This is a genomic window from Mesorhizobium sp. (assembly GCF_024509055.1).
Classification (GTDB): domain Bacteria; phylum Pseudomonadota; class Alphaproteobacteria; order Rhizobiales; family Rhizobiaceae; genus Mesorhizobium.
Genome location: NZ_JANINM010000178.1, coordinates 1 through 46,658, shown reverse-complemented (window position 1 = coordinate 46,658; position 46,658 = coordinate 1). Strand labels below are relative to the sequence as shown.

At 65.0% G+C, this 46,658-nt stretch carries 36 protein-coding genes and 1 riboswitch; of the genes, 15 read left to right on the top strand and 21 right to left on the bottom strand.

Going from position 1 to position 46,658, the window contains the following annotated elements; genetic code table 11:
• The 3 genes from Q0L57_RS08540 to Q0L57_RS08530 form a co-directional block, all read left to right on the top strand.
• The coding region (locus Q0L57_RS08540; RefSeq protein WP_296741119.1) for an ABC transporter permease subunit at positions 1–179 on the top strand (179 nt) is incomplete at its 5' end.
• Entirely contained in the window at positions 176–1,066 is an 891-nt protein-coding gene (locus Q0L57_RS08535; protein ID WP_296741110.1) for an ABC transporter permease, read from the top strand. The genes Q0L57_RS08540 and Q0L57_RS08535, both read left to right, overlap by 4 nt.
• Positions 1,059–3,080 carry an ABC transporter ATP-binding protein gene (locus Q0L57_RS08530; protein ID WP_296741108.1) on the top strand — a complete coding sequence of 674 codons (2,022 nt, stop codon included), beginning with the start codon at positions 1,059–1,061 and terminating at the stop codon, positions 3,078–3,080. The genes Q0L57_RS08535 and Q0L57_RS08530 overlap by 8 nt, the downstream gene beginning before the upstream one ends.
• 6 nt (positions 3,081–3,086) lie before the next feature.
• Here the strand turns inward: Q0L57_RS08530 and Q0L57_RS08525 are convergent, their stop codons facing one another.
• Positions 3,087–3,995, bottom strand: a complete 909-nt coding sequence (locus Q0L57_RS08525) for a LysR family transcriptional regulator (protein WP_296741116.1) — start codon at positions 3,993–3,995, stop codon at positions 3,087–3,089.
• A gap of 125 nt (positions 3,996–4,120) precedes the next feature.
• Between Q0L57_RS08525 and Q0L57_RS08520 the strand changes: the two genes are divergently transcribed.
• Together Q0L57_RS08520 and Q0L57_RS08515 are read left to right on the top strand one after the other, a co-directional pair.
• A complete protein-coding gene (locus tag Q0L57_RS08520; protein ID WP_296741105.1) occupies positions 4,121–5,779 on the top strand; it encodes an ABC transporter substrate-binding protein in 1,659 nt (552 codons plus the stop codon).
• A gap of 2 nt (positions 5,780–5,781) precedes the next feature.
• Positions 5,782–6,672, top strand: a complete 891-nt coding sequence (locus tag Q0L57_RS08515) for a DUF427 domain-containing protein (protein WP_296741103.1) — start codon at positions 5,782–5,784, stop codon at positions 6,670–6,672.
• A 217-nt stretch (positions 6,673–6,889) separates the two neighbouring features.
• Here the strand turns inward: Q0L57_RS08515 and Q0L57_RS08510 are convergent, their stop codons facing one another.
• From Q0L57_RS08510 to Q0L57_RS08495, 4 genes are all read right to left on the bottom strand, one after another.
• Complete coding sequence (locus tag Q0L57_RS08510) at positions 6,890–10,039, bottom strand: efflux RND transporter permease subunit (protein WP_296741100.1); 3,150 nt, start codon at positions 10,037–10,039, stop codon at positions 6,890–6,892.
• A gap of 310 nt (positions 10,040–10,349) precedes the next feature.
• On the bottom strand, positions 10,350–11,495 hold the full coding sequence (locus Q0L57_RS08505; protein ID WP_296741115.1) for an efflux RND transporter periplasmic adaptor subunit: 1,146 nt from the start codon (positions 11,493–11,495) through the stop codon (positions 10,350–10,352).
• Positions 11,496–11,570: 75 nt separating this feature from the next.
• The gene (locus Q0L57_RS08500) at positions 11,571–12,176 is read right to left on the bottom strand and encodes a TetR family transcriptional regulator (RefSeq protein ID WP_296741098.1); all 606 of its coding nucleotides are present in this window, start codon (positions 12,174–12,176) and stop codon (positions 11,571–11,573) included.
• A 445-nt stretch (positions 12,177–12,621) separates the two neighbouring features.
• The gene (locus Q0L57_RS08495; protein WP_296741095.1) at positions 12,622–14,262 is read right to left on the bottom strand and encodes an acyl-CoA synthetase; all 1,641 of its coding nucleotides are present in this window, start codon (positions 14,260–14,262) and stop codon (positions 12,622–12,624) included.
• Positions 14,263–14,464: 202 nt separating this feature from the next.
• Here Q0L57_RS08495 and Q0L57_RS08490 point away from each other — a divergent pair, with 202 nt between their 5' ends.
• The 4 genes from Q0L57_RS08490 (at position 14,465) to Q0L57_RS08475 (ending at position 19,475) form a co-directional block, all read left to right on the top strand.
• On the top strand, positions 14,465–15,430 hold the full coding sequence (locus tag Q0L57_RS08490) for a sugar-binding transcriptional regulator (protein WP_296741094.1): 966 nt from the start codon (positions 14,465–14,467) through the stop codon (positions 15,428–15,430).
• Between the two features lie 83 nt (positions 15,431–15,513).
• A complete protein-coding gene (locus Q0L57_RS08485) occupies positions 15,514–17,568 on the top strand; it encodes a bifunctional aldolase/short-chain dehydrogenase (RefSeq protein WP_296741091.1) in 2,055 nt (684 codons plus the stop codon).
• Positions 17,569–17,771: 203 nt separating this feature from the next.
• Positions 17,772–18,392: a C39 family peptidase gene (locus Q0L57_RS08480; protein ID WP_296741088.1), complete on the top strand. Its 621-nt coding sequence runs from the start codon at positions 17,772–17,774 to the stop codon at positions 18,390–18,392.
• 12 nt (positions 18,393–18,404) lie between these two features.
• Complete coding sequence (locus tag Q0L57_RS08475) at positions 18,405–19,475, top strand: D-alanine--D-alanine ligase family protein (protein ID WP_296741085.1); 1,071 nt, start codon at positions 18,405–18,407, stop codon at positions 19,473–19,475.
• Between the two features lie 18 nt (positions 19,476–19,493).
• On the opposite strand, the gene Q0L57_RS08470 is transcribed toward Q0L57_RS08475, so the two are convergent.
• Positions 19,494–21,002, bottom strand: a complete 1,509-nt coding sequence (locus Q0L57_RS08470) for a winged helix-turn-helix domain-containing tetratricopeptide repeat protein (protein WP_296741082.1) — start codon at positions 21,000–21,002, stop codon at positions 19,494–19,496.
• A 181-nt stretch (positions 21,003–21,183) separates the two neighbouring features.
• On the opposite strand from Q0L57_RS08470, the gene Q0L57_RS08465 reads away from it, so the two are divergent.
• Complete coding sequence (locus tag Q0L57_RS08465) at positions 21,184–21,375, top strand: DUF1127 domain-containing protein (RefSeq protein WP_296741112.1); 192 nt, start codon at positions 21,184–21,186, stop codon at positions 21,373–21,375.
• A gap of 75 nt (positions 21,376–21,450) precedes the next feature.
• Here Q0L57_RS08465 and Q0L57_RS08460 read toward each other — a convergent pair whose 3' ends face one another.
• The 3 genes from Q0L57_RS08460 to Q0L57_RS08450 form a co-directional block, all read right to left on the bottom strand.
• The gene (locus Q0L57_RS08460; RefSeq protein ID WP_296741079.1) at positions 21,451–22,503 is read right to left on the bottom strand and encodes a substrate-binding domain-containing protein; all 1,053 of its coding nucleotides are present in this window, start codon (positions 22,501–22,503) and stop codon (positions 21,451–21,453) included.
• Between the two features lie 43 nt (positions 22,504–22,546).
• Entirely contained in the window at positions 22,547–23,539 is a 993-nt protein-coding gene (locus tag Q0L57_RS08455) for an ABC transporter permease (protein WP_296741077.1), read from the bottom strand.
• A 126-nt stretch (positions 23,540–23,665) separates the two neighbouring features.
• On the bottom strand, positions 23,666–25,177 hold the full coding sequence (locus tag Q0L57_RS08450) for a sugar ABC transporter ATP-binding protein (protein ID WP_296741075.1): 1,512 nt from the start codon (positions 25,175–25,177) through the stop codon (positions 23,666–23,668).
• A 138-nt stretch (positions 25,178–25,315) separates the two neighbouring features.
• On the opposite strand from Q0L57_RS08450, the gene mtnK reads away from it, so the two are divergent.
• From mtnK to Q0L57_RS08435, 3 genes are all read left to right on the top strand, one after another.
• Positions 25,316–26,587 (top strand): S-methyl-5-thioribose kinase, encoded by a 1,272-nt coding sequence (mtnK, locus tag Q0L57_RS08445; protein ID WP_296741072.1) that lies wholly within the window; start codon positions 25,316–25,318, stop codon positions 26,585–26,587.
• Positions 26,584–27,678 carry an S-methyl-5-thioribose-1-phosphate isomerase gene (mtnA, locus tag Q0L57_RS08440; RefSeq protein WP_296741069.1) on the top strand — a complete coding sequence of 365 codons (1,095 nt, stop codon included), beginning with the start codon at positions 26,584–26,586 and terminating at the stop codon, positions 27,676–27,678. The genes mtnK and mtnA overlap by 4 nt, the downstream gene beginning before the upstream one ends.
• A 236-nt stretch (positions 27,679–27,914) precedes the next feature.
• Positions 27,915–28,059, top strand: a riboswitch (FMN riboswitch).
• A 76-nt stretch (positions 28,060–28,135) separates the two neighbouring features.
• On the top strand, positions 28,136–28,609 hold the full coding sequence (locus tag Q0L57_RS08435) for a 6,7-dimethyl-8-ribityllumazine synthase (RefSeq protein WP_296741066.1): 474 nt from the start codon (positions 28,136–28,138) through the stop codon (positions 28,607–28,609).
• 43 nt (positions 28,610–28,652) lie between these two features.
• Here Q0L57_RS08435 and Q0L57_RS08430 read toward each other — a convergent pair whose 3' ends face one another.
• Positions 28,653–30,482: an autotransporter domain-containing protein gene (locus tag Q0L57_RS08430; RefSeq protein ID WP_296741064.1), complete on the bottom strand. Its 1,830-nt coding sequence runs from the start codon at positions 30,480–30,482 to the stop codon at positions 28,653–28,655.
• A 338-nt stretch (positions 30,483–30,820) separates the two neighbouring features.
• On the opposite strand from Q0L57_RS08430, the gene Q0L57_RS08425 reads away from it, so the two are divergent.
• Together Q0L57_RS08425 and fba are read left to right on the top strand one after the other, a co-directional pair.
• Positions 30,821–31,555: a FadR/GntR family transcriptional regulator gene (locus tag Q0L57_RS08425; protein WP_296741061.1), complete on the top strand. Its 735-nt coding sequence runs from the start codon at positions 30,821–30,823 to the stop codon at positions 31,553–31,555.
• A gap of 155 nt (positions 31,556–31,710) precedes the next feature.
• Positions 31,711–32,775: a class II fructose-bisphosphate aldolase gene (fba, locus tag Q0L57_RS08420; RefSeq protein WP_296741059.1), complete on the top strand. Its 1,065-nt coding sequence runs from the start codon at positions 31,711–31,713 to the stop codon at positions 32,773–32,775.
• 58 nt (positions 32,776–32,833) lie between these two features.
• Here fba and Q0L57_RS08415 read toward each other — a convergent pair whose 3' ends face one another.
• From Q0L57_RS08415 to Q0L57_RS08365, 11 genes are all read right to left on the bottom strand, one after another.
• Positions 32,834–34,069, bottom strand: coding sequence for a VWA domain-containing protein (locus Q0L57_RS08415; protein WP_296741056.1), 1,236 nt, complete (start codon positions 34,067–34,069; stop codon positions 32,834–32,836).
• Positions 34,062–36,320, bottom strand: coding sequence for a DUF5682 family protein (locus Q0L57_RS08410; protein ID WP_296741053.1), 2,259 nt, complete (start codon positions 36,318–36,320; stop codon positions 34,062–34,064). Before Q0L57_RS08410 ends, Q0L57_RS08415 begins: the two co-directional genes overlap by 8 nt.
• Positions 36,321–36,323: 3 nt before the next feature.
• The gene (locus tag Q0L57_RS08405) at positions 36,324–37,403 is read right to left on the bottom strand and encodes an AAA family ATPase (RefSeq protein ID WP_296741050.1); all 1,080 of its coding nucleotides are present in this window, start codon (positions 37,401–37,403) and stop codon (positions 36,324–36,326) included.
• A gap of 20 nt (positions 37,404–37,423) precedes the next feature.
• A complete protein-coding gene (locus Q0L57_RS08400) occupies positions 37,424–38,836 on the bottom strand; it encodes a DUF5691 domain-containing protein (protein WP_296741048.1) in 1,413 nt (470 codons plus the stop codon).
• A gap of 29 nt (positions 38,837–38,865) precedes the next feature.
• Positions 38,866–40,266: an SWIM zinc finger family protein gene (locus Q0L57_RS08395; protein ID WP_296741046.1), complete on the bottom strand. Its 1,401-nt coding sequence runs from the start codon at positions 40,264–40,266 to the stop codon at positions 38,866–38,868.
• A 150-nt stretch (positions 40,267–40,416) separates the two neighbouring features.
• Positions 40,417–41,130 (bottom strand): ABC transporter ATP-binding protein, encoded by a 714-nt coding sequence (locus Q0L57_RS08390; protein WP_296741043.1) that lies wholly within the window; start codon positions 41,128–41,130, stop codon positions 40,417–40,419.
• Entirely contained in the window at positions 41,127–42,845 is a 1,719-nt protein-coding gene (locus Q0L57_RS08385; RefSeq protein ID WP_296741039.1) for an ATP-binding cassette domain-containing protein, read from the bottom strand. The genes Q0L57_RS08390 and Q0L57_RS08385 overlap by 4 nt, the downstream gene beginning before the upstream one ends.
• Entirely contained in the window at positions 42,832–43,701 is an 870-nt protein-coding gene (locus tag Q0L57_RS08380; protein WP_296741036.1) for a branched-chain amino acid ABC transporter permease, read from the bottom strand. Before Q0L57_RS08380 ends, Q0L57_RS08385 begins: the two co-directional genes overlap by 14 nt.
• A gap of 117 nt (positions 43,702–43,818) precedes the next feature.
• Positions 43,819–45,003, bottom strand: a complete 1,185-nt coding sequence (locus Q0L57_RS08375; RefSeq protein ID WP_296741033.1) for an ABC transporter substrate-binding protein — start codon at positions 45,001–45,003, stop codon at positions 43,819–43,821.
• Between the two features lie 35 nt (positions 45,004–45,038).
• Positions 45,039–46,127: a GTP-binding protein gene (locus Q0L57_RS08370; RefSeq protein WP_296741030.1), complete on the bottom strand. Its 1,089-nt coding sequence runs from the start codon at positions 46,125–46,127 to the stop codon at positions 45,039–45,041.
• On the bottom strand, positions 46,114–46,658 hold a 545-nt coding region (locus Q0L57_RS08365; RefSeq protein ID WP_296741027.1), incomplete at its 5' end, for an amidohydrolase family protein. The genes Q0L57_RS08370 and Q0L57_RS08365, both read right to left, overlap by 14 nt.

The window sequence follows — 46,658 nt, the reverse complement described above, 5'->3', positions numbered from 1 at the left end:
CGCTGTTCCGCTACCAGGGCATCGGCTCGCTGATCTTCACCGCCGCGCGCGGCAAAGACTTTCCGATGCTGGAGGCCGGCATCCTGACAATCGGCATCGTCTATGCGGTGGCGACGCTTGTCGCCGACTTCCTCTATTCGGTGCTCAATCCACGGATCCGGCTGGGGGGAGAACAATGAGCGCGACCGACACGCCCGCCAACCTGCCGGCGCCGGCAGCGCCCGACACCAAACGGCGCGGCCCCTGGGGCGAGGTTCTGCATTCACTGCTCAGGTCCGGCACATTCCTGACCGGGCTTTTCATCGTTGTGTTCTGGGTCGTGTGCGCGCTGTTCGGCCAGTATTTTGTTCCCTACGATCCGCTGGCAAGCGACATCATCAATGCGCTCACGCCGCCGGCGGCCGATCACTGGTTCGGCACCGACCAGCTCGGTCGCGACGTGTTCTCGCGCGTCATCGTCGGCTCGCGCGACATCCTTACGGTGGCGCCGCTGGCCACGATCCTGGCGACCGTCGCCGGCACCGCGCTCGGCCTGCTGATCGGTTATTTCCGAGGCATTGTCGACGACATCGTCAGCCGCGTGCTGGAAGCTTTCATGGCGATCCCTGTGGTGATCATCGCGCTGCTGGCCATCGTCGCGCTCGGCACCTCGAAGATAACCGTCATCGTCGTCATCGGCCTCTCCTTCGCGCCGATCATTGCCCGCACGGTGCGCTCGGCCGTGCTTGCCGAACGCGAGCTCGATTATGTCGCGGCGGCGAAGCTGCGCCACGAGGGCGCGCTGCACACGATGTTCGTAGAGATCCTGCCCAACGTCATCCCGCCGATCCTCGTCGAGACGACGGTGCGGCTTGGCTACGCCATCTTCGCGGTCGCCACGCTCTCCTTCATGGGCTTCGGTATCCAGCCGCCCTCGCCCGACTGGGGCCTCTCGATCTCCTCGAACTACGGCATGATCGGCGGCGGCTTCTGGTGGACGGTGCTGTTCGATGCCCTGGCCATCGCCTCGCTGGTGATCGGCGTCAACCTGGTGGCCGACGGTGTGCATGGAGCGTTCAATGACTGACAAGAACGCGCTCGAACTCAAGGACCTGTCGGTCGCCTACCGCGTCGGCCGCCAAAACCGCGCGGTGCTGCGCAACGTCAACCTGACCATCAAGGCCGGCGAGGCCTACGGCCTGGTCGGCGAATCCGGCTGCGGCAAATCCACCGTGGCGCTGTCGGTGGTGCGCTATCTGCCGCGCAACGGCTCGATCACCGGCGGCTCGATCGCCCTCGACGGGCAGGACGTGATGAAGCTGGACGCCGAGGCGCTCAGGCGGGCCCGCGCGGACAGCGTGTCGATGGTCTACCAGGATCCCGGCAAGGCGCTGAACCCGTCGATCCGCATCGGCCGCCAGCTGACCGAAATCTTCGAGCTTGCGGGCATCACCGGACAGGCGGCCGAGGACAAGGCGATCGCCATGCTGAACCGCGTGCGCATCTCCGATCCCGCAAGCGTCATGCAGCGCTACCCGCACCAGCTTTCGGGCGGCATGCAGCAGCGCGTGGCGATCGCCATGGCGCTGGCCAACGATCCCTCGATGCTGATCCTCGACGAGCCGACGACCGGCCTCGACGCCACCGTCGAAGCGGAAGTGCTCGACCTGATCGCGCAGCTCAGGCGCGAGCTCTCGGCCTCGATCCTGTTCATCAGCCACAACCTCGCCGTCGTCTCCCATATGTGCGACCGGGTCGGCGTGCTCTATGCCGGCATGCTGGTCGAGGAAGGTTCGACCAAGGACGTCTTCAACGATCCGCGCCATCCCTACACGGTGGCGCTGCTGCGCTGCCTGCCGCGCGGCGGCCAGCGCAAGGACCAGGGCCGCCTCGACACCATCCCCGGCTTCCTGCCCGGCATCGGCGCCAACATCGTTGGCTGCGCCTTCGCCGACCGCTGCGCTTTGGCCACCGAGCGCTGCCGCGCGGAGCCGCCGCCGCTCTATCAGCTCGAGGACGGCCGCCTGTCACGCTGCCACTACCACGACAAGGCGCAGTCGCTGCCGCGCGCGACGCCCTCCGAGGTCGCAGCGGTAGCGCCCAAGCAGGCGCCGCCGGTGCTGCGGGTCGAGGGGCTGAACAAGACCTATGCCAGCCATGGCCACCCGCTACGGGCCGTCAAGGACGTTTCCGTCAGCCTGCGGCCCGGCGAGACGCTGGGGCTGGTCGGCGAATCCGGCAGCGGCAAGACGACCTTTGCCAGACTGCTGCTCGGCCTGGTCTCGCCGGATGAGGGCGGCTCGATCGAGCTCGAAGGCAAGCAGCTGGCGCCACGACTCGCCAACCGAGCGGAAGACCAGGTCAAGGCCGTGCAAATCGTCTTCCAGAACCCGGACTCCGCGCTCAACCGCTCGCATTCCATCCGCCATATCCTCAGCCGCGCCCTGAAGCGGCTCGGCGGGCTCTCCGGCAAGGCGCTCGACACGCGACTGGAAGAGCTCGTGCGCTCCGTGCGGCTCACCGATCGGCATCTGGCGGTCAAGCCAAGGCAGCTGTCGGGCGGCTTGAAGCAGCGCGTGGCGATCGCGCGCGCTTTTGCCGGCGATCCGCGCATCGTGGTCTGCGACGAGCCGACCTCGGCGCTCGACGTCTCCGTGCAGGCAGCGATCCTCAATCTCCTGGCCGACCTGCAGTCCAAGCAGGACGTCTCCTACATCTTCATCTCGCACGACCTCGGCGTGGTGCGCTATCTCTCCGACAAGATCGCGGTGCTCTATCTCGGCCGCATCATGGAGTTCGGGCCTTCGGAGGCGGTGTTCTCCGGTCCGCACCACCCCTACACCGAAGCGCTCTTGTCGGCCGTGCCGAAGCTCGACCGAGCGGAAGCCTCGCGCATCCGCCTCGACGGTGAAATCCCCAGCGCCGCCAATCCGCCCTCCGGCTGCGTCTTCCACACACGCTGTCCGCGCAAGATCGGCGCCATCTGCGAGACAAAGGAACCGGAACTGATCGAGGCCGAGCCCGGACACACAATCCGATGCCATATCCCCTATGACGAACTGGCACGGCTGCAGAAACCAAAGACCGTAGAGCCGGCGTGATCGAAGTTAGAACGCGACCGCGCCTGCCATGCTGAGGGCGCGGTCGCCCTCGGCGAACCCTTCGGCGCCGGACAGGTCCCGGGCGAGCGTGCGTAGGCCGGTCAGGGCGACGGCGAGCGCATCCGACGAGGCCTGGTTCGCGGGATAGGCAAGATAGATCGGCCGCTGGAAAACGGGCGTGTCCTCGACACGCCTCAGCTCGCCACGCTCGATATACGCGCTTACCGCGCTCAGCGGCAGGTAGGCAGCCGCCTTCTGCGACAGCACGTGCTGCAGGCCGATGAACACCAGGCCAGCCGAGATCGCCGGCTTCACCATACCGGCAAAGGCGCGGTCATGCTCGATGCGGAACTCCAGCCCCCAATCCATCAGGATGTAGTTGCCAGTCCAAGGACCGACCTGCGCGGTGTGCTGGACAAGGACCACCTGGTCGACGGCGAGCGTCTCATAGACGATGCCTGGATGCGGCCTCGGCAGATAGAGGATGCAAATGTCCAGCAGTCCTTCGGCCAGCTGGTCGACGGCCAGGTCGGGAAAACTGCCCTCCAGCCTCAGCGCCACATTGGGCCGCCTCTCGCGCATCCAGGATATCCACGGAGAGGTGATGCGGTCCCAAAGGTAAGCGGGGGCGGTCAGCCTCAGCAGGGCGTCGTAGCCGTCAGGAACGGCGATGTCCTGGCGCGATTGCTCCCAGGTGCGGGTGATCGTGGAAGCGTGCGGCAGGAATTGCCGCCCCGCGGGCGTTAGCGTCACGCCATCGCTGTCGCGCAGGAAGAGCTTGCGGCCCAGTTGCTCCTCGAGGCCGCGAATGCGCGCGCTGACGGTCGACTGGGCAAGGTTCAACCGGCTTGCCGCGACCGTGAAGCTGCCATGCTCGGCCACCTCCAGGAAACTGCGCAGGTTCTCGGTGTCCATGCCTTCAGTCCCCAAGTAAATCGCCATCGGAAATTTCGATGGCCCTCATCAAAAAATATCGCTTTTCGGCGGTCGTCAACGATGAACTAGATGGCGGAGCCCAACGAGAAGCGAGGAATGCAGCCATGCCGAAGCATTTCAGGACGATCGACGCCGCTCGCAAGACACTCAGCGCAATCGAAAATTCCGCTATCGACGAATTGCTGGCCGGCAAGATCGACAGGCGCGAATTCCTGCGCCACGGCAGCGTGCTCGGCATGTCGCTGCCCTTCCTCGGCGGCATCGCTTCAGCGGTCGGTCTCGGCGGACCGCAGGCACGGGCCGAGGGCAAAGCCGGCGGCACCGTTCGCGCCGGCGTCGCCACGCCGGGCGGCGCCATCGATCCGGTGACCTTCTATGACAGCGGCAGCTACCAGCTCGTCTTCCAGACCGCCGAGTTCCTGTGCGTGACGCAGCCGGACCTGACGCTGAAGCCGGTGCTGGCGGAGAGCTGGTCGCCGAACGCCGATGGGAGCGTCTGGACTTTCAAGCTGCGCAAGGGCGTGAAGTTCCACAATGGCGAGGACTTCAAGGCCGACGACGTGGTGGCCACCTTCGACCGGCTCGCCGATCCCACCGGCACATCCAACGCGCTTTCGGTATTCAAGGGCCTACTGTCGAAGGGTGGTACGCGCAAGGTCGACGACCACACCGTCGAGTTCCACCTCGACGCGCCGAATGGCAGCTTCCCCTACTCTGTGTCGATCGACAATTACAACGCCGTCATCCTGCCGGCGAGCTACAAGGGCGACTACGAGAAGACCTTCGAGGGCACCGGCCCATTTCGGCTCGAAAGCTACACGCCCAAGGTCGGCGCAACTTTTGTGCGCAATCCCGACTACTGGGGTGAGAAGGCCCTGCCCGACCGGCTCGAATTCAAGTTCTACGCCGACGTGCAGCCGCGCATCCTGGCGCTGCAGGCAGGCGAAGTCGACGTTCTTGACGCGATCCCGCTTGATGTCAGCCAGGTGGTGCTCGGCAATCCCGACATCACCGTGCTGCGCGTCGCCTCGACCGCGCATCGCCAGCTCCACATGCGCTGCGACATGGCTCCCTTCACCGACAAGCGCGTTCGCCAGGCGCTGGCGCTGTGCATCGACCGCTCGAAGCTGGTCGACGGCCTCTGCCGGGGCATGGCGGCAACCGGCAACGACAGCCCCTTCGCGCCGGCCTTCCCAGTGACCGACAAATCGGTGCCGCAGCGCACGCAGGACATCGCCAAGGCCAGGCAGCTGATGGAGGCGGCCGGGCTGGCGGGCGGCTTCGACATCACGCTGACGACGCTTCGCTATTCCGACATTCCAGGCTATGCGCAGCTCTTCCAGAACTTCGCCAAGGAAATCGGCGCGCGCATCTCGCTCAACATCGAGGACCAGGACAAATATTACGGCAAGGCGGTGTTCGGCCAGTCCGACTGGCTGGACAGTCCGCTCGGCATCACCGACTACGCGCATCGCAGCGTGCCGAACGTGTTCCTGAAAAGTCCGCTGGTCAGCGACGGCCCGTGGAACGCGGCGCATTTCAAGAACCCCACCTATGACGGGCTGATCACCAGCTACCTCAAGGCGCTCGACTTCGACGCCCAGCGCAAGGCGGCTTCCGACATCCAGAAGCTGCTGCTCGACGAGACGCCGGTTATCTTCAGCTATTTCCCGGACCTTTTGGTGCCGGTGCGCAAGAATGTCAGCGGCCTGCCGCCAATCGCCGCCGGACTGCTGCTCGATCGTGTATCGGTGGCGTCTTGACAATGGTTGCGCGAAAGAACCCAGCCGCAGACGACCAGAAAAGGACGACGACTATTCGCAAGCCCCACCTGCGCGGCCGCGGGCCGCATTTCCCGCTGCTCGACAACATCGTCCAGTACGAGTTCGAGCCGGGCTACATCGCCTTCACCATGCCCTCGCCGAAGCGGATCAGGGTGCAGGTCGGCCCGATGATTGTGGCCGACACGACCCGGGCGCTGGTCTTCTACGAGAGCGACCACCTGCCGGTCTATTACTTCCCGATGAGCGACGTGCGCGAGGAATTCCTGCTACCGAGCAGGACGACCACGGAGGATCCGTTCAAGGGCGTCGCGACACATTACTCGCTGAACACCGGCATAACGCTGGTCGAGGATGGCGCCTGGCGCTATCTCGACCCGGTCAAAGGCTGCCCGCCGATCCAGGACTACATTTCCTTCTACTGGCCGAAGATGACGCATTGGTATGAGGAGGACGAAGAGATCTTCGTCCATGCCCGCGATCCGTTCCGGCGCGTCGACTGCCTGCCCTCGTCACGGCGCGTGCAGGTGATCCTCGACGGCGAGCAGGTGGCCGATTCCCGGCGCGGCGTGTTCCTGTTCGAGACCGGCCACCCCGTGCGGCACTACCTGCCGATCTCGGACACGCGGCTCGATATGTTTTCGCCCAGCCGCTACATCTCGCGCTGCCCCTACAAGGGCATCTCCAACTACTACCATGTGACGACGCCGAAGAAGCGGCACGAGAACCTTGTCTGGTACTACCCCGAGCCGGTGCACGAGGCCGAGCGCATCAAGGGGCTGGTGTGCTTCCACCATGAGCTGGTCGACAAGATCCTGGTCGACGGCGTCGATATCCCGAAAGAGGCGACCGCGGCCTCGGACGGCTATTTCTGAGCTTGCCACTTGACCTGCGGCGACAAGGCATCGCGCCGATCGCTCCATGGCCATCGCGCATTTGGAAAACCTTGGCCGACGAGCCCGCGCACCTAAATCTTTGTTTCTACGCAATTCCGGACGGAAAACCGTTACACACTTTTCCTGGAATTGCTCTAACAATACAGATCACCCGCCACCGACTTGCGTCGATAGCGGGCGATCCAAGGTTGCCACCTTACTCGGCGGCCAGCGCCAGCTGCGGCCGCTCGATGCCTTCGATCGTCTCCGGCTCCACTGCCTGCTCGTCGGTCTTTGCCTTCTTGGGCTCTCGGCCGAAGAACAGGGCGTAGCCAGCCGGCAGCACCAGGATGGTAAGCACGGTGGCGACGAGGATGCCGCCCATCATGGCGTAGGCCAGCGGCCCCCAGAAGACGGCGCGCGAGATCGGGATCAGCGCCAGCACGGCTGTCAGCGCCGTCAGCATGATCGGTCGGAAGCGTCGCACGGCAGCGCCCACGATTGCCTCCGATCGCTCCATGCCCGCCGCGATATCCTGGTCTATCTGGTCGACCAGGATGATCGAGTTGCGCATGATGATGCCGAGCAGAGCGATGACGCCCAGGATGGCGACGAAGCCGAATGGCGCGCCGCTGACCAGCAGTGCCGCGGCGGCGCCGATGATGCCCAGCGGACCGGTGGCCAGCACCAGCATCGATTTGCCGAAATGCTGCAACTGGACCATCAGGAGCACCACGATGATCGCCAGCATGATCGGCGCCTTGGCCGCGATCGAGGCCTGGCTTTCGGCCGAGTCCTCCGCGCCGCCCTGGATCTGGATCTGGTAGCCCGGCGCCAGGCCGGCCCGCAGATCCTTCATGTCGTTATACATCTTGGTGACGACGTCGTTCGACTGCACGCCGTCCGGCAAGGTCGCGCGCACGCTGATGGTCGGCAGGCGGTTGCGCCGCCATTCGATGCCCTGCTCCATCACCGGCACGACCTTGGCGACCTGCGACAGCGGCACCGAGCCGCCGAAGTCGGTCGGGATGTAGACGGAGTCCACCGAGGACAACAGGTGACGCGTCGCTTCCGGCTCGCGGGCGACGATGGAGACCGTCTCCTCGCCGTCGCGGAAATTGTCGAGCGGCGCGCCAGACATCGTCGCCTGCAGCATCTGGCGGATGCGCTGCGAGGTGACGCCGAGCGCGCGGGCGCGATCCTGGTCGATCACCAGCTTCATTGCCGGCACCGGCTCCAGCCAGTCGTCATGCACCGCGCCAAGCAGCGGATTCGCCTGGAACCTCGCCTTCACCTCGTCGGCGATACGGCGCACCTCCTTGCGGTCCGGCCCCATGACGCGCATCTGCACCGGCCAGCCGGTGGGCGGACCGAGGAACAGGCGGTCGACCTTGCCGCGGATCGAGGGGAAATCCTCGGCCAGGATCTTGCGCAGCTTGACGATCAGCCGCTCGCGCGCCGGTTCGTCCTTGGCCATCACCAGAAGCTGGGCGAAGTTCGGGTTCCTGAGCTGCTGGTCGAGCGGCAGGAAGAAGCGCGGCGCGCCTTCGCCGATGTAGGTGGCGATGAAGCGCTTGTCCTGATCGTCCGCCATCCTGGCTTCGAGCGCCTGGGCCTGCTTCTCGACCTCCTTGATCGAGGTGCCTTCCGGCAGCCAGAGATCGACCAGGATTTCAGGGCGCGAGGACTGCGGGAAGAAGTTCTGCGGGATGAACTGGAAGGCCCACAGGCTGGTGCCGAAGGTGACCAGCGTCATCACCAGCACGATGATGCGATGACGCACGGCCCAGGTCACGGTCGCCCGCAGGCGGCGGTAGAAGCCGGTGTCGAAGACATCGTGGTGGGTGCCGGCGTGCTTGCGCTGCTTCAGGATCATGTAGCCCAGCCACGGCGTGAAATAGACCGCGACGAACCACGATACGACCAGCGCGATGCCGACGACGTAGAACAGCGTGCGCACATATTCGCCCGCCGTGGAGGCGGCGAAGCCGACCGGAATGAACCCGGCCGTGGTGATCAGGGTGCCGGTCAGCATCGGGAAGGCGGTCGAGGTATAGGCGAAGCTTGCCGCCTCGATCTTGACCAGCCCCTCCTCGAGCTTCCGCTCCATCATCTCGACGACGATCATGGCGTCGTCGACGAGCAGGCCGAGTGCGATGATCAACGCGCCGAGCGAGATGCGCTGCAGGTCGATGCCGATCTCGTACATGATGGCGAAGGTGGCGGCGAGCACGAGCGGAATGGCGATGGCGATCACCAGGCCCGAGCGCCAGCCGATCGACAGGAAGGAGACGATGAGCACGATGAGCAGCGCTTCGCCGAGCGCGTGCATGAACTCGCTGACGGCGTCGCGCACCACTTCCGGCTGGTCGGAGATCTGGTCGACCGAAACGCCGTAGGGCAACCCTGCCTCGAAGCGCTTGTAGGTCTCCTCGACACCCTTGCCGACATCGGTGACGTTGAAGCCCTTGGCCATGACGACGCCGAGCTGGACGCTCTTATGGCCGTTGAAAAGGTATTTGTTGTCGTAGGGGTCCTGGAGACCGGAAGTGACCGTGGCGATGTCGCCGAGGCGCGTCACCTGACTGCCCGAGCGCAGGCGCAGTTCGCGGATATCGGCGGCCCTGGTGACGTCGCCCTCGACCGAGATGCGGACCGAACGGAGGCCGGTATCGACCGAGCCCGCCGGATCGACCGCGTTCTGGCCCTTGATGGCGTTCTGCAGGTCGAGGATGGTCAGGCCACGCTCGGCAAGCGCCTTGGACGACACGTCGATGTAGATTGTCTCAGGCTGGTCGCCGATGATGACCGCCTTCTCGACGCCGGGCGTGGTCAAAAGCATATCGCGCGCCTGGATGGCGAACTTCTTCAGCTCCGGATAGGTGAAGCCGTCGCCGCTGATCGAATGCAGCGTGATGAAGGTGTCGCCGAACTCGTCGTTGAAATAGGGACCGAGCAGGCCCTGTGGCAGGTCGCTGGCTATGTCGCCGACCTTCTTGCGGACCTGGTAGAAGGCGTCCGCGACCTCAGCCGCATTGGTGTCGCCCTTGACCTGCAAAGTGATGATGGCGCTGCCCGCGCGGGTATAGGAGCGCACGAAATCGAGATGCGGCGTTTCCTGCAGCTTGCGCTCGATCTTGTTGACGACCTGGTCTTCCATGTCCTTGAGCGAGGCGCCCGGCCAGATCGCCTGAACGACCATGACGCGGAAGGTGAAGTCAGGATCTTCCTTCTGGCCCATGCGCATCAGCCCGAGCGCGCCGGCCACGATGATCAGGCCGAACAGGAAGCGCGCGATGCTCGGGTGCCCGATCGCCCAGCGCGAGAGGTTGAAGGGACGCTTTTCGGTGCTGCTGTCGGTGGTCATGGCGCAAGTCCAGTCCAATTGGCCGGCAAGCCACGCTTGCCATGCTGCTCATGAATTTCTCGGTTGGGCTTCCGGGCGGCGAGGCCCCCTCAAGCGGGAGAGACTCGCAATCACGGGGGACGCGGCACTGCTGCGGGGGAGCCAACATGCCGGCATCTCACGATCGGGCGGCTGCCGCCCGGAACCCATGCCCTCCCCGGCTCGCGGCGCACGCAGCGAGAGCGGGAAAGGCGTTCTTTCGCCTGGCTTAAGTCTCAGTTCGACGCATGTCGTTCACCCAAAACCGCTTCGCGCCTTTGGGCGGCATGCATCAGCGCAGGCTGCTGGTGGTGGCGACGTCGTCATCCGCCGAGGCGGATTGCTGGGCGTCGCCGGAAAGCTTGACCTTGAGGTTCTCGGTCATGAACTGCGTGCCGGCGGCGACCACGACGTCACCCTGTTTCAGGCCATCGGCGACGGCGACACCGTCGGCGGTGAAATTGGCAACCTTGATCGGGCGCGGATGGACGGTGTCGGAGGCGCGGTCGACCGTCCAGACGATTTGCTTACCATCCTTCTCGGCCATCGCAGTCAGCGGGATCGACACCATCTGCGCCTTGCTGCCGACAGTCGCCTGGACATTGGCGGTCATGCCGAGCAGCACGCGCGGGTCGTTGGGCAGCGACACCCGGACCGCAAAGGTGCGTGACTGCGCGTCCGCGCTGCCGGCAACCTCGCGGACCTTGCCATCGAGGGTCAGCCCCTCATCCGACCAGAAACTCGCCTTCACTTCCTTGCCCGGGCGAAAGCCGGCGATGTCCATTTCGGGCACCGCGATCAGCACTTCCTTCTCGCCATCGACGGCAACCGTCATCACCGGCGTGCCGGCGGCAACCACCTGGCCGACATCGGCGGAGATTGCGGTGACGATGCCATCCTTGCTGGCCTTGAGATCGGCATACTGAACCTGGTTCTGCGCCTGTGCCAGCGTCGAGCGAGCGGCATCGCGAGTGGCGATCGCCTGATCGTAGGTCAGCACGGCCTGATCGAGTTGCGACTTCGGCGCGAAGTTCTTGGCGTAGAGCTGCTCGGCGCGCTTCTTGGCGAGGTCGACCGTCTCGACCTGCCGCTCGGCTGCGTCGAGACTTGCCTGGGCGCTCTTCACCGACAATTCGTAGTCGGACGGGTCGACGCGGGCGAGCACGTCGCCGGTGTTCACATGCTGGCCGATGTCGACCAGACGCTCGGTGACCTTGCCGGCTATGCGGAAGCCGAGATTCATGTCGGTGCGGGCACGCACCGAACCGGAATAGTCGAGCTGGCGCGTGGTCTGGGCCTCGCCGATCTCGACGACCTTCACGGGCCGGATCACTTCCGCGACGGGTGCTGCTTTCTCCTGGCTGCAACCGGCAAGTCCTAGCGCCGCGACGATGAGACCGGCAACTGGGAGGCCGGCGACTGGCAGCCTGCGAATGATGGAACTGGACAAAGACACCTTAGCACTCCCGAACTGGAGATGAATTGTCGAACACCGGCACCCGGCGGGCAGCGGTTACTTTAAGGCTCTGATCGCGTAGTCGATGAGGTCGTCGGGCATCGCCCGGTTGGTCTTGGCAAGGCATTGCGCCACCATCTGCGGGTGGCAAAGGATGACCGTGGCGGCGCCGAAGCAGCGCGACGCGACGATCGGATCCTGCTTCCTGAACTCTCCGGCTTCGATGCCCTCGCGGATCACCTCGGCCATCAGATCGTGCATGCGGTCGATATGCTTGTCGATGACGCCCCAGTCGCGCTCGAGCGCCACGATGACCATCTCATGCACCTTCTGGTCATCGAGCAGGACTTCCAGCGTCATCTTGTACTGGGCATGCACATAGCGACGCAGCCGCTCCTCGGCGCTGATCGGCAGCCGCGAGATCTCGTAGGCCTGCGCATAACTTGCGCCGAGCATGCGGCCGCAGACGGCCTGGTGGATTTCAACCTTGGATGCGAAGAAACGGTAGATGTTGGCCGGCGACATGCCGAGCTCGCGGGCAATGTCGGCAACGTTGGTCTTGCCGTAGCCGTAGTGCCGGAACAGCCGCTCCGCGCAATCGAGAATGCGCGTCACATTCTCCTGCCTGGCGGGGTCTGCCACGATGTTGGCGGCTTCTGACATGGCGCTTTCTTTTGACAAGTGACGAATTTCAATTTTCGTCACTCGTAAATCGAAAGGCGCGGGGAGTCAATGCGAAATCGACGTACACGTATAATTGGTGACAGATGGTGACAGTGAGTGGACGCCATGAACGACGTCAGCAAAGTTGGCTGATGGCGCCCGTATCGTCGTCATCCTAGGGCGAAGCAAGGAGCGAAGCGACGCGCGCAGACCCTAGGATCCATGCCGTGATGTCGACCGAAGAGCGAGGCAGATCAATAAGTTACGCCGACAGATGCCAGCCGTCCAAGGAAAGAATTCTCGACCGTGGGAGCGCGGCAGCAAGGTCACGGCATGGATCCCAGGGTTTCCGCGACGTCGCTTCGCGACTGCTCCACCCTAGGATGACGACGTCGCGGATACTGGCGCAAACTGTAGACGTCACGGGCTTCTTGGAGCGAGCGAACTACGCCCCCTTCGCCATCTCCCGGAGCCGGAACTTCTGGATCTTGCCGGTCGAGGTCTTCGGGATTTCGGCGAACACCACCGCCTTCGGCACCTTGAAGCGCGCGAGCAGGCCTCTGCAATGCTCGATGATCTCAGCCTCGGTCGCCGTCTTGCCAGGCTTCAGCTCGACATAGGCGACCGGCACCTCGCCCCATTTCTCGTCGGCGCGGGCGACTACCCCGCAAGAGGCCACGGCCGGGTGCTTGTAGAGCGCGTCCTCGACCTCGATTGAGGAGATGTTCTCGCCGCCCGAGATGATGATGTCCTTGGAGCGGTCCTTGAGCTGGATGTAGCCGTCGCGATGCATGACGCCGAGGTCGCCGGAATGGAACCAGCCACCCGCAAAGGCTTCGTCGGTTGCCTTGCGGTTCTTCAGATACCCTTTCATGACGATGTTGCCGCGGAACATGACCTCGCCGATGGTCTCGCCGTCGGCCGGCGTTTCCGCCATCGTCTCCGGGTTCATGACCGTCAGCCCTTCGAGCGCGGCGTAGCGCACGCCCTGGCGGGCTTTCTTCGCCGTCCTTGGCCCCTTCTCCAAATCGTCCCACTCATTGTGCCATTCATTGACGACCGCCGGCCCGTAGGTCTCGGTCAGGCCGTAGAGATGGGTGACGGCAAAGCCGGCATCTGCCATGCCGGAAAGCACGGCCTCGGGCGGCGGCGCGGCGGCGGTGTTGAAGGTGACGGTCTGCGGAAACTGGCGCTTGTCCTCGTCCTTGGCATTGATCAGCACAGACATGACGATCGGCGCGCCACAGAGATGGGTGACGCCGTGGTCGGCGATCGCGTCATACATCGGCTTTGGCCGCACCCAGCGCAGGCAGACATGCGTGCCTGCCTGCACGGCTAAAGTCCAAGGGAAGCACCATCCGTTGCAATGGAACATCGGCAGCGTCCAGAGATAGACCGCGTGCTTGCCCATGCCGGCGTGGATGGTGTTGGTGTAGGCCATCAGCGCGGCGCCGCGATGGTGGTAGACGACGCCCTTCGGATTGCCCGTCGTGCCGGACGTGTAGTTGAGCGAGATGGCGTCCCATTCGTCGTCGGGCATCGACCAGGCGAAAGCTTCGTCGCCGCCGGCGACGAAATCCTCATAGTCGAGCGTGCCGATCCGCTCGCCCTTGGGATAGGGAGCGTCCGCCGCATAATCGGGATCGTCATAGTCGATGACCAATGGCCTGGCCTTCGCCAATGCAAGCGCTTCCTTGACCACGCCCGAGAATTCGCGGTCGACTATCAGCACCTTCGTTTCGGCATGGTCGAGCTGGAAAGCGATGACGGCGGCGTCGAGGCGTGTGTTCAGCGAATGCAGCACTGCCCTGGTCATCGGCACGCCGAAATGGGCCTCCAGCATCGGCGGGGTGTTCGACAGCATTACCGTCACCGTATCGCCCTTGCCTATGCCACGCTTCGACAACGCCGATGCGAGCTTCAGCGAGCGGCGCCAGAAATCGCGATAGGTGACACGCTGGCTGCCATGGATGATGGCGACGTGATCGGGATAGGTCATTGCCGCGCGCTGCAGGTAGGTCAGCGGCGTCAGCGGCTGGTGGTTGGCGGCGTTCCTGTCGAGATCCTGTTCGTAGGGATTGGCCATCCCGTTCCTCCCAATGGTCTTTTTGAGCTTTCTAGCTGCACGCCTGCGTTCATGCCATCCCCCCGAACGACCGAGAAATGCTATGATATGCGGACCTGTTGAAATGACCGTCTCAACCGGGTCATCTTGTGAGGTGATCGAACCCGCCACCCGGATTTGACTTTTGTCGAGAGCCGTGACTAATGTCAGCCGAGGAGACGGCATGGCGATCAGACCGGCAGAACAGCTCATCCACAAGGCCGCCTGGCTGTATTATGCCCATGGCCTTCGCCAGGACGAAGTGGCGACCCAGCTCAAGATTTCGCGTGCATCGGTCGCCATGTATCTGCGCAAGGCGCGCGAGACCGGCATCGTCAACATCTCGACCTCGACGCAGCTCTTCACAGACGACGTCATGGCGCGCCGGCTGGAGGACGCTTTCGGGCTCGACGCCGTCTGGATCGCGCCGGAAAACGCCTATGTCGCCGATCCCTCAACCGACATCGCGGTGCTAGCGGCAAGCGTGTTCCTCGAACTGGTGAAGAAGGGCGACCGGATCGGCGTCGCCTGGGGCCGCACCGTCTACACCATTGCCGACATCATGTCCTATGCCGACCTGCAGGACGTCACGGTGGTGCAGCTCTGCGGCAATCTTGGCGCCCCCTACTCCTACCGCCCCGACCAATGCACGATGGAAATCGCGCGGCGGCTGAACGCCAAGGGTCTCAACTTCTACGCACCCCTGGTGCTGTCGACCGAAGCGCTGGCGCAAGGCCTGCGCGCCGAGCCGGTGATCCGCGACCAGCTTGCTGGAATCAGCGACTGCGACCTCGCGCTCTATTCCGTCGGCGCGGTCGATGCCGACAGCCATCTGGTGAAGTGCGGCGCGCTGACGCCGACCGAGATGGCGGCGCTGCGCAAGGAAGGCGCCGCCGGCGTGATCGCCGGACAGATCATCGACGCCAAAGGCGAAGTGCTCGACTGCGGCTACAACAAGCGGGTCATTTCCGCCGAGCTCGCCTCGCTGCGCGCCATCGAGAAGCGGCTGATGGTGGTGCAGGAAGACAGCAAGTTCGAGCCGCTGCTGGCGGCGATCGCCGGCGGCCTTTGCACACATCTGGTTGTCGGCGCGCACATGGCCGGGCGCCTTCTGGACCACGCCGGCGCCGCCAGCAAAAAGGCCTCGTAGAAACCACCCTCGCCGCCTCTGTCATCAAGACGTCGCGGCTTCCCGTTCATGACCAACAGAAGACAGACATCGGACGAAGCGAAATGAAGAACCTTTGGAACGACGCCGACGCGGAAAAGATGGTTGCCGACTATGCCAAGAAGGGCGTCGGCCGCGACCTGGCGCTACGCGTCTACACGACCCGTCTGCTCGGCGGCGAGCCGCGGCTGGTGCTGCATGGCGGCGGCAACACGTCCTGCAAGACCAAGGCCACCGACCTCGTCGGCGACGAATGGGACGTGCTCTGCGTCAAGGGCAGCGGCTGGGACATGGCGGTCATCGAGCCGCAAGGCCTGCCGGCGGTCAAGATGGGCGCGCTGCTCAAGGCGCGCGCGCTTGCCGAGCTCTCCGACGAGGACATGGTGGCGCTGCAGCGCTCCAACCTCATCGACCCCTCCTCGCCCAATCCGTCGGTCGAGACGCTGCTGCATGCCTTCCTGCCGCACAAATTCGTCGACCATACCCATTCGACCGCGATCCTCGCCATCGTCGACCAGGATGACAGCAAAGCGCTGGTGAAGACCGTGTTCGGCGACAAGATGGGTTATGTGCCCTACATCAAGCCGGGCTTCGACCTCGCCAAGGTCGCGGGGGAAGTCTACGACGCGGATCCCAGCGTCGAAGGCCTGATCCTCGACAAGCACGGCATCTTCACTTTCGGCGACGATGCCCGGCAGGCCTACGACCGGATGATCCATTATGTGAACGTCGCAGAGGAATATGTCGCCAAGCACGGCAAGCCGCAGGCGGCCAAGGCGGCGCTGCCGGCAAAGCTCGCGAAGCCCGGCGACATTGCGCCGACGCTGCGCGGCGCGGTGGCCGTGGCGCGCGGCGAAGGCCGTTTCGACCGCATGATCAGTGACTTCCGCACTTCGGACGCGATCGTCGATTTCATCAATTCGGCCAAGATCGCCGACTATGCTGGCCGTGGCGTCTCGACGCCGGATCTGTCGATCCGCATCAAGACCGGGCCGATGTCGGTGCCGGCGCCCGATGCCGACAAGCTCGGCGACTACAAGTCCGTCATCCGCGGCCATGTCCAGACCTTCGTCGGCGACTACACCGCCTACTTCGAGACCAATGACGCGCTGGACGACGTCAAGCGTACGATGCTCGACCCGATGCCGCGCCTGACGCTGGTTCCTGGCCTCGGCATGTTCGGCCATGGCCGCACGCATAAGGATGCCAAGATCGCTTCCGATGTCGGCGAGATGTGGATCGAGGCCGTGCGCGGCGCCGAGGCCATCGGCAATTTCCACCCGCTTTCCAAGGCAGATCTCTTCCCGCTCGAATACTGGTCGCTGGAGCAGGCCAAGCTCGCCTCCAACAAGCCGAAGCCGCTCACCGGCCAGGTGGTGCTGATCACCGGCGGCGCCGGCGCCATCGGCGCGGCGACGGCAAAGCTGTTCGCCGCCAATGGCGCGCATGCGGTTATCGTCGACCTCGACCCGGCCAAGGCCGCCGAAGCGGCGAAGGCCGCGGGCAACAATTCGATCGGCGTCGGCGCCGACATCACCAACCCTGCCGAGATGCGCGCCGCCTTCGACAAGGCGGTCGCCGTTTATGGCGGCGTCGATATCCTGGTCTCGAACGCGGGCGCTGCCTGGGAAGGCCGTATCGGCGAGCTCGACGACGCGCTGCTGCGAAAGAGCTTCGAGCTCAATTTCTTCGCCCACCAGTCGGCGGCGCAGAACGCGGTGCGCATCATGCTGGAACAGGGCACCGGCGGCGTGCTGCTGTTCAACACCTCCAAGCAGGCGGTCAATCCCGGACCGAAATTCGGCGCCTACGGGCTGCCCAAGGCGGCGACGCTGTTCCTGTCCCGTCAATACGCGCTGGACTATGGCGCCCATGGCATCCGCTCCAACGCGGTGAATGCCGACCGTATCCGCTCCGGGCTGCTGACAGACGCCATGATCGCCAGCCGTTCGACAGCGCGCGGCCTGTCGGAGAAGGACTACATGTCCGGCAACCTGCTCGGACAGGAAGTAACCGCCGACGATGTGGCGCAGGCCTTCCTGCACCAGGCGCTGGCCGACCGCACCACGGCCGACGTGACGACGGTGGACGGCGGCAATATCGCGGCGGCGCTGCGCTGAAGATTAGGGACGGTTCGTCGTTGATGGAAACGGCGAACCGCTTCATCACCTGGTCTCGATGCTCCGGATAGAAAGCCGTTTCGGCCTTCTGCTGGAAAACTGCTCTAACCGGCCAAAATCCGCCCAAACCCTCGGCTTACTGCTAGGACAGCTTTGAGGGGGTGCCTTGCGCCTCATAGGCGAGACGCAAGGCTGGAGTCGGAATGCAATCGAGCGAAGTGCCCTATTTCAGCCAGTGGGAATCGCCCGACATGACTTTGCCGCTTGTGGCGGAAGGTCCGTCGGCGCTCCACCGCGACCCGCTATGGCGCAACTCCGGCGCCGAGACGGTGGAGGACTACGCCCGCTGGGCCGTCAATGTCTGCGGCATGGCCTGCCTGAAGATGATCCTTGCCGTGCGCGGCGAAATCCATCCGACACTCGAGCTCGCCCGCGCCTGCACAGCCTATGGCGGCTACGTCGTCAACGAGGTGGACGGCTCGATCAAGGGTCTGATCTACGAGCCCTTCGTCCGCTTCGTCCGCGACCGGTTCGGCCTCTCCGCCGAAACGATGACAAACATCGATATTGCGATGGTGCCCGGGCTTCTGTCGCGGCGCAGGTTCTTCATCGCTTCGGTGCATCCAGGCATCCGCTGGCCCGAGCGCGAGCCGCCTTCCAAGGGCGGGCATCTGGTGCTGGTTACAGCGGCCTCGGAGGGCGAAATCCGGTTTCACAACCCTTCCGGCCACGACGAGAAAAGCCAGGTGAATGCAACTCTGCCGCCGGCGACCTTCGACCGTTTCTTCGCCAATCGCGGCATCGCCGTCGATTTCCAATCCTGATCATCCCCGGAGATGCCCGTGACCGTCAAAAGACTGCGTATCGGTGTGCTCTTCGGCGGCCGCTCCGCCGAGCATGAGGTGTCGCTGCTTTCGGCGGCTAACGTCATGCAAGCACTCGATCCGGCGAAATATGACGCCGTTCCGATCTTCGTCACACGCGAGGGTCAATGGCTGCTGAGCAGCTACCGGGACAGCGCGCTCGCGACCCCTTCAAGCGGCGCCGAGATTTGCCTGGTGCCGGGCGGCCATGGCCGCATGCTGGCCATCCCGGCCGGCGGACCGCCGCATGAACTCCCCGCCATCGATATCCTGTTTCCGGTCCTGCACGGTCTGCATGGCGAAGACGGCGCCGCGCAGGGGCTGGCCGAAGTGGCGCAAGTGCCGCTCGCCGGCTGCGGCATCCTCGGCTCCGCCACCGCGCTCGACAAGGACATCGCCAAGCGGCTGCTGAAGGCGGCGGGGGTGCCTGTCGCGCGCTCGGTGACGATCGAGGCGGATGCCGCGCCTTCGCTGGGCATGCTCGAAGATCAGCTTGGCCTGCCGCTGTTCATCAAGCCGGCGCGGCAAGGCTCGTCGGTCGGCGTGGCAAAGGTCAATGCCAGCCAGGAATTCGATCGGGCGCTGACTGAAGCGTTCCAGCACGACAGCAAGCTGCTGGCCGAGGAATTCGTTCGTGGCCGCGAGATCGAGTTCAGTGTGCTGGAGAGCCCCGAAGGCGAGCTCTTCGTCTCGCGGCCGGGTGAGATCGTGCCTGCGGAAAGCCACGGCTTCTACAATTACAACGCCAAATACATCGATGAAAACGGCGCTGCATTGATCGTGCCGGCAGAGCTGCCGCCGAAGGTCGAGGAAGCCATGCGCGCCATGGCCGCGAAGGCCTTCAGGGCCCTCGGCTGCGACGGGATGGCGAGGGTCGACTTCTTCCTGAGGCCGGACATGCAATTCTTGGTCAACGAGCTCAACACCATTCCCGGCTTCACCAACATTAGCATGTACGCCAAGGCGATGGCGGCGAGCGGCGTCAGCTATCCCGAGGTCATCGACCGGCTGGTGGCGCATGGGTTGGCCCGCGCCAGCCGGTAAGGTCAACGCCTGGCTGCCTCACTCCGGAAGACCGGCCTTCAGGAAGCCGTCGACGAAATGCCTGAGCGTCGCGTCATCACGGAACGGTTCCGTCTCCACCCAGTGCTGCGTGGAGAAGTGCGGGTTGCCGACGAGGAACAGTGCGACCTCAGTGCGGGCCTCGTCGAGGCGGCCGAGCTGGGCAAGGCTTGCCGCCAGGAAGCGGCGTGAGCTGGTGCGGTAGGTCTCGTCGCGGCGCAGCGTCTCGACGGCCGCCTCGTAATCGCCGGCCGCATACTGCCCCTGGCCAAGGGTCAGGTAATACCAGCTTGGCGGAAACGGGTTCAGTCGGAAAGCCTTGCGAATGTGCTCCAGACCCTCCTCGATTTTCCCAGCCAGCACCTCGATGTCGGACAAGGTCGCCCAGATATCGGCCTCGTTCGGGTCGAGCTCGATCGCCTTGGCGAATTCGGCGTCCGACTGCTCGAAATCTCGCTCATAGGCAAGAAGGTTCGCCAGCACCCAGCGGCAACCGGCATCGTTGGGATCGATCGCCACGGCCTTGCGTGCCAACGCTAGAGATGTGCTGCGGGCGGGCTCGAACGGCTCGCCCCAATGCACCCAGCCCATCCAGTGATTCATCGCCAGCCAGCGATAGGCCTCGGCGTAGTCCGGATCGAGCGTGATCGCGCGCGTCAGCATCAGATGCGCTTCGCGCGCCATTTGCGGCGACTCGTCGAACATTTTGCGCGCCCGCACGACGAGATCATAGGCTTCGAGGTTCTTCGGCCGGTTGCGCTCCGGCAGCGCGCGCAGCCGGCCGAGCAACGCCTCCACGATCTTGGCCGTCACTTCGTCCTGAACGGCGAAGATATCTTCGAGGCCTCGATCGAAGCGTTCCGCCCAGAGATGTTCTCCGCTCACCGCATCGACAAGCTGCGCATTGATGCGAACGCGCCCCGCGGCACGCCGCGCGCTGCCTTCCAAGAGGTAACGCACGCCGAGCTCCCTGGCGATCATGCGCACATCCATCGCCCTGCCCTTGTAGGCAAACACCGAGTTGCGGGCGATGACGAACAGGCCACCCATTCTGGAGAGATCGGTGATCAAGTCCTCGGTCAAGCCGTCCGCAAACGACACCTGTTCTGGATCGTTGCCGAAAGCCACGAAAGGCAGCACGGCGATCGACGGTTTGTCGGGCAGCGGCAAAGGCCTCTTCTGAGCGCCGTCGAGCTTTTCGATGGCGCCTGTAAAACGGTAGCCAACGCGCGGGATCGTGGCGATCCAGTCGCCGCCGTCGATGGCGGGACCAAGCAGCTTCCTGAGCTGCGCGATCTGGACGGTGAGGTTGCCTTCCTCGACGGCCGTGCCTGGCCACGCCGCATCCATCAGTTCGGCCTTGGCCAGAATTTCGCCAGGACGGCCGACAAGCGCCTCGAGGAGCTTGAGCCCACGGTGGCCGGCGGCAACGGGAACATCGTCCCGGAGCAGCGTTCCCGCGCCTGGATCAAACACGAACGGCCCAAATGCAAAGCGCGATCCCTGCATGCGGCGATCTATAGCCGATTTGGAAGTTTTGAGAACTATTTGGGAGGGCTTAATTACGCCGCCGGCCGGCTGCTGCAGAGTTCAACCTCAATCAAATCGAAGGTTTCAATCCCTCGACCGTATGGAGGTTGCCATGAACGATATCGTTGTCTCCTGCACGGATCTGACGGCACGGCCGGCGATGCCCAAGGCGGTCCGCCGTTACAGCCTTGCCGCCTTGCGCAGCCTTATCGCGGCCCGCCGCAAGCAGGCCCGCTTTCGCTTCGACCTCAAGCGCATGGTGACGGACAATCCGCACCTGATCGACGATATCGGTCTGACGAAGGAAGAAGTCGAACTGGAGATCGCCAAGCTGCCCTTCTGGCAGCGATGAGGCCACGGCGCTATCGCCAGAAAGACAGAGAGCGGCCCGTGGGACCGCTCTCTTCGTTTTGCGACTGCCAGGCCCTTACTTGGCGTTCGGGTTCGGCATCCAGGCCGGCATAGCGACATCGGCATGGGCGAACTGCGGCAGCTTGGCCGATAGGTCCTCCATGTTCTTGATGTCCTTGTCGATGAGCTCCTTCTGGGTGATCAGCGTCGGCGGCACGATGACGTTGTGGCCGGGATCCTCGCCGGCGAGCAGCTGCGCCAGCGCGCGCACCGAGACCTGGCCGACGACGGCCGGGTTGGTAGCGGCGGTGGCGGCCCAGGCGCTGTCGGCCTCGCGCATCGCCGAGATGTCCGAGGTCGAGATGTCGGCCGAATAGATCTTGATCTTCTTGTTCAGACCAGCCTCATCGACGGCGATCTTCACGCCCTTGGCGAACTCGTCATAGGGCGCGAACATCACGTTGATGTCGGGATGCGCCTGCAGCACCGAGCGCGCCTGGTTGGCGACGGAGTTGGCGATCGGGTTGTCGAGCGTACCGAACTGCGCGACCTCGCTGATGCCCGCATTCTTTTTCTTCACGTCCACCCAGGTCTCGTTGCGGCGGTCGAGCGGCGCGATGCCGGCGACATAGACATAGCCGGCCTTCCAGCTCTCGCCATTGTCCTTGACCGCCTGCTCCAGCGCGAGCTTGGCGAGATCCTTGTCGGACTGCTCGATCTGCGGGATCTTCGGGTTTTCGACATTGACGTCGAACGCGACGACCTTGATGCCAGCGTCCACCGCGCGCTGGGCGGCGTCCTTCATCGATTCCGTCAGGCCGTGCTGGATGATGATGCCCTGCACGCCGAGCGCGATGGCCTGGTCGACCATGTCGGCCTGGAGCGCGGCGTCCTGGCGGCTGTCGAGCACGCGCAGGTCGACACCGAGCGCCTTGGCCTGCGCCTCGACGCCGGAGAGATAAGCCTGGAAGAAGTCACCGGTCGAGAGATAGCGCACCAGCGCGATCTTGACGCCCGGCTTGTCGAACGGCGCCGGGCGGTCGGCCGCCAGGGCGGTGCCCTGCATCAGCAGCGCCGCGCCCGCCAGGCCGAGTGCGGCCTTCCCCAAAAGTCTTCTTGTAATGCTCACGTCGTTTTCCTCCGTTGTTCTATCCACTATGCCCCGGTCGAAACTAGCTCTTGCCCCTGCCGGAAAGGGCGAAGGTGAAGACAAGGGCGACGACGAGAACCGCGCCCTTGACGAAATCCTGCGTGTAGTAGGGAGCGTTCATCATCGTCAGGCCCTGCAGCAGGACGCCGACGAACACGGCGCCGACGGCGGTGCCGAAGGCGTTGGGCTTGGCGGCGCCGAGCACGGCGTAGCCGATGAGCGCCGCCGCCACCGCGTCGAGCAGCAGATTATTACCCGAGGCGATATCGCCACGTCCAAGCCGGGCGGCGAGCAGAATGCCGCCGATCGAGGCAAATACTCCAGAAATGACGTAGGCCCAGATCTTGTATGCCTTGACAGGCGCGCCGGCGAGTTCGGCGGCGCGTTCGTTGGAGCCGACGGCATACATCATGCGGCCGAAGCGGGTGTATTCGAGGAAGAACCAGATCAGCACCGCGAGCACAACGAGCACGACCACCGAGACCGGGATGAGGTTCGGGAGGAAGAAGTCGATGCGGTGGCGGCCGAGCGCCAGGAAGGCCTCGCTGAATTTGCCGTTGGCGACTGAGCCGTCGGGCATGGTCATGCCAGTGGCGATCGAGCGCCCTTCCGTCGGGATGCGCTGCAGGCCGAGCAGCAGGAACATCATGCCGAGCGTCGCCAGCAGATCAGGCACGCGCATGTAGACGATCAGCCAGCCATTTATCAGGCCGACGATCACGCCGATGACCAGACAGGCGATGACCGCGACGACGGCGTTCTGCTGCAGCACCACCATGGCGTAGGAGGCGGCCATCATGGCGCTGGTGGCGACCGAGCCGATCGACAGATCGAAGCCGCCAACGACGAGCGTTGCGGTGACGCCGAGCGCCAGCACGCCGGTAATGGCAACAGACTGGAAGATGAAGACGGCGCTCTGAGGCGAGACGAAACCGTCGGCGGAGATCGCGAAATAGGCGATCAGCCCGACCAGCAGGACGATGAAGCCGTAGCGGATGGCATAGTCGCGCATCATTCAGCGCCCCGCCGCGCGGCTTTCCAACCCAAACTCATTTTCCATTCCACTCCATGCAATTCTTCGTTTTGATGGATGTCGTTTTCCCAAAACCGCTACGCACTTTTGGGCGACATGCATTGGACCTCACGCCGCGCTGTGAAGCGGCCCTCCGGCCACTTCGGCCAGCAAGCGGTCAAGGTCGATATCGGCGTTCCTGTGCTCGCCAACGATCGTGTGTTCCGACATCACCAGGATGCGGTCGGCGGTCTCCAGCGCCTCGTCGATCTCGGTGACGAAGATCAGCGTTGCGCGGCCGTCGGCGCTGGCTCTGAGCTTCGCCGCGATGTCGCGCCTTGCCGAGATGTCGACGCCCTGGAAAGGCTCGTCGAGGATGAACAAGCGCGAGGCTTGCGACATCCAGCGCGCCACCATCACCTTCTGCTGGTTGCCGCCCGAAAGCGCCGAGAGTTCGTCCTTCTCCGAGCGGCAGACGATGCCCAGTTCGTCGATCTGGCGGCGAGCGGCTGCGCGCTCGGCGCGCTTCCTCATGACGCCGAAGCCCGACATGCGCTTGAGGAACGGCAGGCTGATGTTGCGCTCGATGTTGAAGCCGCCGACGATGCCGCTTGTCGCGCGATCCTTGGCGACGAGGAAGACGCCATGGGCGATCGCCTCGCGCGCCGATACCGGCGCATGGGGCTCGCCGTCCATGCGCATCGTGCCGGCGAGCGGCTTGCGCACGCCGAAGAGAGTTTCGGCCAAGGCTGTCTTGCCTACGCCGACCAGACCGGTGATGGCTACCACTTCGCCGGCGCCGAGCGTCATCGAGATCGGCTTCGACCCGTGCGCGATCTGCAAGCCCTCGGCGCTGAAGACGGCTTGCGCCGAATTCCTCGCGACGACCCGCTCGAGGTGGATCTTTCTGCCGAGCATGGCATTGACCGCGCCCTCGTAATCGAGCGGTTTGTGGTCGAATGCCCCGGCTATGACGCCGTCACGCATCGAGACGATACGGTCGGCGAGCCGGCGGATGTCGGACATGCGGTGCGAGATGTAGAGGATGGCGACGCCCTGCCCGCGCAGGCGGTCGATCAGCGCAAACAGGCGGTCGGCTTCGGCGCTCGACAGCGACGAGGTCGGCTCATCGAGGATAAGCACCTTCGGCTGGTGCGCCATGGCGCGCGCGATCGCCACCATCTGCCGGTCGGCAAGGGTAAGGTCGCTGACACGCGCCTTGAGGTCGATGGCGAGCCCCATGCGATCGGCGACAGCTCTCGCCTCGGCACGGACATTGGCCGGCTTGAACAAGAGCGACGCGCCCTTGCCGCTCAATCGGTCCAAAGTCAGGTTGGTGGCGACGTCGAGGTCGGCCACCACGCCGTCATTGATGTTCTGGTGCACGGTGACGACACCGGCGCGGATCGCTTCGGCCGGGGTCTGCGGGTCGAAAGCCCTGCCCGCCAGCTGCATGGAGCCAGCCCCGCGCAAATAGACACCGCTGACGATCTTGACCAGGGTGGACTTGCCTGCGCCGTTGGCGCCCATCAGCACCGTCACCTCGCCCGCAAACAGTTCTAGCGAGATGCCGCCAAGCACCTCGTTCTGGCCAAAGGATTTCCTTAAGGCCTCCACACGGAACACGGCATCTGCGCCCATTCGTTCCTCCCTGGCCGGTGACGCTATGGGCTCATTCGGCAATTGTCAACACGATTGACAATTGCCAGAGCCGTCCATAGCTTGGCCTCGCCGCCGTGGCTCCGCTATCGTCGGAAACCACGCGCAGGAGGGGAGAGAATGACCGAGAAGAAGCCGTTCGAAGCATTGTCGGTGGAGACGCTGCCAAAGCGCCTTGGCGGGACCGCGGCGTTGACCACGCGCATCGGCAGTGATGCCGCGCAGTGGAAGGTACGCGAGGTCGGCGACGGCAATCTGAACCTCGTCTTCATCGTCGAAGGAGACAAGGGCGCGGCGGTGGTGAAGCAGGCGCTACCCTATGTGCGGCTGGTCGGCGACAGCTGGCCGCTGCCGCTCAAGCGCTCCTTCTTCGAATATCACGCGCTGACCAGGCAGGAGCGCCGGGCGCCCGGCTCGGTGCCGGCGATCTACCATTTCGACGAGGACCAGGCGCTGATCGTGATGGAGTTTCTGTCGCCGCATATCATCCTGCGGCGGGCGCTGATCGACGGTCGCGAGCTGCCCAAAATCGCACGCGACATCGGCCTCTTCATGGCCCACACGCTGTTCCGCGGTTCGGACCTGTCTATGGTGACCAAAGATCGCAAGGCCGACCTGGCGCTGTTCGCCGACAATGTCGAGCTCTGCGACATCACGGAGAACCTGGTTTTCTCCGACCCCTATTTCGACGCCAAAATGAACCGGCACACCAACCCGCAACTCGACGGCTTGGTGGCCGAGTTGCGCGCCGACCGCGACCTCAAGGTCGAGGCGCAACGGCTCAAGCATCTCTTCGCCGCCAATGCCGAGACGATGCTGCATGGCGACCTGCATTCCGGCTCGATCATGGTGACAGACACCGAGACCCGGATGATCGATCCGGAATTCGCCTTCTACGGCCCGATCGCCTTCGACGTCGGCATGCTGCTCGCCAATTTCTGGATGGCCTTCTTCTCGCAGCGCGGCCATGAGGAGAAAGGCAGCCGGGACTCCATGCGCGCCTATCTGCTACGGGTCACCGCCGAGACCTGGTCGGTCTTCCGCGCCGAGTTCTCGCATCTGTGGCGCACCGAGCGCAACGGCATGCTCTACCAGAAGAGCCTTTTCGAGGATCAAGGCGACCTCCTGGGTTCCGAGCAGGCGTTCGACCATATGCTCTCAAGCATCTGGACCGACCTGCTTGGCTTTGCCGGCATCGAGGTGCACCGGCGTATTCTCGGTCTCGCCCATAATGCGGATTTCGAGACCATTGCCGATCAAGACCTGCGCGCCAGATGTGAGGCCAAGGCTTTGCGCTTCGGCCGCCACATCGCCGTCAACCGGCGCCAGATCCATAGCATCGACGAGGTCAACAAGCTGGCCGCGCTGATCGAACAGGAGAGCAGAATTTGAACGTCGGCGAACGCCACTTCCGCACCATCTGGCTGAGTGAAGACAAGCGTTCGGTCGAGATCATCGACCAGCGCTGGCTGCCGCACGAGTTCCGCATCGAGAAGATCGGAACGGTCGCCGGCATCGCCACCGCGATCCGCGACATGTGGGTGCGCGGCGCGCCGCTGATCGGCGTCACCGCCGCCTATGGCGTCGCCATCCAGATGAGCGACGACTCATCGGACGAAGCGCTCGACGCGGTGTGGGAGACGCTTCATACGACGCGACCCACCGCGATCAACCTGCGCTGGGCGCTGGACGAGATGCGGCGCTTCCTGAAGCCGCTCGCGCCCGAGCAGCGCGCGGAGGCCGCCTACCGGCGCGCCGCCGAGATCGCCGACGAGGATGTGGGACTGAACCGCGCCATAGGCGAGAACGGGCTTGCCATCATCAGGCAGATCGCGGCGCGCAAGAAGCCGGGCGAAACCGTCAACATCCTCACACATTGCAATGCCGGCTGGCTGGCGACCGTCGACTATGGCACCGCCACCGCGCCGATCTACCTGGCGACGGAAGCCGGCATTCCGGTGCATGTCTATGTCGACGAGACCAGGCCGCGCAACCAGGGCGCCCAGCTGACGGCCTGGGAGATGGCCGGCCACGGCGTGCCGCACACGCTCATCGTCGACAATGCCGGCGGCCATCTGATGCAGCATGGCGAGATCGACATGGTGATCGTCGGCACTGACCGCACGACCGCCAATGGCGACGTCTGCAACAAGATCGGCACTTATCTCAAGGCTTTGGCCGCCGCCGACAACGACGTGCCGTTCTATGTCGCGCTCCCCTCACCCACCATAGACTGGACGGTGGCCGACGGGCTGGCCGAGATCCCGATCGAGGAGCGCTCCGGCGACGAGGTTTCGCTGGTCTGGGGCCGGACCGCAGACGGCAAGATCGCGCAGGTGCGGGTTTCGCCCGACGCGACGCCGGCGGCGAACCCGGCCTTCGACGTGACGCCGGCGCGGCTGGTAACGGGCCTGATCACCGAGCGCGGCGTGGCGAAGGCCTCACGCGAGGGGTTGAGGGCAATGTTCCCGGAGCGGGGGTGACTGGGTGATCTCCCCAGCGCGTCGTCATTCTCGGGCTTGACCCGAGAATCCATGCCGTGACCTCCATCATCGAGCGCAACGGTGCAGAATTCTGTAGCTGTTGCAATACCTTAGCGTCACGGCATGGATCCTAGGGTCTGCGCGCGTCGCTTCGCTCCTTGCTCCGCCCTAGGATGACGATCGAGGTGTCATCGCCAATTGACAGCACCCACGCTCCTCTTCCATAAAACCACCGTTAATGTTCTCAGGGCGGGGTGAAAGTCCCCACCGGCGGTAAGAGCTTCGGCTCAAGCCCGCGAGCGCCTTCTGGAAACGGAAGGGACAGCAGATCCGGTGTGATTCCGGAGCCGACGGTTACAGTCCGGATGGAAGAGAACGATCGCAAAGACGGCCCTCTCGCGGGCCGTATTGTTGCGTCGTGCGTCCTGATTCTGGTTCGAAACGGAAGGAAGGACCCATGAATCAGCATTTCCCCAAAGACCAACAGACCCGCCGCGTCGCCGTCATCCGGGCGCGCTGGCACGCAGACATCGTCGACCAATGCGTTACAGCCTTCGAGGCCGAGCTTGACGTTCTCGGCGATGGGAACTTCGCCGTCGACATCTTCGATGTGCCGGGCGCCTACGAGATCCCGCTGCACGCCAAGACGCTCGCCGAGACCGGCCGCTACGCGGCGATCCTCGGCACCGCCTTCGTCGTCAATGGCGGCATCTATCGCCACGACTTCGTGGCGGGCGCCGTTCTGGACGGCATGATGACCGTGCAGCTTGCGACCGGCGTGCCGGTGCTGTCGGCCGTGCTGACGCCGCACAACTACCGTGACAGCGCCGAGCACCACCGTTTCTTCCACGAACATTTCGAGGTGAAGGGCCAGGAGGCGGCGAAGGCCTGCGTCGATATCCTCGCCGCACGCGCGCGGATCGCCGCCTGAAACAAGGTGCCGGGTGGGGTTTCCCACCCGGCATTTCCTCAGGTCACAGCTTGAGATCGAAGTTGATTTTGAAGGTGTGGCCCTGCGCTTGCCTGGCGATCTGGCCGGAATAGGACGCACCGAGCGTCGCCTTGGGCGACAGGGACACATCGAACCCGGCTTCCAAGGCAAGTGCATCCCTGGCGATCGGCACGCCAGCGCTGGCGAAGGACGCGCCGGAGCCGAAGGTCAGCGTGGTGGCGGGCTGGACGTTGCCATAGGCATGCTGCCAGCCAACCATGCCATGCAAGGCGGTCATGCCCGTTCCGAACCGGGTCGAGCCGCGCACGCCCAGGGTCGAGAAGGTATTCTCGTTCGACGCCCCCTGGCTGGTCAAAGCCGAGTTGGTTCCGCCGGTCTCGGCGAAGCCACCGGCATTCGCGTGAACATAGGCCAGGTTGGCGAAGGGCTCGAAACCGCCCAGGCTCGTGTCGAACCGGTAGGAGAGTTCGCTGAAAGCCTGCGCGGTCTCTGCCCTGTAGCCCGCCGACAGCGCCTCGCTGAAGGCCGGGAACACGACATCGCGCTTGGTACCGATATCGTGCCAGCCATAGATCGCGCCCGCCCGGAAGCCGAGCGCGCCCATTTGCGTGCCGGCATAGACGCCGAGATCGTAATTGTCGCTGGTGCCCGAGGACGCACGGTCGGAGACGTTGAAGTTCGTGCGGCTGTAGCCGCCGAGCACGCCCAGCCGCCAGCTGCCGACAGGGACATCCGCGCCGCCGACGAAGCCGGCGCTTGTGCGGTCGAAGCCTGCGGCGTCACCCGAACCGCGCACGTTGCCGGTCATGGCGAGCGCTTCGCTCCAGATCACGATGCCGCCGGCCGTGGCGGGCGCGGCATGCAGCCCGGTCCCGTCGATGGCGGCAGTGGTGAGGGACACGTCGTCCGCGTCGAAGGCCGAGCGGAGGCGGCGGTTCGCTGAATCGCGCGCGAAGCGGCTGTCGTCGACGAGCGCACCCAGGACATCGGCGTGAACCTCGCCGGAAAGCGCGTTCCCATAAGGGCGCAGATAGCGGTAGAAGCCGACCGCCTCCACGTTTGGATCGCTCTCCAGCGGTTCCCGATTGAGGATGTACATCGACCAGCCGTCCTTGGTCATGTTGAAGGAGAGGCCCTCGACCTCCTGCTCGCGGTCGAGCTTCAGATTGCCGAGAACCTCGACTTCGCCGGTCTTGAGGTTCGCGCGGTAAATCGTCTTGTCGTCATTGTCGGTGGAAAAATACATCCAGCCGTCGAGCAGCTTGCCGCCCTGCGCCTGGTCGATGGTCTGGGACAGCGGGATGTATTCCTTGAAGCTCCAGTCCGAGAGGTTGTAGACGGCCAGCTCGGTCGCGTTCTCATAGGCCATGCCGTAGCCCAGGCCGTTCTTGGCGTCGACGGCCACCCAGCTGGCGATGTCGTGGATGCCGTGCGGCGTGGTCAGCGCGAAGGCCTGACCGGTGAAGGTCATGTCACTGGCGCGATAGATCGCGAAGACCGGGTTCTCGTACTTGCCGCCGGTGACCGGGTCGCGGTTGCTGGAGTCGAGCGAGATGTAGAGGTAGCCGTCGGCGTAATCGATGTCGCCGATATGGTTGAGCCCGATATCGGAATACTGGGACGGCAGCTTGAGAACGTCGGGAATGGCGGGGGAAACGGTCAGAGACGGGTCATAATTCTTGTCCGTGCGCTCCAGAATATTGGTGCCGGAGAAGTACCAGTTCGTGCCGTCCGTGGTCACGCCCTGCTGCTTCGATGTTATGGCGGAGCCCGTGAAGGTCGTCTTCTCGACCATGACCCACGGCTCGACGGCGAGAGCTGGCGTTGCCGCCAGAACCAGTGCGCCGGACACGAGGAGGCAGGATGCCGTGGCTTTTGGGAGGCAAGTCACGGCCGTTCGTTTCATTGCGGCCTGGCGGGCCGGGATAGTCATCATTGAAGGCATTCTGTCGCGTTCCTGTTGTATGGCTCGATCGACCGAATGCGCGCGACATCGACCGACGGCGGGAGGAGCCGCCGGCGATGTCAAAGACCCAGATTTTTGTGGTTCTCAGGTGCGGTTGCCCGGTATTCTGTCGATCGGCCCTGGCTGCTTTTCCAACGCCGTGCTTACTAGGGTGGGCACGTGACATTCATATGAATAATGGGAATAGTATGAAGAATTACGCCAACCGTCTCCGAGGGCTCCGGATGACGCCTTATATGGCCGGCTCCTCGCACACCGGCCTGCATGCCAGGCTGCTCAACGAAATCGGCCAAAGCATCGTCAGCGGCGAATTCGCCCCCGGCGACCAGTTGCCGAACGGCGATGACTGGAGCGCCTCCTACGGCGCCAGCCGCACCGGCTTGCGCGAGGTCGTCAAGGTCCTTGCCGGCAAGGGCATGGTGGAGATGCGCCCGCGGACGGGAACGCGCGTGCGGCCGCGCAAGGATTGGAACTTCCTCGATCCGGACGTGCTGACGTGGCGCTTCGGCGCAAGGACGACGGCGGAGGACGCGCGCGCGCTGTTCGAGCTGCGCCGCGCGATCGAGCCGACGGCGGGGGCACTCGCCGCCGAGCGCGCCACGCCCGAGCAGATAGCCGAATTATGGGCTATCCTAGCGGAGATGGAGGAGGCCGGCGACGATGGCGCGCGCTTTGCCATACCCGATCTCGCATTTCACCAGTCGATCCTGCATATGTCCGGAAACGAGCTGATCGGCTCGCTGGCCGCATTGATCGAGACGGCGCTGATGATCAGCTTCCGGCTTTCGGACGACAATCCGGCCGGACAGCGCCATTCGCTCGGGCTGCACCGTGAGATCGCGCAGAATATCGAGAAGCGCGACCCGGTCGCCACCCGCGAGGCGCTGCTCGTCCTGCTCGACGGGGCGGAGGAGGATGCGCGGATCTCGCTCGCGGCCAGGCGTAGCAAAGAAGAATAAGGCCCTCGCGCCTTCTACAGGCTGTAACAAGAATTGCGATCGGCCTGACCCAGGAAGGTTGCGGTCGGGACGGATTCCGGCCAGAAGCGTCGTGGCCGCCCGACGCCCGGACGGCTCAACACGCAAGCTCGACACCAGATACGGGAGACTATTGGGTGGCTCGCATCACACTGAGACAATTGCTCGACCATGCCGCCGAACACGGCTATGGCGTGCCTGCCTTCAACATGAACAACATGGAACAGGGGCTCGCCATCATGGAGGCGGCCGAGGAGACCAAGTCTCCGGTCATCCTGCAGGCCAGCCGCGGCGCGCGCGCCTACGCCAATGACGTGGTGCTGGCCAAGCTGATCGATGCGCTTGTCGAGATCCATCCCGACATCCCGGTCTGCATGCATCTCGACCACGGCAACAACGAAGCGACCTGCGTCACCGCGATCCAGTACGGCTTCACCTCGGTGATGATGGACGGCTCGCTGAAGGAAGACGGCAAGTCGCCGGCCGACTATGCCTACAATTCCGGCATCACCCGGCGCGTCGTCGACATGGCGCATTGGGGCGGCGTGTCGGTGGAAGGCGAGATCGGCGTGCTCGGCTCGCTGGAGAGCGGCGGCGGCGAGCAGGAAGACGGTCACGGCGTCGAAGGCGCGATCAGCCACGACCAGTTGCTCACCGACCCGGAGCAGGCCGTGCAGTTCGTCAAGGACACGCATGTCGACGCGCTGGCCGTCGCCATGGGCACCAGCCACGGCGCCTACAAGTTCTCGCGCAAGCCGGACGGCGCGGTGCTGGCGATGAACGTGATCGAGGAGATCCACCGCCGCCTGCCGAACATGCATCTCGTCATGCACGGCTCGTCCTCGGTGCCGGAGGAGCTGCAGGAGATCATCAACAAATATGGCGGCCAGATGAAGCCGACCTGGGGCGTGCCGGTGGAAGAGATCCAGCGCGGCATCAAGCATGGCGTGCGCAAGATCAACATCGACACCGACAACCGCATGGCGCTGACCGGCGCAATCCGCAAGGTGCTGACCGAGAACCCTTCGGAGTTCGATCCGCGCAAATATCTGACGCCGGCAATGGCCGCGATGAAGAAGCTCTGCAAGGAGCGCTTCGAGCAGTTCGGCACCGCCGGCAACGCGCCGAAAATCAAGCCGATCCCGCTGGCGGACATGGCCAAGCGCTACAAGTCGGGCGGCCTCGACCCGAAGTTCGGCTAAGCCACATCTTGCCGCGACCGTTTCAATTGCGGTCGCGGCATGCCGTCCTTATCACGCCCTAATCGGCCCCGCCCGCCGTCTCGCTGTCCGCGCGAATAAGCTTGATGTCGGCGCCAGCCGCCCAGGCCTCTATGTCCTCGCGGCGCAATGCGGCAGCCATCATGTCGGGGAAGTGATCCGGCGTGCAGGCAAAGACCGGAATGCCGAGCGCCGCGACCGAACCGGCCATCGACGGATCATAACCGGGACGGCCCTGGTCGGTGAGCGCCAGAAGCACGATGACGTTGACGCCGGACCGGACCAATGCGGCCAGCCTTTGCAGAAGCTCCTTGCCGTTGCCGCCTTCGTAGAGGTCGGTGATCAGCACGAAATGCGCCTTGGTCGGCCGCTCGATGCGCTCGGCGCAATAGGCGACCGCCTGGTTGATGTCGGTGCCGCCGCCGAGCTGGACGCCGAACAGCACTTCGACCGGATCGCTGAGCTCCTCAGTCAGGTCGACGATCGCGGTGTCGAAGCAGACCAGCTTGGTGCGAACGACCGGCAGCGAAGCCATCACCGCCGCGAAGATCGAGGCGTAGATCACCGAGCTTGCCATTGAGCCGGACTGGTCAACGCACAGCGTCACCTCGTCCAGGTCGACCAGCCGCCGCTGGCGGCGCATGAAGCCGACCAGCTTCTCGGGCACGACCGTCTTGTGATCCGGCTGGTAATGGCGAAGGTTCGCCGCGATGGTACGCGGCCAGTCGATGTCGCGTTGCCGAGGCCTGTTGGTGCGCCTGGAGCGGTCGAGCGCACCGCGGATCGCCTCAGCGGTCTTCTGCTCGAGGCGCTGCATAAGCTTGGCGACGATGTCGGAAATGATCGAGCGCGCGATGTCCTTGGTCTTGTCCGGCATCGCCGAGCGCAGCGAGACCAGGTCGGCGACGAGGTTGACGTCGGCCTCGATCGCCTTGAGGAATTCCGGCTCCATCAGCATCTGCTTCAGATTCAGCCGTTCGAAGGCGTCCTTCTGAACCACCTGGACGACCTGCTCGGGGAAGAAGGAACGGATATCGCCCATCCACTGCGCGACGCGCGGCGCCGAGCGGCCGAGGCCGCCTCGCCGCTTGCGCGGATCGCCGGCCGTTTCGCCGCTGCCGTCGCCATAGAGCGCGTCGAGAGCCGCCGAAAGCCGACGGTCTTCGGCCGACAGCGCAGAGGAAGACTCATCGTCGACGCCGATCGCCAGCCGCCAGCGCCGCTCCCTGCTATCTGCAGTCGGATCGAGGTCCGGTTCGATTGCGTCTTCAGCCATGACCGGGCTCCCCTGCAAGCAGCTTGCCGAGAAGGCCGAAATGCCTGCGCCAGGCCTCACCGCCGTCAGGGGCAGGTGTCAGCCCGGCGGGCAGGCTCGCCCGCCTGCCAAGGACGGCCTCGATCAGCCGCCGGCGCTCCATGCTGTCGAGATTGGAAAAGACGCGGCGCAGCAGCGGCAAATGCGCGACGAAGGCTTCCTCGTCGAGCGAGGCCAACCAGGCATCGACAGCGCCGCGCAGGCCCTCGTCATAGATCAGCCGCTGGCCTGCGCCGCTGAAGAAGCCTTCGAAGAAGGCCGCGGCAGCCGCGACCGGCGTTCCGGGCGAGAGGCGTCTCGCCAAAAGGCCGGCGGTCGCTTCAGCGGAGAGCCCCCCGGCCTCGTAGAGCAAATGCGCGGCGCAGCCGGCAACGAGCGCCGTCGAACGCAAGGAGTCGAGCACGGCAGCCAGGCCGTTGCGCCAAGCCTCCAGCACTTGCTGATCCGGCTCGACCAGCCTGATCGCTTCATCGGCCTTGCGCAGCGCGGCCATCAGCGCCGCGGCGGCCTGCGCGTCGAGATCGCGCGCCGCGTAGGGCAGCGCGATCGAACCTTCGACGATCAGCCGCTCCAGCAGGCCGGCGAGACGCTCCGTCTCCGTCTTGCGCGCTTCGCCATAGCGGATGATGTCGGCGAGCGGCGGCACGGAGGCGAGCATCTCCAGGCATTCGCTGCTGTGAGCGGCCTTCGCTTCGAGCGCGGCGAGGCCGGCCGCCGAAGCTTCGCCCAAAGCGGCGGTGATGGCGCCCTGGACCAGCGTGGCGAGGGCATCCAGCGTCGCGGCCGCGCCGATCATCTGGATCAGCCGGTCATTGGCCGCCTTCTCGATGGTCGGCCCGTAGACCAAGTTTTCGACCAGGCGAACAGCATATTCGGGTTGCCAGGCCAGCACCCAGCGCTCGCGAAACGTGCCACGGCTGCGCCCAGCGTCCGTCAGCCTGCCCCAGCTCACGCCGAGCACATTCAGCCGGTGCAGAAGCGTCGACCGGAAGAGCCCGCTTTCGCTGCGCAGATCGACGGAGAGTTCGCGCTCCAGCGCCTCGGGCTTCAGCCGGGCGGCCTTCTGGTTGCGCTGCAGGTCGTCGATAAGCGGCGCAAGCGGCGTGTCGGCCGGTATCTCGCCGACATCGGCGCCGAGAAGCAGCTCGGCCTCGACCATCTTCCACAGCAGGGCTTCACCGTTGAAGAGCGCCGCGATCGAGGCATCACGCAGTTCCTCAAAACCCGGTTTCGGCCGCTCGCGTATGGCGGCGAGCGCCCTCGCCAGACGCTCAGCCTCGATCAGCGACGCCGTCGAGATCGTGTGACCCTTCACCCTCAGGACCGCGGCGATCCGCGTGAGCCACAGGATCGAGGCGTCATCGTTACCGCGCGTCTGCCACAGATGCTTGCACCAGCCGGGCGCGATGACGCCGGCGCCGTAGCCATAGCCCAGCGCCAGGCGCGGTCCGGTCCATGGCGCGAAGGTCATTGTGGTCTTGCGCCGTCCGATGCCCTTCAGCAGTGCCAGGTCGCTCTTTTGCGTATGCGCGGCCTGCAAGGCCGGCACATGCCAGGCACCGCAGACGACGGCCAGCGGCCCTTCGAATTCTTTCCGAGCGGCGGCGATCTCGAGGCGCATATGCGCCTCCCGCATCGCCTCGAATTTAGCAATTGCGCCCTCGCCGTCGCGCAGTGTCGTCATCGCGTCGGCGATAGCCGCGAAGATCGGCCCGGGTTCCGGATTCTGTTCGATGATGTCCGACCACCAGCTCTCGCCGTCCTCGTAGCCGGCAGCGCGCGCCAAGGTGCCGATCGGGTCCTTGATGCGCGTGGGTTCTTCGTCCTGCTCTTCCGTGGTTTCCGCCTCAGTTGCGTCGGCGTCAGTGGTTCCTTCAGGCGCCTTCTCAGCGAGCCGCGCGGCCGACGGCAGGTCGATGAAGCGCAGCGCCGCCTTGTTGGCGACGGCCCACAGCGCCGCCTGGTATTCGGGAGAGAATTCGGCGAAGGGCCAGAAGCTAGTCGCGGCCGGATCATCCTCGGGATAGCAGAGCAGCGCCACCGGCGGCTTCATGTCGGGGCTGGCGAGCAGCGGCAGCAGCGGCGAAGCGTCCACTGGCCCCTCTATCAGCACCGCAACGGGCTGCAATTCCTGCAACGCCTTGACCAGGCTCCCGGCGGAGCCCGGCCCGTGATGGCGAATGCCGAAATAGCTGATGCCGCCCTGCGTCATTGCTTAGATGGCCGCGTTGAGCGCCGCGTAGTAACCGGAATAGTCCGGCCGCTTCTTCAGCACCGTCTCCAGATACTCTTCCAGCACGACCTTGTCCTGCACGGGGTCCTTGACGATGGCGCCGACAAGGCTGGGCGCCAGGCCTTCGGCGTGCAGCTTGCCGCCGTCGAACCAGGCCGCCTGGCTGAGGCCGCTGACCATGGTGGCGATCGCCTCGGCGGTGGAGAGCGAGCCTGACGGCGTCTTCAGCGTCACCTTGCCATCTGCAGTCGCGCCGGAGCGAAGCTCGCGGAAAATGGTGAGCACACGGGCGATCTCCTCGCCGACATTCTTCGGCACCGGCAGGTCCAGCCCACCCGCCATCTCGCCGACGCGCCGGGAAACGATCGAGACTTCCTCCGCCATATCGTCCGGCAAGGGCAGCACAACGACATTGAACCGCCGCTTCAGCGCCGAGGAGAGCTCGTTGACGCCCTTGTCGCGGTTGTTGGCGGTGGCGATGATGTTGAAGCCGCGCTGCGCATAGATCGAGGTGTTGAGTTCCGGCACCGGCATCATCTTTTCCGACAGCACGGTGATCAGCGTGTCCTGCACGTCGGAGCCCATGCGCGTCAGCTCTTCCAGACGGCAGAGCTTGCCGTCCTGCATGGCGCGGTAGAGCGGCGTCGGGACAAGCGCCTCCTGGCTCGGGCCCTTTGCCAGGAGTTGGGCATAGTTCCAGCCATAGCGGATCTGGTTCTCGTCGGTGCCGGCGGTGCACTGCACGACCAGCGTCGAATTGCCCATGATGGCGCCGGCGAGATGTTCCGAAACCCACGATTTCGCCGTTCCGGGAACGCCGAGCAGAAGCAGCGCGCGGTCGGTCGCGAGCGTGGCAATGGCTGTTTCCATGAGCTGCCGGCGGCCGACATATTTTGGCGAAATCACCGTGCCGTCGCCGGCCTTGCCGCCCATCAGGTAGGTCAGCACGGCTTTGGGCGACAGGCTCCAGCCCGCAGGCTTCTGGCGATCGTCGCCGCGGGCGAGCGCCTGCAGTTCGGACGCGTAGACCTGCTCGGCCGGGAGGCGGATGGCTGCGTTCATGCGATCTTTCTCCGGATTGCTCATCTGGGGGAATGGGAAGGACTTTCGGTCAGCGCAGCGTTGAGCCGCAGCAGGCTGAGCGATGGCGATGCGGGCGGCAGACCGGCGGAGACGACCTCGTCGATCAATTTTTCCGCTGTCACAGGATTGGCCAGAAATCCTATGGTTTCGAGATGTTGCTCGGCGTTCCTTTTCATGACGTCGTTGTCACCCGAGACAGCGGATCGCAGCGCCGAAAGCGTTTTGCCGTTGGCGAGGTCGCCCCATTCCAGCCAGCCTGCTTCCGCGCCTTCGACCGAGTTGAGCGCGGCCGGATTTTGCGCGTCATTCAGGAGCTGCCTGATCAAGACACGCTTCCTGCCGCTTTCCAAACGCGACATCAGCTGGAGCGCGAGAAACGCGAGCCTGCCTCCAGCGGCGACAAGCAGATCCGCCAGAGAGGCCACCGCCGCATCGCCGCCGGACCCCGCGACCATACGAACGAGGAAGAGATCGGCCCCGTCATCGACACCGAACTGCCATGCGCCGATGAAATCGGGCTCCGTCTTGCCGAAGCGCGCGACGAGATCGCCGAAGTAGCAGGAAGCGAACAAGTCGGCGCGACGTGCCTGTTGCGCCTGTGACTTGGGCTTTATCGGCGCATAGGTTGCGCGACGGCGGATGAAGCCGGATTTGCCTTCCTCGATGAAAGCTGCGAGCTCGACTGTCGAATCCTCCGACCCCCCGTCAGCCGAATTGCCGTGTTCCCCCAGCCTTGCCAGGAGCCGGCCGGCCATTTCGCGCACCTTGCCTGAGCGATCGGCGGAGAGGCTTTTCAGGAACGGAATATCGTCGGCGCCCAAGCCGAAGCGCATGAGTTCGATGAGCGCAAGCCTGATCTCCGCAGGCTCGCTTGCCCCTTTCGTCTCGATAAGAGTTCGCGCCAGGGCGGGCATGGTGCGCCGCAGCTCGACCAAAGCCGTGCGGCGCGCAGAGGGATAGAAATCATCCCAGCTTTCTGCGGTCAGATGCTCGCGCCGGGACTGTTTTTCGCTAGCCGCGCCTGCCTGCCAGTCTACCCAGGGGGCATAGACCTCCGGACTTTCCTGATATGACGCGGCGGGCATCCAATCCATCGGATGGGTGACAAAGCCGCGGCTGGCTACGAGCGTGGCCACGCGCGTTTTGAGCCTCGCATCGGCTGCATACTTCATTGCCGCACGCAGCGGCGGCCGCAGCCGTTCAGGAAGCATCGGCAGCGCGAGCACCGGCAGCGGCGGGCGCCGCTTCAACGTTTTCGGCGCGGCCGGCCGAAGCGCAACGTCCAGCGCCTGCGCGGCTATCGCCAGCAGCCGGCGCTCCTGCTCGTCGGGGCTGGAGGCAGCGGCCACTTCCTTCCATTCGGCGGGCGCAAGTTCGAAACCCGCGCCACCGGAAATCCAGCCGTCGCGCAATCTCGCCAATCCGTCCAGCTCCAGCTCGTTCATGACAGATCGAGCCTCCCGATGCTGCTTTGCGATGCCAGTAGCTCGAGCCTGGCGCCATTCCAGAGCGCCGCCGTCGCCGCAAGATCGAGCCCCAGCAGAGTCGGACTGACGGAACCCGCCACAGGCAGCGCGATGCCGTGCGGATCGCTCGCCGCCTGCCACCAGGCGCCTTCCTTCTCATCCAGCGCGATGGCGCCGGCCGGCAGGATGACCGGGCAGTCCGACTGCCATGGCGCGCCGTCCTGGAAGGCGGCGTAAGCGGCCAGCGGATCGCCGGCCGCGTCCGGCGCAAAATCGGGCCAACTGCCCGGCGCGGCATTGCCTAGCCTTTCCGCGACGAGTGCCCGCAACGGATTGCGCGATGGATAGAAAACCAGCCTGGCCTTGAAGCGGTCTCCCGGCGCAAAGGCGCCGGACCGCCGGCCGGCCGAGGCGGGAAAGAAGTCAAGGAGGACGGCAAAGCGCGGAGCGGAGGTTTTCAGATCGAGGAGCCATGTCGCGTGACTGACCAGCCCGTCGCGGCGGGTCTCGATCTTCTCGCCGAGCACCTCCCAGTCGCTCTCGACCTGGAGCGCGTCCGGATTGGCGAGTATCTGGTCGCGTGTTTCCGACGACGAAACCAGGCGCTTCAGTTCGGCATCGTCGGGCGCCAAGCGCCAGGCCTTGGCGAGCAGCACCAATTTGCCAAGCTCGCGGATCGCGGCATCCGGCCGCTCTTCGCCGCGCAACGCCATCAGCCGCGCCGGCAGTTCGTCGATGCGGCCGGCAAGTGCGGTCGCCTTGAGGTCGACGAGCCTGGCCGCGATGCGGCGGCAGCGCTCGCTGCTGGCGTCGACAAAACCGGCAAGTCCGAGCCGAAGCTGGTCGGCCACCCATTGATCTAGCTCGTCGAGCCCCGCCGAGACGGCGCTGCGCGTGTCCTCGGCGCGCTTGCGCTGTGCTTCCTCGCGGCGCTCGGCAGCCGCGGCGTCTTCCGCCGGAGCGCTCTCCTGGGGCCGCGAAGCGTCGTCGATGCTTTTGCCTTCCGCGCGCGCTACCGGTTGGGCCGTCGGTTGCCCGGGCTTGCGGCGGCGGCCGAGCCAGTCGTTCACCCAGTCCGGCGTCTGGCCGACGGGGGCGAAACTGGCCGGCGCCGTCGCGCCGATCCATGCCAGCGCCAAGATGTGCTTGCACGGGAATTTCCGCGACGGACAAGTGCATTTATAGCCGTGATCCGACGTGTCGAACGCGACGCGATAAGGATTCGAACCGGAACCCTGGCATTCGCCCCAGATCAGCGGCAGTTGATCATGCGCTTCGAGGCGGGGCCAGTTCGATCGCTTCGTCAGCTTGGCGGCGGCGCCAAGCGAGGCCTGGTCGGGGGCCAAAGCCTCGATTGTCTTCAAATCCAGCTGCAAGCCGCGCCTCTCATGATTCCAATCATGATGTCGCGACGATTGATAGCCGTTTGCGGTGCGTTGGTGTAGCTCCGGATGCCGTAAAGTTGAGGCCTTGTCTAACGTTCCGTTGCCCTACTGACAAAGCAGTATGTGATGGCTCCGCGAAAGTCAGGCCGAGGCGTTGGCTTCCGCTCCGCCAAGGTAGAGCCTGTGCAATTCATCCGGCGATTGCCGGAGCTTTGCGCAGTCGCCGTCATAGACGACGCGGCCGCGGCGCATGACATAGGCGCCGTTGCCGATCGACAGCGCAAGGGCTGCGAACTGCTCGACCAGAACCACCGCCAGCCCGTCGTCAGCGAGCTTGCGCACCGCCGTCATCAGCCGCGTGACGATGACAGGCGCCAGGCCGGCCGACATCTCGTCGATCAGCAGCACCTTGGGGCGGGTGAGAAGCGCCCTTGCAATGACCAGCATCTGCTGTTCGCCGCCAGACAGCAGGCTCGCTTTCACGGTACGGCGCTGCACCAGCTCGGGAAACAGCGCATAGGCTTCCGCGATGTCGGCGCCCGGATGCAGGCTGACGCGCAAATTCTCTTCCGTCGTCAGCTGGCGGAAGACGGTGCGGCCCTGCTCGACATGGGCAAGCCCTTCGCGCGAGCGGGCGCCCGGACGCGCCTTCTGCAACTCCCGGCCGTCGATGGCGATGGTGCCGCCTGCGACCGGGATGATGCCCGACAGGCCTTCCAGCAGCGTCGTCTTGCCGGCGCCGTTGGCGCCGAGCACGACACTGATCGCGCCGCTTTCGGCGACAAGGTCGAGCGAGGAGACGACCGGCAGTTCGGCGCGATTGATCGACAGGTTGGAAACGACGAGCCTGCTCATGCCGCGACGCTCTCCTCCTCGATGCCGAGATAGGCTTTCTTCACCGCGCGCTCACTCAAGACCCTGGCCGGCGGCCCGGAAGCGATGACCTGGCCGAAGTCGAGCACGGTGATCTCCGAGCAGGCCGCGCGGACCAGATCCATGTCGTGCTCGACCAGCAGCACGGCCGAGCCGAACAGTTTCGGGATCTCGGCGATACGCTGGCCAAGGCGCAGCGTTTCCTCATGCGACTGGCCGGCAGCCGGTTCGTCGAGCAAGACCACGGCTGGACGGGCGGCGACGACGCCGGCGACATCGAGCAACCGCCTTGTGCCGGCATCGACCGATGCCACCAGCGTGTCGGGATGCGGGCAATCCAACCAATCGAGCACCGCTTTGGTCTGGCTCGCCGTCAGTCCCTTGGCCGCGAGCGCGAGATATCCGCCGACGGTGAGCTCCGGCGCGATGCGGTTGGTCTGCCACGTGCGGCGAACGCCGGCGCGGGCACGCTGATGCGCCGACACGCCTTCGAGCGGTCGGCCGCCCAAACTGACGCTGCCCTGGTAGGATGACAGGAAACCGGCGACGGCATCGATGAAGGTCGACTTGCCGGCGCCGTTCGGGCCGATCAGCCCGGCCACCGTGCCCGCGGCAACAGACAGGCTGACATTGTTGAGGGCGACGACGCTGCCGTAGCGAACCGTGAGCCCGTCTATGCTGAGCGCCGGACCGGTGGCGCGTTCGACCGCGGCCGGCAGGTCCTGCGCCGATCCAGTCGCGACTTTCGGCGCGCGGGCGGGCAGCAGCTTGCGGAACTGGCGCCGGAAGGTCTCGCTCATCGTCTCGCCGGTCGACAGCGCCTGCGTCGCGCCGATGGCGAACAGCACGTTGCCGATATCCTGCGGCCAGTCCAGCCGGCGCAGTATTTCCGGGAACATGACGACGAGCAGGCCACCGATAATCGCGCCCTCGGCGAAATGCGCGCCGGTCATCACCGAAACGGCATAGAGCGACAATGACTGCATCATGCCGAAATTTTCGGCGACGAGTGTGCCCAGATAGCCGGCGAGCAGGCCGCCCGAGATGCCAGCGACAAAGGCGCTTATGGCGAAGGCCGAGAGCTTTGCGGTGGCGATGCTGACGCCGTGGGCGGCGGCGGCGCGCTCCGAATGCCGGACCGCCAGCCAGGACGCGCCGAGCCGCGAGCGGCTGATGATTTCGAGCGCCACGGCGATCGCCACGTAGAACAGCAGCACGAAGACGAAATAGCCTTCGTCGGTATCGAACAGTTCAGGACGCGGCACCTGCAGGAAGTCGGTCTGGCCGGGATAGGTCATCGTCGCCAGGATGGTGTCGAAGGCGGTCGCGAAGGAGAGCGTGACGATGGCCAGATTGATGCCGCGCAACCGCAGCGCCGGCAGGCCGATCGCGACGCCGAACGGCACCGCCGCAAGGCCGCCTATCAGGATCCAGGCCGCCAGGCCGCCCGGCGCCTCGGCGAGGTTCAGATAGCCGACCGTCCAGGCGCCGACGCCGGCGAACGACATCTGGCATAGAGCGATCATGCCGGTGCGGCCGGCGACGAGGCCGAGGCTCTGCAGCGCGACACCGGTGATCAGCACCGAGGTTGCAAGGAACACCCAGTAGGACGGCAGCAAGCCGGCATAGGCGACGCCGCCGGCGACCAGCGCCACGACGATGAGGGTCAACGAGGCCCGAAGATTAGCGCGCTTCATCCCAGCGGGCCTCCCGCTGCGACCAGAGGAGAACGGCAAGCACCACCAGGAAGGGTATGGCGCTGCGATACTGGCTGATGCTGTCGACGGAACTCGCAAGCCCTTCGACGACGCCGAGCGCGATGCCGCCGGCCAGCGTCCACCAGAAGCTGCGGAAGACGCCGACGAGCGCGGCGGCGAGCGCCGGCACCACGAGCAGGCTGAGGGTCATGAAATTCGGCGAGCGCTGCGGCGCGATGATCATCAGCGCGAAAGTGGTGAAGGCGCCGGTCATGCCCCACACCAGCAGGGACAGGAGCTGCACGCGCACGCCGAGCAGTTCGGCGGCCATGGGCCGGTCGGCCAGGGCGCGAAGATTGAGGCCGACCTTGGTCCTGTTCAGGAAGAGGTCGGAAAGGATGGTGAACAGCACCGCCAGCCCGATGGTGAGCACCGAGGCGATGGTCACCTCGACGCCTGCCAGACGGAACGCCGAGCCCGGAAAAAGATCCGGCATGTTGTGCGGGTGCTGGCCGCCGGTGAGGCGCAATCCGACAGCGATCAGGCCGACGAGCAGCGCCACCGTCACCGCCGCCTTGGTCGAGGCGCTCGCCTCGCCGAACCACCGCGTCATGATGTAGCCGACAGCGACACCGGTCAGCGTGCCGGCCGCAATGCCCGCCAGCACCGAGGGCCAGATCGGGAAACCGGCCTCGTAAAGCGCGATCAGCACGAAGGTGCCTGCAGTGCCGATCGCGGCCCCGGTGAAATTCACCACGGCGACGAGCCGGTAAGTAAAGACGGCGCATACGCCGAGCAGGGCATAGGTGCCCCCGGCCGTCAGCCCCGCCACGGCGGATGTGAGCAATGCGTTCATCGGCTTCCCAGTTTGAAACAACCTGTCGAGGTCGGCGCCGCCTCTTCGTCCCTGCCGGACATTCTCTCCGGAGAGAGAAGCCGGCAGCGAGAGGCGGCGCCAACGCCCGGGAGGATCTTACTTGGCCTGCGGCAGCACGACCCAGTCCGGCGTCTCGACCTTCCAGGCGCCGGCCTCGAGCTTCATCACCTTGGTGGCCTGCATCGGCGAATGCGTCTTGGCCTTGCCGAAGACATATGGCGAGCCGGCGAGCGGGTTGGTGAGCGGCTGCATGTCATGCAGCGCCTTGGCGACGCTTTCGCGCGTGACCTCGCCGTCGATCGAGGCGACCACCTTGAGGAACAGCTCGGCGGCGAGGTAGCCGCCCTGCGAGAAGGCCGTGAGCGGCCGGTTCGCCTTCTGCATGTCGGCGATCCACTGCGCGTTGGCGGCCGAGTTCTTCTCGGTGTAGGGCTCCCATTCGGTGCCGACATAGATCGGCTGCTTGGTGTCGGCGAGCGCCTTGGCGACCTGCTCGGTGTAGCCCGGCGCCAGGAACAGCCAGTTGATGCCGGTGATCTTCTGGGCATCGACCGTCTTGATCAGCTGCACCACCTGCGGCTCGACCTGGTTGGTGAGCACCGCGTCGCAGCCGGCGTCGCGCGCCTTGATGACGTAGGGCGTCAGATCGCCCTGGAAGGGCAGTGTCAGGTCGATCAGGTGGATCTTCTGGCCGCTGATCTTCTCCCAGTTCTCGATCGCCTTCTTGTAGGCCTCCTGGGTGCCACCGATGATGATGAAGAAGGCGCAGAGCTTCTTCGCCTTCAGCTCGTTGGCGGCGTAGTAGGCCATTGCCGTTGACAGCGTGTAAGGGCCGACATTGACCGGCGCGACATTGGGCGAGGAGAAGCAGGCGGCGTCGACGCCCAGACCCTGCACCGAAAGGATCTTCTTGCGGCTGTAGGTGGCCGAGTTGACGGCGCAGTCGAGCAGGCTGGCCGACCCGACGAGCGCTACGGCTTCCTTGTTGTCAATCAGGTCGCGCGCGGCCTGGGCGGCCACCGCCGGATCGGCCTTGTCGTCGGCGATCGTATAATCGATCTTGCAGCCGTTGATGCCGCCGGCGGCATTCACCGCATCGAAGGCGGCCTGCGTCGCCTTCGGCACTTCAGAGAAGTCGGCCGGCCCGGTGATGGTCGATATGGCGCCGACCTTGATCGCGCCGCCCTTGCAGGTCGGGCCGGCGGCGGAGGCGGTGCCGGCCATGGCGGCAAGACCGATGCCGGCCAGTGCCGCCGCGAGAAGTCTCAATTTCCATTGCATGTTTCACTCTCCCATTTTTGTCATGCGTATTTCGGTCAGGCGGCGGCCAACACCGGCGCGGCGATGCTGGCTGCGTCGATGGCGGCGAACTTCACCAGCGTGCGCGCGATGGTTTCGCGTTCGATGTCGCGGACGATGAAGACCAGCCGGGTGCGGCGATCGGCCGATGGCCAGCGGTCGAGCCGCGCCGGCGGATGAAAGACATGCTGGACGCCATGCAGCACGAGCGGGCGCTCCGGCTCGTCCGTGACATGGACCAGGCCCTTGAACCGCAGCAGGTCCTCGCCCTTCAGCGCCGCGACATAGTCCAGCCAGCGGGCGAAGGCGTCCCATTCCACCGGCTTGTCGATGACGAAGCTGAAGGACTGGATGCCGTGATGCGTGTCGTGGTGGCCGTGATTTTGATGATGGCAATCCGGACCACAGTCGTGATCGTGATGCGCTCCCGCTTCGAGCCGGCCGGCGATGCGGATCACATCGGCAGCCGCGTCGGCAGGCAGGCTTGCCAGCAGGTCGAGGTCCACCTCGCCATTGTGGGCGATGGCCTGCTCGACCGTAGGCGCCAGGTGCCCCAGCTTGTGTCGCAGTTCGCGAAGCGCCTCTTCCGAGACGAGATCGGTCTTGGTGATCAGGAGACGATCCGCGACGGCGACCTGCTTGGCCGCTTCGGAGTGACGGGCGAGCGTCGCCGCGCCATTCACCGCATCGACGGTGGTGATCACGCCGCCGATGCGAAAGCGAGCGGTGAGCTCAGTTTCGGCCATCAGCGTATGCAGGATCGGCGCCGGGTTGGCGATGCCGGTCGTTTCTATGATCACCCGCGTGAGCGGTGGCGTCTCGCCAGCCGCGCTCTTGCGGTCGAGTTCCTTGAGCGTGGCCACCAGGTCGCCGCGCACGGTGCAGCAGACGCAACCATTGTCGAGCAGCGTGAACTGCTCCTCGCTTGTCTCGATCAGCAGGTGATCGAGGCCAACGGCGCCGAACTCGTTGACGATGACGGCCGCACCCGCAAGCGAAGGCCTGCGCAGCAGACGATTGAGCACTGTCGTCTTGCCGCTGCCGAGGAAGCCGGTGAGGACAGTGACCGGGATCCTGCCGTCGCTCGAAGGATCAGGCGCGTTCATAGACCACCCTCCCCTCGAAATAAGTCGTCAGCACCTTGGTGTCCGCGAGATCCCCGGCCGGCGTTTCCAGCACGTTGCGGTCGAGCACGATCAGGTCGGCCGACTTGCCGATCTCGATCGAACCGACAGTGTCGGAAAGGCCGATGGCACGGGCGGAGTTGATGGTGAAGATTTCGAGCGCGGTGGCGACGTCGATCGCCTGCTCCGGCCATAGCGACGCGCTGGGGAATTCGCCGCTCGGATTGCGGCGCGTCACCAGCCCCTCGATGCCGTCCCACGGATCGGGGTTCGGCATCACCGGCCAGTCTGAACCGCCGGCAAGCAGCGCGCCGGCCGCCAGCAGGTCCTTGTTCGGCCAGAAGCGCAGCGCGCGCGCCTCGCCCATGGTCTGCTTGTGGCCTTCGAGGAAGCTGGTCGGATACCAGAGGAAGGGCGAAAGGTCGGCGACTACGCCAAGCTCGGCGAAGCGGGCAATATCGTCGGGCGCGATGTAGCTCGCATGCGCGATGTGATGCTTGAGCTTCGTCGGCC

What these genes read in the sequence shown, in the direction of transcription:
- Q0L57_RS08535 (WP_296741110.1), top strand. Translation starts at nt 176, where the DNA reads ATGAGCGCGACCGACACGCCCGCCAACCTGCCGGCGCCGGCAGCGCCC.
- Q0L57_RS08530 (WP_296741108.1), top strand. Translation starts at nt 1,059, where the DNA reads ATGACTGACAAGAACGCGCTCGAACTCAAGGACCTGTCGGTCGCCTAC.
- Q0L57_RS08525 (WP_296741116.1), bottom strand. Translation starts at nt 3,995, where the DNA reads ATGGACACCGAGAACCTGCGCAGTTTCCTGGAGGTGGCCGAGCATGGC.
- Q0L57_RS08520 (WP_296741105.1), top strand. Translation starts at nt 4,121, where the DNA reads ATGCCGAAGCATTTCAGGACGATCGACGCCGCTCGCAAGACACTCAGC.
- Q0L57_RS08515 (WP_296741103.1), top strand. Translation starts at nt 5,782, where the DNA reads ATGGTTGCGCGAAAGAACCCAGCCGCAGACGACCAGAAAAGGACGACG.
- Q0L57_RS08510 (WP_296741100.1), bottom strand. Translation starts at nt 10,039, where the DNA reads ATGACCACCGACAGCAGCACCGAAAAGCGTCCCTTCAACCTCTCGCGC.
- Q0L57_RS08500 (WP_296741098.1), bottom strand. Translation starts at nt 12,176, where the DNA reads ATGTCAGAAGCCGCCAACATCGTGGCAGACCCCGCCAGGCAGGAGAAT.
- Q0L57_RS08495 (WP_296741095.1), bottom strand. Translation starts at nt 14,262, where the DNA reads ATGGCCAATCCCTACGAACAGGATCTCGACAGGAACGCCGCCAACCAC.
- Q0L57_RS08490 (WP_296741094.1), top strand. Translation starts at nt 14,465, where the DNA reads ATGGCGATCAGACCGGCAGAACAGCTCATCCACAAGGCCGCCTGGCTG.
- Q0L57_RS08485 (WP_296741091.1), top strand. Translation starts at nt 15,514, where the DNA reads ATGAAGAACCTTTGGAACGACGCCGACGCGGAAAAGATGGTTGCCGAC.
- Q0L57_RS08480 (WP_296741088.1), top strand. Translation starts at nt 17,772, where the DNA reads ATGCAATCGAGCGAAGTGCCCTATTTCAGCCAGTGGGAATCGCCCGAC.
- Q0L57_RS08475 (WP_296741085.1), top strand. Translation starts at nt 18,405, where the DNA reads ATGCCCGTGACCGTCAAAAGACTGCGTATCGGTGTGCTCTTCGGCGGC.
- Q0L57_RS08470 (WP_296741082.1), bottom strand. Translation starts at nt 21,002, where the DNA reads ATGCAGGGATCGCGCTTTGCATTTGGGCCGTTCGTGTTTGATCCAGGC.
- Q0L57_RS08465 (WP_296741112.1), top strand. Translation starts at nt 21,184, where the DNA reads ATGCCCAAGGCGGTCCGCCGTTACAGCCTTGCCGCCTTGCGCAGCCTT.
- Q0L57_RS08455 (WP_296741077.1), bottom strand. Translation starts at nt 23,539, where the DNA reads ATGATGCGCGACTATGCCATCCGCTACGGCTTCATCGTCCTGCTGGTC.
- Q0L57_RS08450 (WP_296741075.1), bottom strand. Translation starts at nt 25,177, where the DNA reads ATGGGCGCAGATGCCGTGTTCCGTGTGGAGGCCTTAAGGAAATCCTTT.
- mtnK (WP_296741072.1), top strand. Translation starts at nt 25,316, where the DNA reads ATGACCGAGAAGAAGCCGTTCGAAGCATTGTCGGTGGAGACGCTGCCA.
- Q0L57_RS08435 (WP_296741066.1), top strand. Translation starts at nt 28,136, where the DNA reads ATGAATCAGCATTTCCCCAAAGACCAACAGACCCGCCGCGTCGCCGTC.
- Q0L57_RS08425 (WP_296741061.1), top strand. Translation starts at nt 30,821, where the DNA reads ATGACGCCTTATATGGCCGGCTCCTCGCACACCGGCCTGCATGCCAGG.
- Q0L57_RS08415 (WP_296741056.1), bottom strand. Translation starts at nt 34,069, where the DNA reads ATGGCTGAAGACGCAATCGAACCGGACCTCGATCCGACTGCAGATAGC.
- Q0L57_RS08410 (WP_296741053.1), bottom strand. Translation starts at nt 36,320, where the DNA reads ATGACGCAGGGCGGCATCAGCTATTTCGGCATTCGCCATCACGGGCCG.
- Q0L57_RS08405 (WP_296741050.1), bottom strand. Translation starts at nt 37,403, where the DNA reads ATGAACGCAGCCATCCGCCTCCCGGCCGAGCAGGTCTACGCGTCCGAA.
- Q0L57_RS08390 (WP_296741043.1), bottom strand. Translation starts at nt 41,130, where the DNA reads ATGAGCAGGCTCGTCGTTTCCAACCTGTCGATCAATCGCGCCGAACTG.
- Q0L57_RS08385 (WP_296741039.1), bottom strand. Translation starts at nt 42,845, where the DNA reads ATGAAGCGCGCTAATCTTCGGGCCTCGTTGACCCTCATCGTCGTGGCG.
- Q0L57_RS08380 (WP_296741036.1), bottom strand. Translation starts at nt 43,701, where the DNA reads ATGAACGCATTGCTCACATCCGCCGTGGCGGGGCTGACGGCCGGGGGC.
- Q0L57_RS08375 (WP_296741033.1), bottom strand. Translation starts at nt 45,003, where the DNA reads ATGCAATGGAAATTGAGACTTCTCGCGGCGGCACTGGCCGGCATCGGT.
- Q0L57_RS08370 (WP_296741030.1), bottom strand. Translation starts at nt 46,127, where the DNA reads ATGAACGCGCCTGATCCTTCGAGCGACGGCAGGATCCCGGTCACTGTC.